Source organism: Vibrio profundi (assembly GCF_043642225.1).
GTDB classification, from domain to species: Bacteria; Pseudomonadota; Gammaproteobacteria; order Enterobacterales; family Vibrionaceae; genus Vibrio; species Vibrio profundi_A.
On record NZ_JBHZSF010000003.1, the window covers coordinates 194500 to 252170 of the forward strand.

52 protein-coding genes (2 of these 52 only partly in view) are annotated in these 57671 nt (G+C 44.5%); 33 read left to right on the forward strand and 19 right to left on the reverse strand.

The annotated features are described in order from the left end of the window. The 3 genes from ACHUFI_RS07440 to ACHUFI_RS07450 form a co-directional block, all read right to left on the reverse strand. On the reverse strand, window positions 1–461 hold the 5' portion of the coding sequence (locus tag ACHUFI_RS07440; protein ID WP_394248086.1) for a U32 family peptidase. 418 nt of this gene lie to the left of the window's left edge; the window shows 461 of its 879 coding nt (coding positions 1–461); its start codon is at window positions 459–461; the stop codon falls past the left edge of the window. Window positions 462–482: 21 nt separating this feature from the next. Beyond that, window positions 483–1496, reverse strand: coding sequence for a ubiquinone anaerobic biosynthesis protein UbiU (gene ubiU / locus ACHUFI_RS07445; RefSeq protein WP_394247749.1), 1014 nt, complete (start codon window positions 1494–1496; stop codon window positions 483–485). 123 nt (window positions 1497–1619) lie between these two features. Continuing rightward, window positions 1620–3659, reverse strand: coding sequence for a sensor domain-containing protein (locus ACHUFI_RS07450; RefSeq protein WP_394247751.1), 2040 nt, complete (start codon window positions 3657–3659; stop codon window positions 1620–1622). A 194-nt stretch (window positions 3660–3853) separates the two neighbouring features. Here ACHUFI_RS07450 and ubiT point away from each other — a divergent pair, with 194 nt between their 5' ends. The 4 genes from ubiT to rimI all read left to right on the forward strand — a co-directional run bounded on the left by ubiT (window position 3854) and on the right by rimI (window position 5791). Continuing rightward, on the forward strand, window positions 3854–4381 hold the full coding sequence (gene ubiT, locus ACHUFI_RS07455; RefSeq protein WP_394247753.1) for a ubiquinone anaerobic biosynthesis accessory factor UbiT: 528 nt from the start codon (window positions 3854–3856) through the stop codon (window positions 4379–4381). Then, window positions 4365–4868: a GNAT family N-acetyltransferase gene (locus ACHUFI_RS07460; protein WP_394247755.1), complete on the forward strand. Its 504-nt coding sequence runs from the start codon at window positions 4365–4367 to the stop codon at window positions 4866–4868. Before ubiT ends, ACHUFI_RS07460 begins: the two co-directional genes overlap by 17 nt. An 85-nt stretch (window positions 4869–4953) precedes the next feature. Further along, window positions 4954–5352 carry a DNA polymerase III subunit psi gene (locus ACHUFI_RS07465; protein WP_394247757.1) on the forward strand — a complete coding sequence of 133 codons (399 nt, stop codon included), beginning with the start codon at window positions 4954–4956 and terminating at the stop codon, window positions 5350–5352. Next, on the forward strand, window positions 5345–5791 hold the full coding sequence (gene rimI, locus ACHUFI_RS07470) for a ribosomal protein S18-alanine N-acetyltransferase (RefSeq protein WP_394247759.1): 447 nt from the start codon (window positions 5345–5347) through the stop codon (window positions 5789–5791). The genes ACHUFI_RS07465 and rimI overlap by 8 nt, the downstream gene beginning before the upstream one ends. Here the strand turns inward: rimI and ACHUFI_RS07475 are convergent. Further along, a complete protein-coding gene (locus ACHUFI_RS07475) occupies window positions 5788–7833 on the reverse strand; it encodes a putative bifunctional diguanylate cyclase/phosphodiesterase (protein ID WP_394247761.1) in 2046 nt (681 codons plus the stop codon). The two genes, rimI and ACHUFI_RS07475, sit on opposite strands and share 4 nt — an antisense overlap. Window positions 7834–8065: 232 nt before the next feature. Between ACHUFI_RS07475 and prfC the strand changes: the two genes are divergently transcribed. From prfC to deoD, 8 genes are all read left to right on the forward strand, one after another. After that, entirely contained in the window at window positions 8066–9655 is a 1590-nt protein-coding gene (gene prfC, locus ACHUFI_RS07480; RefSeq protein ID WP_394247763.1) for a peptide chain release factor 3, read from the forward strand. Between the two features lie 106 nt (window positions 9656–9761). Continuing rightward, entirely contained in the window at window positions 9762–9896 is a 135-nt protein-coding gene (locus ACHUFI_RS07485) for a DUF5363 family protein (protein WP_394247765.1), read from the forward strand. A 5-nt stretch (window positions 9897–9901) separates the two neighbouring features. Continuing rightward, window positions 9902–10693, forward strand: a complete 792-nt coding sequence (locus ACHUFI_RS07490; RefSeq protein ID WP_394247767.1) for a TatD family hydrolase — start codon at window positions 9902–9904, stop codon at window positions 10691–10693. 204 nt (window positions 10694–10897) lie between these two features. Further along, on the forward strand, window positions 10898–12160 hold the full coding sequence (locus ACHUFI_RS07495) for a NupC/NupG family nucleoside CNT transporter (RefSeq protein ID WP_394247769.1): 1263 nt from the start codon (window positions 10898–10900) through the stop codon (window positions 12158–12160). A gap of 508 nt (window positions 12161–12668) precedes the next feature. Then, window positions 12669–13445 (forward strand): deoxyribose-phosphate aldolase, encoded by a 777-nt coding sequence (gene deoC / locus ACHUFI_RS07500; RefSeq protein ID WP_394247771.1) that lies wholly within the window; start codon window positions 12669–12671, stop codon window positions 13443–13445. A 94-nt stretch (window positions 13446–13539) separates the two neighbouring features. Beyond that, window positions 13540–14883: a thymidine phosphorylase gene (gene deoA / locus ACHUFI_RS07505; protein ID WP_394247773.1), complete on the forward strand. Its 1344-nt coding sequence runs from the start codon at window positions 13540–13542 to the stop codon at window positions 14881–14883. A 21-nt stretch (window positions 14884–14904) separates the two neighbouring features. Beyond that, a complete protein-coding gene (locus ACHUFI_RS07510; RefSeq protein ID WP_394247775.1) occupies window positions 14905–16125 on the forward strand; it encodes a phosphopentomutase in 1221 nt (406 codons plus the stop codon). A gap of 61 nt (window positions 16126–16186) precedes the next feature. Further along, window positions 16187–16906 (forward strand): purine-nucleoside phosphorylase, encoded by a 720-nt coding sequence (gene deoD, locus ACHUFI_RS07515; RefSeq protein ID WP_137355482.1) that lies wholly within the window; start codon window positions 16187–16189, stop codon window positions 16904–16906. An 82-nt stretch (window positions 16907–16988) separates the two neighbouring features. Here the strand turns inward: deoD and ACHUFI_RS07520 are convergent, their stop codons facing one another. Further along, window positions 16989–17597, reverse strand: coding sequence for a YtjB family periplasmic protein (locus ACHUFI_RS07520; protein ID WP_394247777.1), 609 nt, complete (start codon window positions 17595–17597; stop codon window positions 16989–16991). 107 nt (window positions 17598–17704) lie between these two features. Here ACHUFI_RS07520 and serB point away from each other — a divergent pair, with 107 nt between their 5' ends. Next, window positions 17705–18685 carry a phosphoserine phosphatase gene (gene serB, locus ACHUFI_RS07525; RefSeq protein ID WP_394247779.1) on the forward strand — a complete coding sequence of 327 codons (981 nt, stop codon included), beginning with the start codon at window positions 17705–17707 and terminating at the stop codon, window positions 18683–18685. A gap of 70 nt (window positions 18686–18755) precedes the next feature. On the opposite strand, the gene ACHUFI_RS07530 is transcribed toward serB, so the two are convergent. After that, window positions 18756–21101: a PilZ domain-containing protein gene (locus tag ACHUFI_RS07530; protein ID WP_394247781.1), complete on the reverse strand. Its 2346-nt coding sequence runs from the start codon at window positions 21099–21101 to the stop codon at window positions 18756–18758. Window positions 21102–21239: 138 nt separating this feature from the next. On the opposite strand from ACHUFI_RS07530, the gene radA reads away from it, so the two are divergent. Both radA and fusA read left to right on the forward strand, forming a co-directional pair. Beyond that, window positions 21240–22619 carry a DNA repair protein RadA gene (gene radA, locus ACHUFI_RS07535; RefSeq protein WP_394247783.1) on the forward strand — a complete coding sequence of 460 codons (1380 nt, stop codon included), beginning with the start codon at window positions 21240–21242 and terminating at the stop codon, window positions 22617–22619. A 234-nt stretch (window positions 22620–22853) separates the two neighbouring features. Next, complete coding sequence (gene fusA, locus ACHUFI_RS07540) at window positions 22854–24941, forward strand: elongation factor G (RefSeq protein ID WP_394247785.1); 2088 nt, start codon at window positions 22854–22856, stop codon at window positions 24939–24941. A gap of 74 nt (window positions 24942–25015) precedes the next feature. Here the strand turns inward: fusA and ACHUFI_RS07545 are convergent, their stop codons facing one another. Further along, a complete protein-coding gene (locus ACHUFI_RS07545; protein WP_394247787.1) occupies window positions 25016–25234 on the reverse strand; it encodes a VF530 family protein in 219 nt (72 codons plus the stop codon). A 43-nt stretch (window positions 25235–25277) separates the two neighbouring features. Next, entirely contained in the window at window positions 25278–26228 is a 951-nt protein-coding gene (locus ACHUFI_RS07550; RefSeq protein ID WP_394247789.1) for a LysR substrate-binding domain-containing protein, read from the reverse strand. A gap of 187 nt (window positions 26229–26415) precedes the next feature. On the opposite strand from ACHUFI_RS07550, the gene ACHUFI_RS07555 reads away from it, so the two are divergent. Further along, a complete protein-coding gene (locus ACHUFI_RS07555; protein ID WP_394248088.1) occupies window positions 26416–26535 on the forward strand; it encodes a DUF1127 domain-containing protein in 120 nt (39 codons plus the stop codon). A 56-nt stretch (window positions 26536–26591) separates the two neighbouring features. On the opposite strand, the gene ACHUFI_RS07560 is transcribed toward ACHUFI_RS07555, so the two are convergent. Continuing rightward, window positions 26592–27497 (reverse strand): LysR substrate-binding domain-containing protein, encoded by a 906-nt coding sequence (locus ACHUFI_RS07560; protein ID WP_394247791.1) that lies wholly within the window; start codon window positions 27495–27497, stop codon window positions 26592–26594. 100 nt (window positions 27498–27597) lie between these two features. Between ACHUFI_RS07560 and ACHUFI_RS07565 the strand changes: the two genes are divergently transcribed. Next, window positions 27598–27789 carry a hypothetical protein gene (locus ACHUFI_RS07565; RefSeq protein WP_394247793.1) on the forward strand — a complete coding sequence of 64 codons (192 nt, stop codon included), beginning with the start codon at window positions 27598–27600 and terminating at the stop codon, window positions 27787–27789. A gap of 47 nt (window positions 27790–27836) precedes the next feature. Here ACHUFI_RS07565 and ACHUFI_RS07570 read toward each other — a convergent pair whose 3' ends face one another. Both ACHUFI_RS07570 and ACHUFI_RS07575 read right to left on the reverse strand, forming a co-directional pair. Beyond that, window positions 27837–29522 carry an AMP-binding protein gene (locus ACHUFI_RS07570; RefSeq protein ID WP_394247795.1) on the reverse strand — a complete coding sequence of 562 codons (1686 nt, stop codon included), beginning with the start codon at window positions 29520–29522 and terminating at the stop codon, window positions 27837–27839. 128 nt (window positions 29523–29650) lie between these two features. Continuing rightward, window positions 29651–30391, reverse strand: a complete 741-nt coding sequence (locus ACHUFI_RS07575) for a helix-turn-helix transcriptional regulator (protein ID WP_394247797.1) — start codon at window positions 30389–30391, stop codon at window positions 29651–29653. 170 nt (window positions 30392–30561) lie between these two features. Here ACHUFI_RS07575 and ACHUFI_RS07580 point away from each other — a divergent pair, with 170 nt between their 5' ends. The 15 genes from ACHUFI_RS07580 (at window position 30562) to ACHUFI_RS07650 (ending at window position 43227) form a co-directional block, all read left to right on the forward strand. Further along, complete coding sequence (locus ACHUFI_RS07580) at window positions 30562–30732, forward strand: Flp family type IVb pilin (protein ID WP_394247799.1); 171 nt, start codon at window positions 30562–30564, stop codon at window positions 30730–30732. 87 nt (window positions 30733–30819) lie between these two features. Next, window positions 30820–30990: a hypothetical protein gene (locus ACHUFI_RS07585; protein ID WP_394247801.1), complete on the forward strand. Its 171-nt coding sequence runs from the start codon at window positions 30820–30822 to the stop codon at window positions 30988–30990. Window positions 30991–30992: 2 nt separating this feature from the next. Then, the gene (locus ACHUFI_RS07590) at window positions 30993–31496 is read left to right on the forward strand and encodes an A24 family peptidase (RefSeq protein WP_394247803.1); all 504 of its coding nucleotides are present in this window, start codon (window positions 30993–30995) and stop codon (window positions 31494–31496) included. Window positions 31497–31525: 29 nt separating this feature from the next. Continuing rightward, window positions 31526–32872, forward strand: a complete 1347-nt coding sequence (locus ACHUFI_RS07595; RefSeq protein WP_394247805.1) for an AAA family ATPase — start codon at window positions 31526–31528, stop codon at window positions 32870–32872. After that, on the forward strand, window positions 32869–33621 hold the full coding sequence (gene cpaB, locus ACHUFI_RS07600) for a Flp pilus assembly protein CpaB (protein WP_394247806.1): 753 nt from the start codon (window positions 32869–32871) through the stop codon (window positions 33619–33621). Before ACHUFI_RS07595 ends, cpaB begins: the two co-directional genes overlap by 4 nt. 8 nt (window positions 33622–33629) lie before the next feature. Then, the gene (locus ACHUFI_RS07605; RefSeq protein ID WP_394247807.1) at window positions 33630–35096 is read left to right on the forward strand and encodes a type II and III secretion system protein family protein; all 1467 of its coding nucleotides are present in this window, start codon (window positions 33630–33632) and stop codon (window positions 35094–35096) included. 9 nt (window positions 35097–35105) lie between these two features. Next, window positions 35106–35369 (forward strand): hypothetical protein, encoded by a 264-nt coding sequence (locus ACHUFI_RS07610; protein WP_394247808.1) that lies wholly within the window; start codon window positions 35106–35108, stop codon window positions 35367–35369. A 15-nt stretch (window positions 35370–35384) separates the two neighbouring features. Further along, window positions 35385–36593, forward strand: a complete 1209-nt coding sequence (locus tag ACHUFI_RS07615) for a pilus assembly protein TadG-related protein (RefSeq protein WP_394247809.1) — start codon at window positions 35385–35387, stop codon at window positions 36591–36593. Between the two features lies 1 nt (window position 36594). Next, window positions 36595–37038, forward strand: a complete 444-nt coding sequence (locus ACHUFI_RS07620) for a TadE/TadG family type IV pilus assembly protein (RefSeq protein WP_394247811.1) — start codon at window positions 36595–36597, stop codon at window positions 37036–37038. Between the two features lie 15 nt (window positions 37039–37053). Continuing rightward, window positions 37054–37542 carry a TadE/TadG family type IV pilus assembly protein gene (locus tag ACHUFI_RS07625; protein ID WP_394247813.1) on the forward strand — a complete coding sequence of 163 codons (489 nt, stop codon included), beginning with the start codon at window positions 37054–37056 and terminating at the stop codon, window positions 37540–37542. 11 nt (window positions 37543–37553) lie between these two features. Continuing rightward, on the forward strand, window positions 37554–38768 hold the full coding sequence (locus ACHUFI_RS07630) for an AAA family ATPase (RefSeq protein ID WP_394247815.1): 1215 nt from the start codon (window positions 37554–37556) through the stop codon (window positions 38766–38768). 38 nt (window positions 38769–38806) lie between these two features. After that, a complete protein-coding gene (locus ACHUFI_RS07635) occupies window positions 38807–40267 on the forward strand; it encodes a CpaF family protein (protein WP_394247817.1) in 1461 nt (486 codons plus the stop codon). Window positions 40268–40278: 11 nt separating this feature from the next. Then, window positions 40279–41247, forward strand: a complete 969-nt coding sequence (locus tag ACHUFI_RS07640; RefSeq protein WP_394247819.1) for a type II secretion system F family protein — start codon at window positions 40279–40281, stop codon at window positions 41245–41247. Between the two features lies 1 nt (window position 41248). After that, the gene (locus ACHUFI_RS07645) at window positions 41249–42193 is read left to right on the forward strand and encodes a type II secretion system F family protein (RefSeq protein WP_394247821.1); all 945 of its coding nucleotides are present in this window, start codon (window positions 41249–41251) and stop codon (window positions 42191–42193) included. Window positions 42194–42201: 8 nt separating this feature from the next. Continuing rightward, window positions 42202–43227: a tetratricopeptide repeat protein gene (locus ACHUFI_RS07650; protein ID WP_394247823.1), complete on the forward strand. Its 1026-nt coding sequence runs from the start codon at window positions 42202–42204 to the stop codon at window positions 43225–43227. Between the two features lie 79 nt (window positions 43228–43306). Here the strand turns inward: ACHUFI_RS07650 and chrA are convergent, their stop codons facing one another. Continuing rightward, entirely contained in the window at window positions 43307–44449 is a 1143-nt protein-coding gene (gene chrA, locus ACHUFI_RS07655) for a chromate efflux transporter (protein ID WP_394248090.1), read from the reverse strand. Between the two features lie 101 nt (window positions 44450–44550). Here chrA and ACHUFI_RS07660 point away from each other — a divergent pair, with 101 nt between their 5' ends. After that, window positions 44551–45483 carry a LysR family transcriptional regulator gene (locus ACHUFI_RS07660; RefSeq protein WP_394247825.1) on the forward strand — a complete coding sequence of 311 codons (933 nt, stop codon included), beginning with the start codon at window positions 44551–44553 and terminating at the stop codon, window positions 45481–45483. On the opposite strand, the gene ACHUFI_RS07665 is transcribed toward ACHUFI_RS07660, so the two are convergent. The 7 genes from ACHUFI_RS07665 to ebgA form a co-directional block, all read right to left on the reverse strand. After that, a complete protein-coding gene (locus ACHUFI_RS07665; protein WP_394247828.1) occupies window positions 45440–46552 on the reverse strand; it encodes a phosphatase PAP2 family protein in 1113 nt (370 codons plus the stop codon). The two genes, ACHUFI_RS07660 and ACHUFI_RS07665, sit on opposite strands and share 44 nt — an antisense overlap. A gap of 368 nt (window positions 46553–46920) precedes the next feature. Then, window positions 46921–49302: an alpha-glucosidase gene (gene ygjK / locus ACHUFI_RS07670; protein WP_394247830.1), complete on the reverse strand. Its 2382-nt coding sequence runs from the start codon at window positions 49300–49302 to the stop codon at window positions 46921–46923. A 15-nt stretch (window positions 49303–49317) separates the two neighbouring features. Then, window positions 49318–50376 carry a protein YgjJ gene (gene ygjJ / locus ACHUFI_RS07675; protein ID WP_394247832.1) on the reverse strand — a complete coding sequence of 353 codons (1059 nt, stop codon included), beginning with the start codon at window positions 50374–50376 and terminating at the stop codon, window positions 49318–49320. A gap of 354 nt (window positions 50377–50730) precedes the next feature. After that, the gene (locus ACHUFI_RS07680) at window positions 50731–52164 is read right to left on the reverse strand and encodes an amino acid permease (RefSeq protein ID WP_394247834.1); all 1434 of its coding nucleotides are present in this window, start codon (window positions 52162–52164) and stop codon (window positions 50731–50733) included. 523 nt (window positions 52165–52687) lie between these two features. Next, a complete protein-coding gene (locus ACHUFI_RS07685; protein ID WP_394247836.1) occupies window positions 52688–54112 on the reverse strand; it encodes an amino acid permease in 1425 nt (474 codons plus the stop codon). A 163-nt stretch (window positions 54113–54275) separates the two neighbouring features. After that, on the reverse strand, window positions 54276–54728 hold the full coding sequence (locus tag ACHUFI_RS07690) for a beta-galactosidase subunit beta (RefSeq protein ID WP_394247838.1): 453 nt from the start codon (window positions 54726–54728) through the stop codon (window positions 54276–54278). Between the two features lie 3 nt (window positions 54729–54731). Next, on the reverse strand, window positions 54732–57671 hold the 3' portion of the coding sequence (ebgA, locus tag ACHUFI_RS07695; RefSeq protein ID WP_394247840.1) for a beta-galactosidase subunit alpha. It continues 177 nt past the right edge of the window; only the last 2940 of its 3117 coding nucleotides appear in the window; the start codon falls outside the window, past its right edge; its stop codon occupies window positions 54732–54734.

Consider the following 57671-nt stretch of genomic DNA (forward strand, 5'->3'; position numbering starts at 1 on the left):
TCGCATTGTGTCAGTACGTTAGTTAGCCACTCGCGAGACAGCTCCACAGGCATACACCAGCGTGTCATTCCTTGTTTCAAGAATAAGTTCAGGGTGTGTGCATTGTAGGTATTCACCGCAGGCCCAACGACAAATGGGACTTTGTTTTGACTTGCAAGCTGAATAGCCGAAACATCGTTTGCTTCAATAGCAAAATCACCGTTGTCGATGTACTTCTTCATGACATTCACTTCGCTCGGGGCTTCTAGCAGTGCCATTGTGGATAGCACTACTTGTTTCCCTGAAGAAGAAAGCTCTTTAGCGATATCTAACCAGTGTTTAACTTTCATTTCTCGGCGCTTAGAACATACAGATTCGCCTAGATAAATAATGTCTGCTGAGCTTGATTTTGCTTGCTCGTAAAAGCTTTCTACGTCCTGCTTAGGCCAAAAGTAAAGTAGGGGACCTAGAGCGTATTTCATCGAGTTATCCATTACTGTTCCTTATTGCCATTTACGGTGGTAAGCACCAAGAGTTGTCTGTGTACCTTCTGATACGTTTGCAAGGGCTGCATCCCATGCTTGTTCAACCTGATATTGTTCTGGGTTGGCGAGGTAGCGATCGATCGCAGCGCGCCAGGTTCGAGTTACTTGCTCTACGTAAGCAGGGCTACGCTGACGTCCTTCAATTTTCACTGAAGCCACGTTTGCGGAAAATAGTTCCGGTAACATAGAAAGGGTATTGAGACTTGTTGGTTCTTCTAGAGCGTGATAACGCTTGCGTTCACCTTCAATGTCCGCTTCGAAGCGACCCTTACATAGAGTCGGGTAGCCTGCATTTTCTCCCGCGGAATATTTATCGATTAAGATCTCATTTAATCGAGATTCTAAACCTGATTCAGTTTCTTGCCATCGAACGTATTTTGCCGGAGAGCAAGCGCCAACCGTATTCGGAGATTCCCCTGTCATGTAAGAAGATAAGTAGCAGCGCCCTTCTGCCATGATGCAAAGGCTACCAAAAGCGAAGACTTCAAGATCAACGTCTGAGCTGATATTTCGAGATAGCTGTTTTACTTGGTGAATCGATAATACGCGTGGCAACACGACGCGTTTTACATTGAAGTTCTGATGATAAAAATCGATCGCGGCAGCATTGGTTGCAGAGGCTTGAACAGAAAGGTGTAATTCTAAATCTGGGTATTTGTTGGCAGCGTACTCAAGTACCGCAATATCAGCGACAATTAATGCATCGACACCAAGCGCAGCGGCGTTATCGACGGCATTGGTCCAACGCTCAAAGCCATTAGGGTGCGCGAAAGTATTAAGTGCAACGTGAATTTTCTTGTTCCGGTCATGAACATACTGGACTGCTCTATCCAGTTTTTTGCCCGCAAAGTTAAGACCAGCAAAGTGTCGTGCGTTGGTATCATCTTTGAAGCCGATGTATACCGCATCTGCTCCGCAATCAATTGCTGTTTTTAGGGCAGGTAAGTTACCTGCTGGACATAGGAGTTCCATTTGCTCACTACCAATAGAAAAATCGAGACGAGCATTTTATGAAGGATTATGAATAGCAAAATTGATGTAAGGCAGGTTTAGTTGAATAAATCAGGTTTTACTCAATTAGAGGTACAGTCTTGGCTAGTTTTTATGACGTCGGTTTTGTGCAAATAACTCTTCGACTTCTTCTTTTGGTTGAGGGCGATAGAAATGGAAGCCTTGAATTGAGTTACAGTTTAGATTTGAAAGCAATGTGGCTTGTTCGCGAGTCTCCACTCCTTCCGCTACAACCGTTAAGTTTAGAGACTTACCTAAGTTAATGATGTTCTCGATAACGGTGACTTGTTTTGGCAACGTGTCGATATCAGTGATGAAAGCGCGGTCTATCTTTAATTCATCGATTGGGAAGCGTGCGAGATAAGAAAGAGATGAGTAACCCGTACCGAAATCATCAATTGATAGGGCAAAGCCCAGTCGTTTAATAGCATTAAGCATCTGTAACGTATGGTCGCTATCACTCATTACCGCACTTTCGGTTAACTCAAATGTGATGGCGCTTGGATCTAAGTCAGTCGAGCGCAGTAGTTTTTCCATGAAATCGATGAGCTTCGGGTTACCAAACTGCTCTGGAGATAAGTTGATTGCGACTCTTCCAGGCAGTATTCCTTGCATTTTCCAACGTTTAACGGTAGCAAAGACTTCACGCATGACGACGCGACCTAAGTGTTCGATCAAGCCTGCTCTTTCTGCGACAGGGATGAATGCACCAGGGCTGATATAGCCTTCGACAGGGTGTTTCCAACGAACCAGCGCTTCAGCCCCATTAATACTGAAGTCTCGGGCGTTTACCTTGGGTTGGTACCACACTTCTAGCCCGTTTTGCTGTAAGGCTTTTTGAAGCTCGATCTCTAACCATAAGCGCATGCGCGCTTCTTTGTTCATTTGATCGTTGAATTTGATGAGTCGGTTTCGGCCACGATCTTTTGCTTCATACATCGCAGTGTCGGCATTTTGCAATAAGATACGAGCATCATTGCCGTCTTGTGGGAATAAAACACTGCCAATCGAGCAGGCTAAGCGTTTACTAAAATGGTGGAGATCAAAGGGCTGGTTAATCAACGCTATGATTTTTTCTGCCAACATTTCTGCCATGTGGCTGTTCTCTGGCTCAGGTAAGATGATACCAAACTCATCGCCACCTAAGTGTCCAAGTACAGCATGCCTCGGCAAGAGTCGCTTTAAACGAGACGAAACTTCTTTAATGACTTTGTCACCGATGTGGTGTCCTAAGGAGTCATTAATGTTTTTAAAATTGTCGATATCTAGGTAGAGCATCACAACTGGCGTGCTGTTATGAATAAACTGCTCTAATCGCTTTGTAAAACCCACTCGGTTATAGAGCTGAGTCAAAGCGTCGATATACGCATCTTCATTATCACTGGTTGCAAGTTGCTTTGGAGCATCTTGCGAATCTTGAAGTAATACGATTTGAGCTTCGTGCCCGAGCAATGCCGTAGAGTCAACATGCAGTTGGATTTTACGCTCAAACCCGCAGCGGGGGCCTGTCAAACAAACCAAACCAGACTCTGGCACTAAAGCGCCAATTTTATTGTTAAAGACTGTTTTGGTTTGTTCATCGATAAATAGTCGACCGAGCTCTTCACCAACAAGTTCTGCCGCGGAATTAAACCCGAGTAAGCGTGCTGCTGCGGGGTTAGCGGACAAAATGTAGTCATCTTCGACTTGAAGTAAACCATCAGGCAGTAGCTGAGTTAGCTTATGAAATTTAGATTCAGACTCTTCTAAAGAGCGAATCAGCACTTGGTTTTCAGAGGTGTCGATAGCGTGAAAGATAACGTATTCAGGTCGTTTGTCTTTTTCGATTGGAGAAAGGCTAAAGTGAATACTGGTTTCTAGGTCGGTTTCGTTAAGAGTGATTTCAGCTTCAATGGATTCACCATTAAAGGCTCTGTCATAGTACGGCTTGATGTGTTTATAGAATTGTTCACCGAGGATTTGGCTGTCGTTCATCCCAACCATCTCAGCTTGGCTTAACCCTGCAATATCACAATAGCGTTCGTTCACCATGCAATAGTTATGTTGGCTGTCGATCACTGCAAAAAAGAACGGGCTGTTCGAAGTGAGTTTTGCAAACCATTGCTGTAGTTGCTGGGGAAGCATCAAAGTACTACCATTCTCCAAAAGCTGAGTGTTCACCTATTGGTGAAGTAGATATTAAGTTAACTATAACTGTGATTTTATATATATAAAAGCGTCAATAACAATGCGATATTGTTTGATACATAACAGTAATCTAGGTTGGCACATCATCTATGATGGTTCAATTGTTATTGATAAAGTTACGGATAAGTCACGTGATAAACAAGATACGTACTCAACTAGTTCAAAATGCAGCATCAATTTTGCGATCTCCAGTCCAGTTATTGCCTAAATCTGTACAAAAAAGAGCCTTGCTGGAAGGCCTAAAAACGGTGTTTAAAGAAGCTTTGGAAGACGGCGACTTTGAATTCTTAGAAGATAAGTGGTTGAAAGTTTCCATAAAAGACATGGGCTTGAGTTGGTGCATTAGCTATCAAGATGAAAAGCTCGTTGTGGCCAATGGCGAGGTAGCAGAAGATGTGAGCTTTAGCGGCAATTTAAATGACCTCGTTCTGATTGCCGGGCGTAAAGAAGACCCTGATACCTTATTCTTCCAGCGACGCTTAAGTATCGAAGGGGATACTGAGCTGGGGTTGGAAGTGAAAAACTTAATGGACAGTGTCGATTTAGAACTATTACCCGCACCAGTCCAAACCTTGTTAAATCAATTAGCTGATTTTGTGCAGAAAGGGGTACAATCCTCTCAACCACAAAATGAGGTAATGAATGCTTATTCGAACTGAAGCACCTGCAGATATCCTAGCCATTGACCGATTATTAAAATCGGTATTTGAAACGGACGCAGAAGCAAACCTAGTCATGAGTTTGCGAGAAAATAGCCACCTGACACTCTCTTTAGTTGCGTGTTCGGATGAAGGCGAAGTGATTGGCCACCTAATGTTTAGCCCGGTCCATCTGAATGGGGAAGATAACAATTGGCAAGGGTTAGCGCCTTTAGCGGTGAAATCTGCCTATCGTAAACAAGGTATTGGTGCTTCTTTGATAAAAGAAGGGCTAGCGTCTCTTTTTGAATTTGGTTATCCAGCATGTGTCGTTCTGGGCGATCCTAATTACTACGGTCGATTTGGTTTTAAATCCGCAAGCGAATTCAATTTCAATTGTGAGTGGGATGTGCCGGAAGGGGCATTTCAGGCGATTGAGTTGGCAGAAGGTTGTTTTTCTGGTCATTCAGGTAAGATTGAATACAGCCCTGAATTTGCACAGCTATAATGAGAAGCTAGCTTACAGTGAATGAAGGAGCTTGATGCTCCTTTATTTTTTGTTAGTATCTGCCCGGTTCAATAAGGGTTTATTTATGCCGCAAAACCAAATGCAATACCTACAAGAAATGGGAATTAGTTACTGGGAACTTTGTCACCCAGATCGCCTGCAAGGTTACCAAGTACAACCTGTACAGCTTCCTGAAAGTTGTAAGTTGTTGCTTGTTTCCCCTGAAAAACCAACAGGGCAGCTGGCGGACATGTTTGAACGTGTCTTGAAAAGTATTAAGTTGAATCTCGAACAAGCCCTTTTCTTATCACCGAATGAAGTGAGTGCTTTAGATACCAGTCACCTCGAATGGGTATGGTTCGCTGGATGCCAAGTTCAACACGACATAACCGCTAAAACTTTACAATCTCCGTTGTTGTCCGATATTGATGGAAACAACCAACAGCGCCGCGCACTGTGGCAGCAGATTTGTAGCTATGAGTAATCAATTTATTCCACTGAACCCATCCCATGTTGAACAAGTGTGGGCAATAGAGCAACAGGCTCACTCACACCCATGGAAAGCCTCTATGATAGAGGATGTCGATAGTCGCGGGGCTTGTCATCACGTATTGGTCGTGGGTGATAAAGTGGTCGGCTACTTTTATGCGCAGAATATCGTAGGTGAAGTCACTTTATTGAATATTGCTGTCTCGCCTGATGAGCAAGGTAAAGGCTATGGTAAAGCGCTCATTGAGTTCTTTTTGGCAATGTGTGAACAAGTCAAAGCTGAAAGTGCTTGGTTAGAAGTTCGAGAGAGTAACCACAGTGCTTTTGGACTTTACGAATGGGTTGGCTTTAACGAAGTGGATAGGCGCCGTAACTATTACCCAACGGCAAAGGGGAAAGAAGACGCCATCATCATGAGTTACCTTTTCTTTTAGCTACTCTTAGCTAAGGGCTCAGACTCTAAGTCATAGTGTGGGTGAAGTAACCTTTGAGTCACTTCACTCACAGGAAGAGGCTTATCAAATAAGTAGCCTTGGAACTGTTTGCAGCCTAAAGCTTTCAGAGACTCAAGTTCTAACTTGTCTTCTACGCCTTCCGCAATGACTTCTAAATTCAATCTTCTTGCCGTCATTATGATGGTATCCACAAGAGCTTGATCGCTTTCATCGAGATGCAGCTGCGTAACGAATGAGCGGTCAATTTTAAGAACATCAACGGCTAAATGTTTTAAGTAACGTAACGATGAGTAACCAGTACCGAAATCATCAATAGAGATTTGTAGGTCGTGCTCTTTCAGCTTCGCCATTTTTTGTATGGCATCATCCACATTCTCCAATAGCAAACTTTCTGTGATTTCAAGTTCGATATGCTTCCCGGTAATGCCTGCCTGCGACAAGGTATGAGTAATGTGTTCGACAAACGATTCTTGCGAGAACTGCAACGTACTAATGTTAATGGCTAAGCGATGGAAGCTTGGCGGTAAAACCCCTTGCTTCTCCCATTTAGCGTATTGGTAGCATGCTTGTTCAATAATCCAATCACCTATTTGTAATATTTGTCCCGTTTCTTCGGCAATCGGCATAAAGACGCCTGGAGGCAGCAAGCCCCTTTCAGGGTGATTCCACCGAATTAAGGCCTCGACGCCAATGACCTCGTGCTGATCATTGACCTGTGGCTGGTAGTAGAGTTCCAGTTGCTCTTTACTTAATGCCTCATGGAGCCCTTTTTCAATATCCAAAAAGGACTCGACTTGCGCCTGCATTTCTGGCTCGTAGAACATGTATTTATTTCTACCTGCGACTTTCGCCCGGTACAGGGCAGTGTCGGCTTGGCGCAGTACATCAATGCTAGTGGCGTCGACCGATGGGAAAACGGATATACCAATACTCACGGTACAGTAAAGTTGGTGGTCGTCGATCGAATATGGATTGGAGATCAAAGCCAATAACTGTTTTGCCATGTCTGGCGCATGCTCTGGCTGGATGTTTGGCATCAGAATGGTGAATTCATCCCCCCCGATTCGAGCGGCGAGATCCCCTTCTTTTACCCATGCCTCAATTCGCATCGATATGGCTTTGATTAAGTGATCGCCAATGGTGTGACCTAGCGAGTCATTAATGGTTTTAAAGCGATCAAGATCGAGATAAAACAGTGCGCCAGAAGTATGAGACTTTACTGCGGAGCTAATTGTGGAATTGAGAGTTTTCAGTAACAAACTGCGATTCGCGAGCCCGGTTAAAGAGTCGTAATACGCTAGTTGATTGAGTTGGCTTTCTGCTGCTTCACGCGCTTGCCATAAATTATGGAATGACGTCGCCAAGCGACTCAGCTCATCTTGTCGGTTAGCCGTGGGCAGTGGAAGGGCGGTTTGACGATCTTGCAGCGACTTAACCCACTCGATCAAAGTGACAATCGGCTTTGAAAGTTTGTAGTAAAAGAAAGCCAGCAAGATGGTGGTCAAAAGTATGTTTCGGATCAGATCAAAAATAAGGATCCGACTTGATTTAGAAATAAAAGCTTCCGCTATTGTGGATCCATTGACAGAAAAGCTGAGTTTACCTACCACGACGTTCGAGTTTGGTTGGTGGAGTTCCACACTGTAAAAAGGGGTGGCAGGAGTAAGGAAATCGGAAAGTATTTGAGTAATGAGATCTTGTGTGCCTATTACACGATCTTTTTTGGTCAGCATATCGCCAAAATCATCAACAATTTCAACGCTATATACCGCGGAATCCATCATTAAACTGGACGCCACTTGTTCGGCAAGTAGATGATTTAAATGGTATGCAGCTTGGCTAGCATTCGAATAGTTTTGAAGAAGCTTGAATTGGTAATGCTCTTCAATACGAGTTTGTTCCTGATGAAGATCCACCAAGATATGGTACAAACTGAAACAAACTCCTAGAACAACTGAGACTAAGAATACTGTTTTGGCTTGTTTAAACGCTAAAGAATGTATTTTTTTTGTACTCGTCATACCTAAAACCAAAATCCCCTATCTATTTAGTTATAGCTCATATTTATTGATAGTTTAGTTATCCTGAATATTTTCATTAACATCAGTGATCCATCATGACGATTCTTTACTCACAGACAAGTTGCCCATTGAGCCAATATAGGGGAAAATACGCCGCAATCAGATTCGCCTAGCTAGATTTGTCTAAACAACCCGCTTGTTTTACTGCTAGCCCATAAAGAAGATCACATTCATGTCAAATACACCATTTATTGGTGAGGTATCTAAACGTAGAACCTTCGCCATTATTTCTCACCCGGATGCGGGTAAAACCACGATTACCGAAAAAGTACTTTTATTCGGAAACGCCATTCAAAAAGCGGGTACCGTAAAAGGCCGTGGCTCTAACCAGCATGCTAAATCTGACTGGATGGAAATGGAAAAAGAGCGTGGTATCTCGGTAACCACATCGGTTATGCAATTTCCTTACAATGAATGTTTGGTAAACCTGCTTGATACTCCAGGGCACGAAGATTTCTCTGAAGATACTTACCGTACCTTAACGGCGGTAGACTCTTGTTTGATGGTGATCGATGCGGCGAAAGGTGTCGAGGATCGTACACGTAAATTGATGGAAGTAACGCGTCTACGTGATACACCAATCGTAACGTTTATGAACAAACTTGACCGTGATGTTCGTGACCCAATGGAAGTGTTAGATGAAGTAGAAAGCGAGCTAGGTATGGCTTGTGCACCTATCTCATGGCCAATTGGTTGTGGTAAAGAGTTTAAAGGTGTGTATCACATTCACCGTGATGAAACGATCTTGTACGAATCTGGCCACGGCCACGAAATCCAAGAAGTTCGTATCATCAAGGGTCTAGATAACCCTGAGCTAGATGCCGCGGTAGGTGCTGATCTTGCGGAAAGCGTACGAGAAGAGTTAGAGCTTGTTATCGGTGCTTGCCCAGAATTTGATCACGATTTGTTCCTTGCGGGCGAGCTAACGCCTGTTTACTTCGGTACCGCATTAGGTAACTTTGGTGTTGACCACATGCTTGATGGCTTGACTGAATGGGCTCCAGGTCCACAAACGCGTCAAGCTAACGAGCGTGAAGTGGTTGCGACGGAAGAAAAGTTCTCTGGCTTCGTATTTAAGATCCAAGCAAACATGGATCCTAAACACCGCGACCGTATTGCTTTCATGCGTATCGTATCGGGCACCTATAGCCAAGGTATGAAGATGAATCATGTTCGTACCGGTAAGAACGTTAGCATTTCAGATGCGGTAACATTCATGGCGGGTGACCGTTCTCGTGCAGAGAAAGCTTATGCGGGTGACATCATCGGTCTGCACAACCACGGTACGATTCAAATTGGTGATACGTTCACTCAAGGTGAAAGCCTGAAGTTCTCTGGTATTCCTAACTTCGCTCCTGAACTGTTCCGCCGTATTCGTTTACGTGACCCTCTAAAGCAGAAACAGTTACTTAAAGGCTTGGTTCAGTTGTCTGAAGAAGGTGCGGTACAAGTATTCCGTCCACTGCAAAATAATGACCTTATTGTTGGCGCGGTTGGTGTACTTCAATTCGACGTAGTTGTGGCTCGTTTGAAAGCGGAATACAACGTAGAAGCAATCTACGAAAGCGTGAACGTTGCGACAGCACGTTGGGTTGAATGTGGCGATGCTAAGAAACTAGAAGAGTTTAAGCGTAAGAACCAAACTAACCTTGCGTTAGATGGCGGCGATAACTTGTCTTACATTGCGCCAACTATGGTGAACTTAAACCTAGCGTCTGAGCGTTTCCCTGATGTTGAGTTCCGTGCAACACGTGAGCACTAATACCAAGCTTATCAGCTAACGTCGTGTTAATTGCGCTGTTAGTGTGAAATAAAAACGTCTATTGTTCTGCAATAGGCGTTTTTTATTGGGGTGAATAGGAGGGGATATGTTGGCTTGGCTTAAGGTTTGGATAAAAAAGTATGATAATTGGTGTAAACAGCTTGGATTGACGCCGGAAAACAAGCGTAGCTGCGTTCCATATCGCTCAGACCCTACTAATGACAGCGAACGAAAAGGTTGATCAAGGTGACCGCTTCGATAGATTTCTTTTTGTTTGATACGCATTGCCATCTAGATTTCGGGGCCTTTCCTCAAGGCGCCTCTCATTATATAGAAGAAGCTAAACACGCTGGCGTTGAAAAACTGCTGTTACCTTCAATAGGGCCAAACAACTGGCAGCAAGTAATGGCAATCGGAAATGAGCACTCCAATGTGTACTTTGGTTTGGGTGTGCATCCATATTTTCTTAATGATTACTCATTGGGTGCGCTTGAAGAACTCGACATGCATTTAAAAGCGTTGCCAAACCAGTGTGTTGCGCTCGGGGAGTGCGGCTTGGACTTTGCGGTTGATGTTGAACGCTCTAAGCAAGAGACCTTCTTTGTAAATCAGCTAGAGCTCGCTAAAAAACATCAGCTGCCGCTTATTGTTCACGAACGAAAATCTTATAACCGTTTGATTCAGCTGATTAAGCAACATCGATTTGAAAACGGTGGAGTGGTTCATGGCTTTTCGGGGAGCGAACAGCAGGCGAACGAGTGGATAAAGCTTGGCTTTTATATTGGAGTAGGGGGGACGATTACCTACCCTAGAGCGAAAAAAACACGCACCACCATTGCCCGCTTACCACTTTCCCGTTTGGTTTTGGAAACAGATGCACCGGATATGCCATTTCATGGCCGCCAAGGTAATGTAAATCATTCGAAATACCTACAGGCGTTACTAGATGAACTTTCTTTGATTAGAAAGGAAACAAAGCAATCGATTGCTTCTCAAGTCTGGGAAAATAGCCATAAAGTATTCGGTATATGTGAATAGAATCTGAATATTTTGTTTATCGTTTGCCTAGATTACAGCTCACCTGTGATTTGCATCACAGATGTGTGTGAATGACACATGAATCTTATACCAAAGTGTGAAGGCGGCATTACTTTATTAGTGGTCGCATGAGTATAATTGCCTCCGCTTTATAGCTCCATTTTGTAACACGCCAATAAATAACTAATAAGGAAGTCATAAACTATGAGCCTGTTTATGAGCCTAGTCGGCATGGTTGTACTGATTGCAATCGCAGTACTACTATCTGACAACCGCAAAGCTATTAATATCAGAACAGTGGGTGGCGCTTTCGCTATCCAATTCGCACTTGGTGCATTTGTACTTTACATCCCTTGGGGTCGTGATCTACTTGCAGGTTTCTCTGCTGGTGTAGCAAACGTGATCGACTACGGTAAAGACGGTACTGGTTTCCTATTCGGCAGCCTAGTTAACTTCTCTGTTGACGGTATCGGTTTCATCTTTGCATTCCAAGTTCTACCGACTCTAATCTTCTTCTCAGCACTTATCTCTGTACTTTACTACATTGGTGTTATGCAATGGGTTATCAAGATTCTTGGTGGTGGTCTACAAAAAGCACTAGGTACTTCTCGTGCCGAATCTATGTCTGCAGCAGCTAACATCTTTGTTGGTCAAACTGAAGCGCCACTAGTGGTTCGTCCGTTTGTTCCAAAAATGACACAGTCTGAGCTATTCGCAGTAATGTGTGGTGGTCTAGCATCTGTTGCTGGTGGTGTACTAGCTGGTTACGCTTCTATGGGTGTACCTCTAGAGTACCTAGTTGCCGCTTCATTCATGGCAGCACCAGGTGGTCTTCTATTCGCTAAAATCATCAAACCTGAAACTGACACGCCAGATGACAACATCGCTGACGAAATGGACGGTGGCGATGACAAACCAGCTAACGTTATCGACGCAGCAGCTGGTGGTGCATCAGTAGGTCTACAACTAGCACTTAACGTTGGTGCAATGCTTCTAGCATTCATCGGTCTAATCGCTCTTATCAACGGTATCCTAGGTGGCGTTGGCGGTTGGTTCGGTATGGAAAACCTAACTCTAGAACTTCTTCTAGGTTGGATCTTCGCTCCGCTAGCATTCATCATTGGTGTTCCATGGGAAGAAGCAACTATCGCTGGTTCTTTCATTGGTCAGAAGACAGTTGTTAACGAATTCGTTGCATACCTAAACTTCGTACCATACGTTGGTGAGAACGCTCAAATCGTTGAAGCGACTGGCCAAGTAATGTCTACTAAGACTCAAGCAATTATCTCGTTCGCTCTATGTGGTTTCGCAAACCTTTCTTCTATCGCGATTCTACTAGGTGGTCTAGGTGGTCTAGCTCCAAACCGTCGTCACGACATCGCTCGTATGGGTGTTAAAGCGGTTATTGCTGGTACTCTATCTAACCTGATGGCAGCGACAATTGCTGGCTTCTTCCTATCTTTCTAATTAAGTAGATTAGATTATATAGACGCCACTTTAATATCGCCCCGTAGCAAGAAATTGCTGCGGGGCTTTTTTGTTTTTAGGCTTAGTCATTTAATGCAATTGCTGATTGATGATGTGCCTAGAATGTTTTTTTGAGATACAAACCGTTTGCGTTCTAAGGAGCACTACAATTTATTGATGGATACCTATAATGTATAAGCTTAAGGGATAGGAAGTCTCTTGTTGGCAAGAAAGTGACCGCTTGGATTCGTCCAAAGGTTATTCTTCTGGGATTAAGCCAAACTTAGCGATACGCTATAGATGTTAGACACAACATGACTGATTTGTTGTGCCATAGACCAAACTGGTACTGTGCGGTGACAAGGATTGCAATTGGTAGCGAAAGTTATCAAGTCTTCAGGGAACCAAGTCCGTTCATTTGTGACTACTGAGCATTACTAAAATATCCATCTATACTGGATGGAGGGTGAGGTAGTTAACTATTTGAATATATTGATCGGAGATAGAAATGAGCGATTTAAAAGCAGCAGCTCTACGTGCACTTAAACTTATGGACCTAACTACGCTAAATGATGACGATACTACTGAAAAAGTAGTGGCGCTTTGTCATGACGCGAAGACTGCAGTAGGCAACACCGCTGCAATCTGTATTTACCCTCGCTTTATCCCAGCAGCTAAGAAAGCATTGCGTGAGCAAGGTACTCCTGAAGTACGCATTGCGACTGTAACTAACTTCCCTCATGGTAATGACGACATCGAAATCGCAGTAGCTGAAACAAAAGCAGCTGTTGCTTACGGTGCAGACGAAGTAGACGTAGTATTCCCATACCGCGCTCTAATCGCTGGCAACGAAGAAGTAGGTTTCGAGCTAGTTAAACAGTGTAAAGCAGCTTGTGGTGACATCACGCTTAAAGTGATCATCGAAACTGGTGAGCTAAAAGAAGAAGCGCTTATTAAAAAAGCTTCTCAAATCTGTATCGAAGCAGGTGCAGACTTCATCAAAACTTCTACAGGTAAAGTGCCAGTGAACGCGACTCCAGAGTACGCGCGCATGATGCTAGAAGTTATTCGTGACATGGGCGTAGCGAAAACTGTTGGTTTCAAACCAGCAGGTGGCGTGCGTACAGCTGAAGATGCAGCACAATACCTAGCAATGGCGGATGAGCTACTAGGCGCTGATTGGGCTGATAACATGCACTACCGATTTGGTGCATCAAGCCTTCTAACTAACCTATTGAACACATTAGAAGTAACAGACGAAACTGCAGATCCAGCTGCATACTAATTCTTAAATAGTCTGTTTGATGGAGTGGCGAGTCGCCACTCCATATTACCTCTTACTCTACAAACCATACTCATAGCGAGTTTGGGAGGATCTAATGTCTACAACTCAAACCTTCTTACCTCAAGAAATTATTCGCAGAAAACGTGATGGCGAAGTGCTAACGGCTGAAGAGATCAACTTCTTCATCCAAGGCGTGGCTAAAAACACGGTTTCTGAAGGCCAAATTGCAGCATTCGCAATGGCTATCTTCTTCAATGAAATGACAATGCCAGAACGTATCGCACTAACATGTGCAATGCGTGATTCAGGCATGGTGATTGATTGGAGCCACATGAACTTTGATGGCCCAATCGTTGATAAGCACTCGACCGGTGGTGTAGGTGACGTAACTTCTCTGATGCTTGGCCCAATGGTGGCAGCATGTGGCGGTTTCGTTCCAATGATTTCTGGCCGTGGTTTAGGCCACACTGGCGGTACACTAGACAAGCTTGAGTCTATTCCTGGTTACAACATTACACCAACTAACGATGTGTTCGGCGAAGTCACTAAAGATGCGGGTGTTGCGATCATCGGTCAAACAGGCGATCTAGCGCCTGCTGATAAGCGTGTTTACGCGACTCGTGATATCACAGCAACAGTAGACAACATCTCGCTAATCACGGCTTCAATCCTATCTAAGAAACTGGCGGCAGGCCTAGATTCTCTAGTGATGGACGTAAAAGTGGGTTCTGGTGCATTCATGCCAACTTACGAAGCCTCTGAAGAGTTAGCAAAATCTATCGTAGCTGTAGCGAATGGCGCGGGTACTAAGACAACCGCTATTCTTACCGATATGAACCAAGTATTGGCTTCTTCTGCGGGTAATGCTGTAGAAGTACGTGAAGCGGTTCAGTTCCTGACTGGTAAATACCGTAACCCTCGTCTTCTTGAAATCACGCTAGCTTCATGTGCAGAAATGTTGGTGCTAGGTAACCTTGCAAAAGATTCAGACGAAGCGCGTGAAAAGCTAATGGCTGTTCTTGATAACGGTAAAGCGGCAGAATGCTTCGGAAAAATGGTTGCAGGCCTAGGTGGTCCAGCAGATTTCGTAGAAAACTACGATAATTACCTAGAGAAAGCAGAAATTATTAAACCTGTGTACGCGCTCGAAACTGGCGTTGTGTCAGCGATGGATACGCGTGCAATTGGTATGGCAGTCGTTGGGATGGGTGGTGGTCGCCGCGTCGCAACAGACAGTATTGATTACGCTGTAGGTTTTGATGGCTTTATTCGCCTTGGCGAAGTCGCAAGTGCAGAGAAACCTTTAGCAATGATTCATGCCCGCAACGAAGAGCAGTGGAATGAAGCTGCCAAAGCACTTCAAAGTGCAATTACTGTGGGTGGAGAGTATAAAGCAACTCCAGATGTTTACCGTCAAATCCGTGCGGAAGATGTGTAAATAAGACTGGTGGAGAGAGCAATGAAAAGAGCATTTATTTTAGTACTAGACTCATTTGGTATCGGTGAAACTGCTGACGCGGATAAGTTTGGTGATGTAGGTTCAGACACTATGGGTCATATCGCTGACCATTGTGATCAAGGCTTAGCGGATAACGCTGACCGTAAAGGTCCGTTATCATTACCTAACTTATCTAAGCTAGGTTTAGCTATGGCTCATAAAGAGTCAACAGGTCGCTTTGCGCCTGGTATGGATGCCGATGCAGAAATCATTGGTGCATACGGTCATGCGGCAGAGTTGTCTTCTGGTAAAGATACACCTTCTGGCCACTGGGAGATCGCGGGTGTTCCGGTTCTGTTTGATTGGGGTTACTTCACTGATAAAGAGAATAGCTTCCCTAAAGAGTTAACCGATCGCATCCTAGAGCGTGCTGGGCTGTCTGGCTTCTTGGGTAATTGCCATGCATCAGGCACTCAAGTTCTTGATGACCTAGGTGAAGAACACATGAAGACTGGTCTACCAATCTTCTATACATCTGCTGATTCTGTTTTCCAGATTGCTTGTCATGAAGAGACATTCGGCCTACAAAACCTGCTAGATCTTTGTCAGATCGCTCGTGAAGAGTTAGAAGACTACAATATTGGTCGTGTCATTGCTCGCCCATTCATTGGCCCAGGTAAAGGTCAATTTGAACGTACTGGTAACCGTCGCGATCTTTCTGTAGAGCCGCCAGCGGCTACGATCCTTCAGAAACTTGTGGAAGAGAAAGGTGGTGAGGTTCACTCCATCGGTAAGATCTCAGATATCTACGCGGGTTGTGGTATTACGAAGAAGACTAAAGCGACGGGTATTCCTGCACTATTTGAAGCGACAAAAGACGCAATAAAAGAAGCGGGCGATAACACTATCGTTTTCACTAACTTTGTAGACTTTGACTCAGCTTACGGTCATCGCCGTGATGTGGCGGGTTATGCTGCTGCTCTTGAATATTTTGATGGTCGCATCAATGAAGTTATCGAGATGATGGAAGATGACGACGTGTTAATCCTGACAGCTGACCACGGTTGTGATCCGACGTGGCATGGTACAGACCATACTCGTGAGCACATCCCTGTCATTGTTTACGGCCAAAAAATACCGGCGGGCTCTTTAGGTCGTCGTGACACGTTTGCTGATATTGGCCAAAGCCTTGCAGAACACTTTGGTACTTCACCAATGGAATACGGCAAAAGCTTTCTTTAATGTTTGTAAATAGAGAGGGGAACCTCTCTATTTTTTTGATTTGATATAAAGGATATTTTCAATGGCTACTCCACATATTAATGCTGAAATGGGCGCTTTCGCAGACGTTGTATTGATGCCTGGTGATCCGCTACGCGCGAAATACATCGCAGAAACTTTCTTAGATGATGTTGTTCAAGTGTGTGATGTTCGTAACATGTTTGGCTACACGGGCACTTATAAAGGCCGTAAAGTCTCAGTCATGGGGCACGGTATGGGCATTCCATCTTGCTCTATTTACGCGACAGAACTTATCAAAGACTTTGGTGTTAAGAAAATCATTCGTGTGGGCAGTTGTGGTGCGGTCAGTGAAGACATTAAAGTTCGTGATGTTGTGATCGGCATGGGCGCATGTACTGATTCAAAAGTGAACCGTATTCGCTTTAAAGGTCATGACTTCGCAGCGATTGCTGACTACAAAATGGTTCGCGCTGCAGAAGATGCAGCAAAAGCTCGCGGTGTTGACGTGAAGGTGGGTAACCTTTTCTCTGCTGAGCTGTTCTACACGCCAGACCCTGAAATGTTTGAAGTGATGGATAAGTACGGCATTGTTGGTGTAGAGATGGAAGCGGCTGGTATCTACGGCGTTTGTGCTGAATACGGTGCTAAAGCTCTGACAATTTGTACGGTTTCAGACCATATTAAAACTGGTGAGCAAACCACATCTGATGAACGTCAAACTACGTTCAACGACATGATGGTTATCGCATTAGACTCAGTTTTACTGGGTGATGACGAGTAACGACAGCGTTTGAATGTAAAAAAGCCCGAATTAACCATTCGGGCTTTTTTGTAGAATCATGTTTTGTTGTTTTAGCGAAAAGCTAGCTCGCCTTTTTCAGAAGTAAATTCTCACCAGACTTCTTCTCTTTTTTTCTCAGCACAAGCACAAACAGCATTCCCCCAACAAAGCTCATTAAGAGCATGAGTAACATATAGCGATCACTTTTGCGGTAATGGTGGTCGGAAATAGCCGTTACTTTTCCTGTTTCAAACGTAATTCGAACAAACCCAATGATAGAGTTCTCCGCAGAAAAAATAGGTTCAACCAATTGTTGGCGGCCTATACTCGCGGTTGCTAAAGGGGTGTCTAAACCAAGTACTTCACGAACCGTTCTGGCTTTGTCGCTAGAAGCCAAGCGAACCCCTTCTGCATTATAAATTGTCGCGTCTAATACTAGCCTGTCATGGGCGAGTTGATTCGTCAGTTGCAGAAGTCTTTCTTGATCTTGTTGAGCAATCATTTTACTCGCAGACAAGGAGGCTTGAGAGATCAAAACTTTCGTTAACGTTTCAAGCTGCTTATTTTGAATCTGTTCGTTACCTTTACTGATCACAACGCTGTTTCTGACCGTAGCAAAAAACATCGCAGCTAAAACAATTAACGCAACAATACGCAGAGCATTGCGTAGGGAAAAGAGGGATTCATTCATGATGACCTGCATTTCAAGTGAACAAATGTAATTAAAGACATATTGAGACTTGCGTTTTTAAATTGCAATAGGTTAACGTCTAGCTAGGTTAATTAGGAATTATAAACATGGAAGCGCATAAACAGTTGCCAATTAAAAGGCATACATCACTTGTTACTCGATTACCGGAAACTCGATTTGCAAGCCAACTCGCGAAATCAAAAGCGAATTGGATAGTGTTCGGTGAGTATTTATCTCCTCAACATTTTGATGATATCGACTTTTTTACTGGGTTCTACAACACAGTGTTGGATACATGGAAGGTGGGCCATTATGAAGTGGCTCTAATGTCTGGAAACTTAACCCCTGCTCATGAAGAGATTTTGCAAGGTCTTGGCTTAGACTACGCGAATTTGAGCGAAGTCCCTGATTTATCAAAACCAGGTTTGATCGTAATGGATATGGATTCCACTGCCATTCAAATCGAATGTATTGATGAAATTGCTAAACTTGCCGGTGTTGGTGAACAAGTTTCTGAAGTAACAGAAAGGGCAATGCAAGGTGAGTTGGATTTTGAAGAAAGCTTACGCCAACGTGTCGGTGCGCTAAAAGATGCCGACGAAGCCATTCTTGAGCAGGTTCGCTCTACGCTTCCGTTCATGCCTGATTTAGCAGAGCTAGTGAATACACTCAAAGCTCTAGGTTGGAAAACGGCGATAGCGTCAGGTGGATTCACTTACTTCTCTGATTATTTGAAAGACACATTAGGTTTGGACTACGCGCAATCCAATACTTTGGAAATAAAAGACGGAAAGCTAACAGGCCAAGTGATTGGTGATGTGGTTTCTGCTCAAACCAAAGCGGATATACTCGTCGAGCTCGCTGACCAATATGAAGTGGAAGTGCATAATACCGTTGCTGTGGGCGATGGTGCGAATGATCTTGTGATGATGGGGGCTGCGGGGTTAGGTGTTGCATACCATGCTAAGCCAAAAGTAGAGCAGCAAGCACAAGCTGCGGTTCGTTACTCTGGGTTAGGTGGCGTGCTGTGTATTTTATCCGGTTTGCTAGCCAAGCAGCAGAAAGTGAGCTGGCAAGTTAAGCCATAGGCTAAGACGGATAGAAGTGATTCGATTAACAAAAAAAGCAGGCGATAGCCTGCTTTTTTGTTTGATTTGATTACGTAAGCTCTAAGCGTATGAGCACTTCATCAGTAATATCTTCCATTTCGCCATAGCCGATCAAGGATGTGATCTCTTTTTCGAGCTTACGAGCTTGGTGCATACTGATTTGCGATAGCTCTTCTAGGTCTGCTTGGAATAGAGTAGTTAGGGCATCAAAGATTGGTGCAGTAGAGATTCTCAGAACGTAAATTTCGCCCATTTGCTGAGCTTTTTTGATGAACATAATACGTTCTTTTACTGAATTAAAGTCGGTAGCTAATTTAGTATGAATGGATTGAACCTTGTTTCCGAATTTAATCGCAGCGATATACACATCATGGTGTTGTGGCTCTGCGCCATCAATGCGTTTTAACGGAACGGCTAAAAGCGTATTAGAGCGACCTTTAAAAATGGGTTCTAATGATAGGTTCTGTTCATGGCCCAGCTTCGCTAACAGCATCAAGTGATTCGCAAGCGGGAAATTGACCCCAATGACTTTCGTTCTATGAGTAGATCCCGGCTTATCGATGAAAATTGGACTACTCACCACTTTGCTAAGCAAAATATTATGAAGCGCTTCAAGTAATCCGTTATTCGGAAGGACTTCAGCTTTCTTCATCAGTTTATCTTGATTGCTATCAATTAAGCCGTTGAGGAAGGCAATGGTGCGGATCGTTTTGCTGGTTTCATTAATCACCAATTGAACGTTGCGTCCGTTTGGGCTGACTCGTATAACCTGATATGGCACCGCACTTAATGGCAGCTTTTTATCGTAAAGCTGTAATTCACTGAAGTTGATCGTCACGGGAACATCAGACTTCAAGACCAATGGTTGCTGTAAGGTCAGGCTCAACCCACGCTTTGATAGATCGACGGTAAAGCCTGTTGCTTTTGTGCCATCAGCCGTGGTGATCTCCAACGGTGATTTGAATTGATAGCGTGGTTCTTTACGGCGAGACTGGGCATCGAAGTAAATACTTTGAAGCTTACCAATCACTTTCCTGGAGTGGCGGAATTGATTAAGTTCGCTACTCGCCAGCCTTGGTTTTTCTGTAAAGAGGTAGTCGCTCGCCGTTGAGTGGTCACCGATTTCTTGCAAGATGCCACAGTGTGTCAACGAATCAGAGCTATTCGCCAGTTCTGTTGAATGTTGAGCTAACGCTTCGCGTTCATCCTGAGAAAGTTCGAATACCGAAAACTTGAATGCCTTCCAGCTTTTTCGCTTCGCACCGACATGCCAAAACAACTGTCTTTGCTCTCTCGTCGCTTCGGGCAGCATCATTGAGTAGTAAAGCGTCTTCTCTTGGTGAATATGGGTAAACGAATAGATAACATTACTCGTCCCTTTGATTCCTGGTTTAGTTAGCAACTTCATACGTTGCTCATTAAACAAAGTGCCGAATGCTTGTTGATTACGCTCGTCGTGCCAATATTGCCATAATGGGTGGTTATTGTCGGTCAGTAGAGCAAGCTTTAACTCGGTGCCACTAAAGAATAGAGGAAGGTTACATGTGTGTTTTAAAAAGGTGTGTTCGAAACCGCGCGTTCTCGCACGTATGATCTTATCTTGATTATCATGCTTCGCTTTGTTGGCGATATTACTGGTCGCTTCTGATATTAAGCGAGTGATGAGTTCGGTATCTGTTAGCTTTAGAGTTCGAAGGAATTTTATTGCGTCATTTTCATAAGATTCGTCGACAGCAAGCACTCTAAATTCGACTTCTTGGTCAACGCCGGAAAGCTCTGATTTTTGAGCCAACTCGGTGAAAGTGACGGTGATGACTTCACCAAGGTTATATTCGAATGCGCTTGGCACTTTGAACTTTGCGCCAGAGCTTGACAAATCCATGGTCAAACCATGTAAAATTTGTCCTTTCGGCATTCTGATTTCAACTTGAGTGGTGACTTTTAGTCGATTTTCTTGGCGTTTAAGGTCGTACCCCAAGGTAATTGGTTCGGATTCATAAGAGCTGTTGGCGCTAGTCAGTTCCTTGGCTGCTTGCCCTTGGTTACGCGAACCCATCACTCGGAAGTTATTCTTGGTGTTTGAAAGGGCCTCCCAAACCCCTTCGGTGTAACCTTTAAACTTTTTTGTACCTTTGTGGTACGCGTTAAAAGCAACGTCATCAAGCCAATGTTTTCGACCATCAAGAATATATTCACGACATTCACCTTGCACTCGCCCTCGTAGGTCGATGCTTTTTGTGCAGGGTGCCATAATGCGGTTGAGTTCCATCTTTACGAGTAATTTAAGCGATGGCGATTCCCCTTCAGTCATTTGAGCAAGAAGGTAATCGAAGTCATCGGCATGGTAAGCGGGAATGAGCCGCTCGGCTAAAGATAGAATTTCAGATTGCTGCATATATTTCTGTTAAAGTGAAAGTGTCTTTTTGTTATCGACTAGTTGTAATTGATCTTTAAGTATAAGTGATGTTTGTTCAACTTTTATTTTCAGTCATGCGGTTAACTAAGTCACAGAGTTACAATTATTTGAGGTTATATGGCTAAAGCAAAACGTGCTTACGTTTGTAATGACTGTGGGGCAGACTTCCCACGATGGCAAGGGCAGTGTAATGCCTGTGGGGCATGGAATACGATAACTGAGGTTCGATTAGCCGCTTCACCTCAAGTCGCTAGGAACGAACGACTATCTGGTTACGCCGGAATGGCAACAGAGTCGACGGTACAAACGCTTTCCGAAATAGATCTGCAAGAAGTTCCGCGTTTTAGCAGTGGCTTTAAAGAATTAGACCGAGTGTTAGGCGGAGGTGTGGTGCCTGGTGCTGCAATTCTCATCGGTGGTAACCCAGGAGCAGGTAAGTCAACGCTGCTGTTACAAACCATGTGTTTACTATCGTCTCAGTTGCCAACCTTATACGTAACCGGTGAAGAATCGCTTCAACAGGTAGCGATGCGTGCTTCACGTCTTGGTTTACCAAAAGAGCACTTAAAGATGCTCTCTGAAACTAATGTAGACAAGATCTGTCAGGTAGCTGAAAAAGAGCAGCCTAAGATCATGGTCATCGACTCCATCCAGGTCATGCATGTTGCTGATGTTCAATCTTCACCAGGTAGTGTGGCGCAAGTTCGTGAATCAGCCACTGCACTGACACGTTTTGCTAAGCAGAATAATGTAGCAATCTTCCTAGTTGGACACGTAACTAAAGATGGTACGCTGGCGGGCCCTAAAGTACTTGAGCACATTATTGACTGTTCAGTTTTGTTAGACGGCGGAACAGACAGCCGTTTCAGAACATTACGCAGCCATAAAAACCGTTTTGGTGCAGTGAATGAGCTAGGTGTGTTTGCCATGACTGGCCAAGGGCTAAAAGAAGTCAGCAACCCATCGGCTATATTCCTATCTCGCGGTGAAGAAGAAACGTCAGGCAGTTCAGTTATGGTGGTATGGGAAGGTACACGCCCACTGCTTGTTGAAATCCAAGCCTTGGTGGATTATTCCCAGCTTGCTAACCCAAGGCGGGTCGCTGTGGGTCTTGAACAAAACCGCTTATCTTTACTATTAGCGGTGCTTCATAAGCATGGTGGCTTACAAATGGCTGACCAAGATGTGTTTGTGAATGTTGTGGGTGGTGTAAAAGTAACCGAAACTAGTGCCGATTTAGCTTTAGTTATGGCACTATTGTCGAGTTTTAGAGATAGAGCGTTACCAAAAGATGTAGTTGTATTTGGCGAAGTGGGGCTAGCTGGCGAGATTCGTCCAGTACCAAGCGGGCAAGAACGATTGAATGAAGCGTTCAAACATGGCTTTACAAAAGCAATTGTCCCCGCTGCAAATATGCCTAAGGGCGGTATTCCCGGCATGCAAATCCACGGTGTGAAAAAGTTGTCTGAAGCGATTAATGCTTTTGATGAGTTGTAATCACATTAACTTCAGCTAATCTATATCTCAGCAATAAAATTAAGATGGTATATCTATAGATAGCCATCTTAATTTTTTAATAAACAATGGGTTACATTGTTTTTTTAGTCTGCTTTTTCTATTTAACTAGGAAAAGGCAAAGTTTTTTAATCTCAAATGCATGCAAAGCTATCAGTCTTCACAGATTGTGATATACTCTGCGCGCATTTTATATCCTATTAACAGAGTAAGACAATGGCAGATTTATCGAAATACAGAAACATTGGTATTTTCGCGCACGTTGATGCGGGTAAAACAACTACCACTGAGCGTATCCTTAAGCTAACTGGTCAAATCCACAAGACTGGTGAAGTACATGATGGCGAATCAACTACTGACTTCATGGAACAGGAAGCTGAGCGCGGTATTACTATCCAGTCTGCAGCTGTAAGCTGTTTCTGGAACGATCACCGTCTAAACGTTATCGATACTCCTGGACACGTTGACTTCACAGTTGAAGTATACCGTTCTCTTAAAGTACTTGATGGCGGTATCGGTGTATTCTGTGGTTCTGGTGGTGTTGAACCACAATCAGAAACTAACTGGCGTTACGCTAACGAATCAGAAGTATCTCGTCTGATCTTCGTTAACAAACTAGACCGTATGGGTGCTGACTTCTACCGCGTTGTTGACCAAGTTAAGAACGTTCTAGGCGCTACTCCTCTAGTAATGGTTCTACCAATCGGCCGCGAAGATGAATTCGTTGGTGTTGTAGACCTACTAAGCCGTAAAGCATACGTTTGGGATGACACAGGTCTTCCTGAAAACTACGAAATCAAAGATGTTCCTGCGGACATGGTTGATGACGTTGAGCAATACCGTGAAGAGCTAATCGAAACTGCTGTTGAGCAAGACGATGACCTAATGGAAGCTTACATGGAAGGTGAAGAGCCTACTGTTGAGCAAATCAAAGCTTGTATCCGTAAAGGTACTCGTGACCTAGCGTTCTTCCCAACATTCTGTGGTTCTGCATTTAAGAACAAGGGTGTTCAAATCGTTCTTGACGCTGTAGTTGATTACCTACCAGCTCCGACTGAAGTAGATCCTCAACCGCTAACAGACAAAGAAACTGGTGAGCCAACTGGTGAAGTTGCAACTGTTTCTGCTGATGAGCCACTACGTGCTCTAGCGTTTAAGATCATGGATGACCGCTTCGGTGCTCTAACATTCATCCGTATCTACTCTGGTGTAATGAACAAGGGTGATACAATCCTTAACGCTGCTACAGGTAAAACTGAGCGTATCGGCCGTATGGTTGAGATGCAAGCAGACGAGCGTAACGAACTAACTTCTGCGCAAGCTGGTGACATCATCGCTGTTGTTGGTATGAAGAACGTTCAAACTGGTCACACTCTATGTGATGTTAAGCACGAGTGTACTCTTGAGCCAATGATCTTCCCAACTCCAGTAATCTCTATCGCTGTATCTCCAAAAGATAAAGGCGGTTCTGAGAAGATGGGTATCGCTATCGGTAAGATGGTTGCAGAAGATCCGTCATTCCAAGTTGAGACTGACGAAGAAACTGGCGAAACTATCCTGAAGGGTATGGGTGAACTTCACCTAGACATCAAAGTAGACATCCTTAAGCGTACTTACGGTGTTGACCTTGTTGTTGGTGCTCCTCAAGTAGCATACCGTGAAACTATCACTCAACCTGTTGAAGATAGCTACACGCACAAGAAGCAATCTGGTGGTTCTGGTCAGTTCGGTAAGATCGATTACCGCATCAAGCCAGGCGAAGCTGGTTCAGGCTTCACGTTCTCTTCATCTGTTGTTGGTGGTAACGTTCCTAAGGAATTCTGGCCTGCAGTTGAGAAAGGTTTTGCATCTATGATGGAAAACGGTGTTCTTGCTGGCTTCCCAACTCTAGACGTTGAAGTTGAACTATTCGACGGTGGCTTCCACGCAGTTGACTCATCTGCAATCGCATTTGAAATCGCAGCGAAAGGCGCATTCCGTCAATCTATGCCTAAAGCAGGCGCGCAACTTCTTGAGCCAATCATGAACGTTGACGTGTTCACTCCAGAAGATCACGTTGGTGACGTAATCGGTGACCTTAACCGTCGTCGTGGTATGATCAAAGACCAACAAGCTGGTGCTACTGGCGTACGTATTAAAGCTGACGTACCTCTATCAGAAATGTTTGGTTACATCGGTCACCTACGTACTATTACTTCAGGTCGTGGTCAGTTCTCTATGGAATTCCTACAGTACTCACCTTGTCCAGCAAACGTTGCTGAAGAAGTAATTGCTAAAGTTAAAGAAGACAACGCTAAGAAATAATCGTTGACTCATTAACTAAAAAGCCCCGCAAGTGAAAGCTTGCGGGGCTTTTTGTTATTGGAAAGTCTGAAAGGTTAAGACTTATTTTTTAGCTCAATATAGATCGATTCAACCTTAGCTCTTGCCCAATCTGTTTTACGTAAAAACTTCAGGCTTGATTTAATGCTCGGGTCTTTCTTAAAGCAGTTGATATTGACCATATGGCTCAACTCTTGCCAACCATAGTATTCGACTAATTCCGTTAATAACTTCTCTAGGGTAATACCGTGCAGCGGGTTATTCGCTTGTGTCATGTGTAATTCTCGTATTGTTAGTGGGCGCAGTATAACAGTTCATCTAGGTATCGTGGCCCCATTTCAAAGAGTAGTCAGTATCTAGAATATTGAGTTCGTCTCTTCCTGTGTTTCCAAATTGCTCCACTTGCTGATGCATCCACTTACAGAACAGTTTGATTTTATCGCGATTGAAGTAGCCCGCGGGGGCACACAGAAAGTAGTTGTACCTAGGTCGAAGTGCGATGTTACTTATTCTGACGAGTTTATTTTCTTGAAGATATCGATATGCCAAGCTGTGTTTGACTAAGGCTACACCTTGTACGGAAAGTGCAGCTTCTAATACAAAATGAGAGCCATCAAACTTTAGGGTGGTTCGGCCAGCTTTCGCTCCCGCAGCATCCAACCATAGATTCCAATCCATGTCAGGCCACATATCTTCGATTAACTCAGCTCTATGTAAATCGTGAATACTATGGATACCATGTTGCTCTTGATAGAGCGGGTGACACACAGCGTAGATGACTTCATCCATTAACCATCGGGACTCAATATTCGAATAGTCTCCCACTCCATAGCGAATACAAATATCGACACTGGAATCTTCAAAATTAATGAGCTTATTGGTTGGCTCAATGAGCATGGCCATATCTGGGTGACGCTCTCGAAAATCACCAATTCTTGGCACCAGCCAGCGTTGTGCAAAAGAAGGGGACGTCGAAATAGAAAGCTGATTAGGGGTTGGGTCTTGGTTGATTAAGCGGACTCCCTCCTGAAGATGTGCGAACCCTTTTTGAGCTTGGTTAAACAAGATATGTCCTTCAGGGGTCAGTGTTACCTTACGGTGCTGACGGACAAATAACGCAGTGCCTAGCCATTCTTCTAACAGGCGAATTTGCTGACTGACGGCTGCTGCCGTGACATAGAGGTCTTCGGATGCGGCCTTAAAGCTGCCCAGTTGTGCGGCTTTGAAAAAGTAGAATAAGCCTTGAAACGGAGGTATCTGTTCTTTCACATTAGTTTTCCTTAACCGAATGCCAAAATCTATCGTTTGTCACATTACTGTGATTGTTCGATTATTAATCACGAAAGCTAAATTAATCAAGAGGAATTACGCTATGGACACCCATTTGAACGCTACTTCAGAACTCATTGCGAAGCCATCAAACTCTTTGGTTAAGAAAATCTATTCTTATTTTAAGATGGCTTTACAAAACTATCGATCAAGAAGACATCTGTCTGAACTGCCCGACCATCTATTAATAGATATTGGGGTGTCTCGTGCCGAGGCACAACGAGAAGCGAGAAAGTCATTTTGGTGATAAAAAGAATAGAAGCAATAACCGATTTTCTGGTTATTGCTTCTATTGAGAGGTTATTAGTTTTCTGATATTTCGGACACTTCTTCATGCAACCACTGAGTGAATGCTTGAATACGTTCCTTTCTAGGGGAGTCAGGATCGGTACATAGATTGACTTGAACGCCTGGAGTCATCCCAATATCGAACGGCTTTACTAACAAACCACGTTCAATGAAATCTCCGGCTAAGCTGTCTGTTGCTAGGCACACGCCATGACCAGCCATGACAGTGGTGAGCCCCATATCGAAGGTGCCAACTTCCATCCACTGAATAGAATCATCTTTTGTCGAGACATTGGCTGTGTTGAACCAAGATTCCCAAGGGAAGCAACCACTATCAAAATGGATTAGCCAGCACTTTAGAAGGTCCTCTGGTTTCTTGAAATTGATGGATCTCGCAAGTTCAGGAGAGCAGTATGGATAGACAGGCTCATTAATTAGCACTTCTAGAGAGAGTCCATCTTCAATACACAGATCTTCGCCCTGACGGATCGCTACATCGATCTCGCCATGTTTTAAGTTAGGCGTATCACAACCAGTTAACACCTTGATTGGAATCTCAGGGTGCCTCACAGAGAATTTCCAAAGCCTTGGGAGTAACCAACGTGAGGCAAATGAAGGGGGGCTTCTGACAACAAGTACCCCTTCAAATGGCTCTGCTTGTATATGGTTTAGCCCGCTAAGAATAGACTCAAAACCACAGGAAACGTGTTTAAGTAGAGTCTTCCCTTTTTGGGTAAGGGTCATCTCTCGCCCTTTTCTTATGAACAGTTTACAGTCTAATTGTTCCTCCAACTGGCGAATTTTTTGACTCACAGCAGCTTGGCTGACAAACAGTTCTTCAGCGGCTTTGCTGTAACTGCTGAGGCGTGCCGCCACTTCAAAATATCTTAACCCTGAGAGATGTCGTAATCGGTTATCCATAACCTCTGCTTATAGTTAGTGTTAAGAATGGTTGTTCGCTTATTGAACGGCTTGTTTTCATAATAACGACAAATCTAACAGAAAGCCAAGAGGTAACATTATGGAAGGGATTGCAAGCTGGGGGGCGGTTATTAAAGCGATCGCAAGAAAAAATAAACAACTATCTCAAGGGGAAGGCAAGGCTAACAGTCGCAAGCAGATATGCTCAGAGCAATTAAGTAAACGAATTCAAAAAGATTTAGGTATTGAAGTGGAATACAATGATGCTGCAGATTACACAAAATATTTATAAGCCGAGCTTATATAAAAAGGGGAGCAGAACATGCTCCCCTTTACTGATTACTCTTCCCAAACTACCAGTTTGTCTTTCGGCCAATTATGGCCAATTTCGTGATACTTCTGTTCAAGAATATGACGTTTGATTTTTAACGTTGGAGTGAGAACACCATTATCAATCGTCCACGGGTCTTTGATCATCAATACCCCTTTGATTTTCTCGTGAGATGCCAATTGGCTATTCATTTTTTCAATCACACGTTTAGTCGTACGTTCATAACGAGCTTTATCAAAGTTAGGGAAGTCGTGCGGCACAACTAGTAAAATTGGTCCTGGTAGGCCTAATCCAATTAAACACATCATCTCAACACGGCTGTATTCAAACAGTTTATTTTCAATTGGCACCGGTGCGACAAACTTACCTTTCGCTGTTTTGAAAGTGTCTTTCTTACGGCCACGAATGGTTAAGTAGCCTTCGCTGTCAATATCACCAATGTCACCGGTGTGCAGCCAACCTTCTGAATTGAAAGACTCCTGTGTCGCGATATCATTTTTATAATAGCCAGAGAAAAGTCCTTGGCCACGAACTAGGATTTCTTCATCTTCTGCTATTTTTAGCTCGATTCCTGGGCCCGCGTTACCAACGGAGCCAATTTTGTCGGCTCGGAATGGATAGTTAAGCGTGCTGTAGGCAAAAGACTCTGTCATGCCCCAAGCTTCTGTAATATTCAGACCGACACTGTGATACCACTCAAGTAGTGCTGGTGATACTGGAGCTGAACCACATCCAAGAACGCGGGCTTGATCTAAGCCAAGGCCATCCGCCAACTTCTTCTTAATTAGGGTGTTAATAAATGGAATTTTCAGAAGAATGTTAAGCTTCTTCTGAGGCAGTTTATCTTGGATTCTTTGTTGGAACAGAGTCCATAGGCGTGGCACGGAAATAAAGAGCGTTGGCCTATGCATCTTCACATCTTCGATAAAGGTATCGAGTGATTCTGGGAAAGCAGTAGTGACGCCTCCCATCACTGAGGAACCGAAAATGTAGACGCGTTCTGTAATGTGCGCCAGTGGGAGATAAGAGAATAAACGATCACCTTTTTCAATACCGATATGATCAATCAATCTCTGTACTGACCAAGAGAATGCGCCATAAGTAAGCATCGCACCTTTTGGTAGCCCTGAAGTACCCGATGTATAAACGAGAGACATAAGCTTCTCATCATGGTGCTCAGGACGAAGAGTGCTAGGTTCGTATTTCTTAACTAGGTCGTTGAACGCGTGCTGACATTGAGCCGCACTGTCGTAAGGTAAGGAAATACTCGTGATATTAGGCAGCGAGTCTAGTACTGACTGGGTTGCGGTTGCGTCGTCAAGCTTACCTGCGATCACTATTTTACTTTCACTGTGGTTGATACAGTACTCGATAGTATCGGCACCAGCGGTTGGGAAAATAGGCACGCTGACAAAGTCACCTAGCATGATTGCTAAATCACAGATGAACCATTCTGCACAGTTCTTTGAGATTAAAGCGATTCGATCACCTGGTTGTGCACCGAGATCTTTCAGAGCACTGGCTAGCCTCAGCGCTTTGTCTGCAACTTCTTGGTAGGTGAACTCGACAAACTGACGATTAATTATCTGTTTAAGGTAGACCTCATTAGGGCGTTCCTCTGCCCACTTTAAGATCATTTCGTTTGGTGGCGGGAGAGCGCATTGGGGTTTGCTTAACTCGTTAGGCTGAATCATTCTCTAACTCCGTGTTATTGGCAATATAGTTTATTGTTTTTATGTTAATTTCTTGTTAACTCTAGCATGGGATAGATAAGACATAAAACGTAAACTGTCACAAAATTTGTGAGAAATTTGACCAAAAATCAGTGAATTTGTCGAAACATGCCTGGAGTCATCCCTGTTTTTTTTTTAAATATTCGCGAGAAATATGAAACGTCTTGATAGCCACACTGATAAGCAACGACAGATACCTTGGTGTTTCGGTCTCTTAACAAGATTTTTTTCGCTAAATTAATCCTTTTGTTGCATATGTAATCACGAAAGCTAATTCCGATGACACGATGAAAAACTTTGGAAAAGTAAGTCACTGAATAATGACATCTGGCGGCAATATCTTCTTCTCGGATGGTTTCTGATAAGTGATTCTCTATATAGCGAAGTGTCTCTATGAAATCTTGGCTAATGGTAGATTTCATAATTAACGGTTCAGAAGACTTTTGTTCTAAATATTCACTGTTAGTAGAAAAACTTAAGTGAACTTTAGACGACATAGTATTAACCCACTTTTCAAAATCGATATGATTTATATTCTCATTATCATAAATGGCATGGTTTAAAGATATTGAACGCTCAAGGTTTCCTTCATGTAATAAAATCAGATGCTTGCCGAGGTTGTTGCAAATATTAAGTGCTGAATTTAATAGTTGGCTATTTATTTCATCGCAGAAGTAGAAAAAACAATAATGTATGTCGAAGTCACTTAATATCGAAATATCTTCACCATGCTCGACAATATGAAAATTAGACTTCAATAACTCTGTTACCTTTGGGGGTAATCGCTCTACCGATTGCCCAAGCCAATGGCCTATATGGGGCACATCCATGTGGCACGCCTTTTAATTTAAACTATTCGATTATTTACTTTTATATTTTCAGAGTAGAGTACTAGCAAGAAAGTGCAAGATGATGGCAAGAAAGTCCTAACAGTTATTGATAGAATTCTCTACATTTAAAGGGCACTCAAATAGTGCTGCATTTGGAAGGAGACCAAATTATGAATAAATTTATTAATAACGTTAAAGCGTTCATGAATGATGAAGAAGGACTATCAGTAGTTGAATACGTTGTAGGTGCAGCTTTACTTGTTGTTGCTCTTGGTAGTGTATTTACTACGTTAGGTTCGTCTTTGACAACCGAACTGAGTACTGCTTTGGGTAGTATTTAATAACTCGGAAGTTATCCCCAGACACTGTAATGGTTTAGATTTCACAAGAGGTCTAGGCCATTTAGTGCGATCCTAGAGGGGTCAGACATGGAAAGATTAAGACAAAAAATTTTAAATTTTTTTAATAATGAAGAAGGTCTTAGTGTTGTCGAATATGTTGTAGGTGCCGCTTTTTTAGTTTCGGCCTTAACATTCTTCTTTTTTAACTACGATACAACGTTGGCTAATTCACTTTCGTCTACACTTGGGAAGATTTAGCGATGTTTTTAGTAATATGGTCAATATTATTGATTATCTCCGTTTATGACCTACGGGATAATCGAATTCCCAATATATGGCTTGTTCCACTTATATTAAGCTCAGTTGCTCACCATGTAATTGTTTCAGGGTGGGACGCTGGGCTTTTGTCGTTAGGAGCCGGAGTTGCCGCCTTTATTTTTGGACTTTTACTCTATTTTTTAAAAGCAATGGCGCCAGGGGATGTCAAACTCATTGGAGCAGTTGGTGTCATTGTAGGCTGGGGTGAGCTTTGGTCTGCATGCTATTGGATTATTATTGGAGCAGGCGTCGTAGGTATTTTATTTTCTCTACAATTTTTTGCTACCAGAAGTCATGAATCTAAACTAGCTTTAAATAAGTATTCTCAATTATTTCTTTATGGTTCAGGTAAGAACCTTTATTCAACAGAAAAACTCAGTAATAAGTTGAGAATGCCTTTTGCCCCTTCGGTGGTAATAGGCTTGGCACTTTATAATTATTTTTAAATACTCACTCTTAATAAAAGAGGCCCTCTATGGAAATGAACAAGGAAGCAAAACATAGAGATGTTCTTACACCACAAGCGAATGCGCCGTCAGTTCCAACTTCTCTGGATGCATTAAAGGTACCAGCGGCGGTTGTTGAAAATTTATTATTGAAGCAACTCGCGGCCTTTCCCAAATCAGACATTCTAGATCTAACTCGTTTGATGGGCATTAATAGCCATATGATTGAAGACTTAATCGCAGTACTAAGGCAGAAATCTTTGGTAGAGGTCTTTCAAGCAAGTACATCTAGCTTTGGTTCAGAAAGCTCCGGTCATGTGCGTTATGCGCTTTCAGAAACTGGCATGGCAGAGGCCGATGCGGCGTTTGTTAAGGATGCCTATTTAGGCCCTTGCCCTGTCTCACTTGACGACTATAGAAAAATGGTTGAGGCGCAAGATGTACGGGCGCAGCTAGTGAATCGTCAAGATGTGTCTTATGCATTATCGGATGTATTAGGAGCAGACCGAATGGTGTCTGTACTTGGCCCCGCAATCAATTCTGGTCGAGCTCTTCTACTTTACGGTGATGCTGGGACAGGTAAAACCTACGTTGCGACGCGTTTACTGAATTCCTTAAATACATCGGTTTACATTCCTTACGCGGTGTTTGCTGCCGGTAATATTATTAAGGTGTTTACTGGTCAGCATCATAAGCGGGTAGATTCCAATCACCAATCCCAAGCTCTTTTGTTCAAGGAGCAATATGACAGACGCTGGGCATTGTGTGAGCGTCCAAGCATTCAAGTGGGTGGTGAGCTCACGATGGAGATGCTAGAGGTGAATCATTCGGAACATAACCGTGTTTGGATGGCGCCTTTGCAAATGATGGCGAATAACGGCATCTTCATCATTGATGACTTGGGCAGGCAGCCGATGCCTGTCGATACTTTGTTAAACCGTTGGATTGTTCCAATGGAATATTTTTACGATTATCTATCGTTACCAAATGGTCAGCAAATCTCAGTGCCTTTCATTCTTACACTGGCCTTTTCTACGAACCTTAGCCCTGAAACGATTGCAGACCCCGCATTCTTACGTCGTTTGGGTTACAAAATTCAGTTTCAACCTTTGATGGAAAATGAATACAAAGATCTATGGGAGATCATGGCGTCAGGTAAATCTCTCACAATTGACGCTCCCGTTTTTGATTGTTTACTCAATCTTCACAGCCAACACAACGTTGGTTTTTACCCATGCCTACCGAAAGATATTGTTGGTATAAGCCGAGATATTATTGCTTTTGAAGAAGTTGAGCCTGTCATCTCTACTGCCATTTTGGAAAGAGCTTGGGAAGTCTACTTTACTGCCGATGGCAAAGGAGGAGGGGCGCGATGAGCAGAAATCAGATCATATTATTGTTCTTGCTATCGATCATATTTGGCTTAGCAGCTGTATTTTTCGCAAAACAATGGATGGACAGGCAGCTTCAACCTCAAGTGGAGGTAGAAGTGGTAGAGCGTGAACCTGTGGTGATTGCAGCGCAAGAAATCCCTGCTGGGAGCGTGATAGAAGAGCAGCACCTAACGACTAAGTTATTAGAGAAAGACTGGCGCAACGAAGAACAATTTTCACTGCCAGATGAGCTGATTGGTCAGGTGGTCGCGACATCTATCTATCAAGGTGAAATTGTCAGTCGGCTACGTTTGACGGTACCGGGAGAAGGTTCAACCCTTGCTGCTTTGATTCCTGAAAATAAACGCGCGGTGACGATTCGAGTTAACGATGTCATTGGTGTTGCGGGATTCTTATTACCGGGCAATAAGGTCGACATTTTAAATACCATTAGCTACGGAAAAGGCTCTGCAATAACCAAAACGGTATTAAAAGATATCAAAGTGTTAGCGGTCGACCAAACAGCAAAAACTCAAGAAAACAAACCCATCATAGTTAGAGCAGTAACTCTTGAAGTTAGCCCTAGTGATGCCGAGAAGTTATTGACCGCAAAAAGCAAAGGCGAGATTCAATTAACTTTACGTAATCCGCATGAGCCAGAAGAAGAAAAAGTGGTTCGTCGTCGTTACGTCGCGCCTCAGGTCACGATAATAAAAGGCACGGAAGCGTCGAATGTGCGAGTAAGGGATTGAGGTGAACCATGAAGATAATAATATCAATAATACTGACTTGGGTGGTGTGTAGTTTCTCTGTATTAGCGTCAACGCAAACAGGGAAAGTCGTGAAGGTTCCTCACCATAAATCGACGCATGTGGCGTTGTCTGCGAAAGCAAAAAGAGTCTCTTTGGGGGATCCTGAAGTGCTCGACATCGTGATGCTGAAGTCTGATGAATTGTTCTTAATCGGGAAAAAGTTAGGTTCAACAAATTTGATGGCTTGGGACAGCAAAGGGCAGCTCATTGAATCGATCAATATTGAAGTCACTCATGATCTTAATAGTTTAAAAGCGAAACTTTATGAGTTTTTGCCTGATGAAACTATTGAGGTGCATAGTGCGCAGAATCGCTTGATTTTGAGTGGGCAAATCAGCTCGCAAGAGAAGATGAACGTTGCTCTGCGAGTAGCAGAAACTTATTCCGCAGGTGAAGAAGCGGACAAAGCAGAAGGTACACTGAGTAAGCAAACCGAGAAGACAGGGGTGATTAACCTAATGTCTATCGGAGGGGCACAACAAGTGATGTTAGAAGTGACGGTGGCCGAAGTTCAACGAAGCTTAGTCAGACGCTTCGATGCAAATTTCCACTTCTTTGAAAATAATGGCAGCTTCTCTTGGGGGGCAACCTCTGCGGGGGGCATTATTGATGATGTATCTGGCAGCATTGGGCCAATCTTCAACGCGCCTTCAATCGACACAACCGGGTTACTGAGTACCTTTATTGATAGCGATACGTTATTCACGTTTGCCTTGGATATCGCGAAAACCAACGGTGTGGCAAAAGTGTTAGCCGAACCAAACTTGACCGCATTGAGTGGTGCAAAAGCGGAATTCTTGGCGGGTGGTGAGTTCCCTATTCCAGTGCCCGATGATGATGGCATTACCATTGAATACAAAGAATATGGTGTTGGACTGAAGTTCATACCAACGGTATTAAGCGATAAGAAAATCAACTTGAACCTAGCCATTGATGTCAGTGAGATTGCGGCAAGCACGAGTTTAACGCTCAACCCAGGTGGGACTAACGGGACATACGTTATTCCGCCGATTACTCGCCGTAGTGCATCTTCCACATTGGAATTGGCAGATGGCCAAACCATCGGGATTGCAGGGCTGATTAGCGAGAACGTGCGTGACTCTGTGAGCAAAATGCCAGGGTTTGGTGATATCCCGGTATTGGGTCAACTGTTCAATAGTCAGGAATACATTTCGGGTGAAACTGAACTCGTGATTTTGGTGACTCCACGCCTTGCTCAGTCGATTGATCGTAATAAAGTCACGTTACCGACCGATGCTTTTGTTGAGCCAACGGACCTCAAATACTACTTGCTAGGTCAAGGGGCTTATATTGACTCATCTATTACGACTAAACCGGCAGAGAAGCAGCAAGACCCTCAATTTTTGGATAACGCTCAAGGTGGTTCGGAAGGATCATTTGGCCACAGTTTATAAAAGGAATGCATGATGAAATTACACATTATTCCAGTGCTTTTCTCATTATCAGCCATACTTATAGGATGTGCTAATGACGTTCCACTGGGCTCGCATGTTGCTAACTTAAAAGCGCAGCAAACGTATAACCCGAACGCTACTGAAGAAAACCTTGGCGTAATACCAAGTGGTAGTGGTGAACGTATGGAAGGTACTTACCAAGTGTATACAGGTAAGGAAGTCGACTCGTTAACGGGTAGCGGTGAGAGTCAGGTGTTACAGGGCGTCAATTAGCCCTAAGGTTGTACCATGTCATGGAAGAGAGGGCGTGCTCCTAAAGGCATAAAACAGAGTGGTTTAGTGTTGGTGTTGGTCACGGCATCGCTATTGGTGTTGGTGGTTATATCAGCGTTTGCGATTGATGTGAACCACCACCGCTTAAATGCCACTCGAGTTCAAAACGCGGTGGATTCGGCAGCGCTCGCAGCAGCCAATATCGTGAATTTTGGAGGAACGGTGACGCAAGGCACTGCTGAAGCAAACGCGATTTTGACAGCGGCGGCGGCAGCGAGTGGAAACTCGGAGCTAGATTTTGCTAGTGCAACAGTGAATGTGACTTACTCGAATGATCCTCTCACCTTTCCGGATGGCAGTTTTGATGCCAACTTAGATGTCTATGCTCGGGTCGATGTTTCCGGGCACGACTTAGACGCTTTTTTTGTTGATGCGTTTGGCTTGAATAAAGCAGTCACGGCATCGGCGGTTGCAGGCCCGAGTTCATCGTTAGATGAAGTGAATATCGTACCCATTGGTGTATGTGCTGGTGATGAAGCATCTGGTGTATATGGCTATTTAACCGATACCGTATATGCGTTAAAAGTGGGGGATGCTGACGTGAGCGAAATGGGTAGTGGTAATTATCACTTGCTCGATTTTGCTTCTGGTGCAAGCACGGTGAGAAGTGCGTTAGCTGGAGATTACACTGCAACAGCAGGGATTGGAGACGTCATAGCAACAAAACCCGGAGCATCGACAGGGCCAACAGCGCAAGGTGTGAATACTCGGGTTGGCGTGTATAACGGTGGAGTGAGCAGCTCAGACTTTCCCCCTGACTTAATTACCCAGCAGCCAGCGACGGAAGCCACTTTAGACAGTGATGGAAACGTCGTTTATACCGATCCTTACGGTTACGACACATATGAAGGCCAAGTAGAGGCGTGTATTAATGGTTCAGGTAGTGGTTGCGAGTCAAATGGTGTGGCGTGGCGCAGAATCTTAATGATTCCAATTATGGATTGCTCCGGTAAATCTGGTGGGGCTTCTTCTTTCACTGTTGTCGATATTGGTTGTTTCTTTTTTCTTCAGCAAGCCCCTAATAACAATGCTGGCGCACAAACTGTCTATGGCGAGTTTGTTGAATCCTGCTCCTCAAATAATGGAACGATGGGAGAGGTCCCTAGTGCCGATGGAGTTTTCCGCATCGTTCTTTACGAAGATCCACTAAGTGAGGATTCGTAATATGAATGGTTCAATGAAAAATCAGAAAGGGTTAGCAGCGATAGAATTTGCGCTGGCGATGCCTGCGATGATGATTGTTTTGGCTGGGGTATTGGAAGTCGGCAATATTTTCATGCAGTACAACAGCCTGACTCGCGTTGTACAGGCGGGGGCAAGATTTGCGGTAACCGAGTCTTTTGGTACGGCAGGAGTGGAGTGCACGGATATTCAAGGGAAGCAAGCGAGCATTCAAAACGTGGTGGTTTATGGAAAAGCGACGGGGGGCTCTGATGCTGCGTTGGACTCGTTCACATTATCGGATGTTTCTGTGAGTTGTGATGATGATGCTCGCGTGGCGACCGTCACGGCTGATTATGATTATTCTCCGAAGTTAGCGCCGAGTATTCCGTTTACCAATACTTCCTTTTCTTTCACCTTAAGTGCTTCATCAGTAATGAGATATTAATTGGGGGCTGAAGCTATGTATACCAAAGGGAGGAAGCCAGAAAAAGGAATAGCAGTCATAGAATTTACCATTGTTTCTACTGTTCTTTTGTTGCTCATTTTGAGTGTAGCGTCTATTGGTTATTATATGTACTCGCTGCAAACGCTGAATAATATGACAAGAAAAGCGGCCCGATTAGCCGCGGTTTGCAACACATCAGTAGCGAGTCAAACTGGGATAATTACGTCAGTTATCGATGAAAACGCACCATCTGATTTTACACAACAAAACCTTGTGATTGAGTACCTAGATGCAAGCAGCACCATAACAAGCACCTTTGCTGACATACGCTATGTCAGAGCAAGAATTACCGATTACAGCTATCAATTTACCGCGGTATTGAGCTTCTTGGGTGACAGTGGGCTTGTTGAAACGCCAGAATTTGAAACAACATTGCCGGCAGAAAATCTTGGAGTCATTAGGCCAAATAAAAACGACGCAGATGGCAGTAATACTGATTGCTAAGGGGATTAGCCATGGGAGAAGCTGTGAAGCTTACTAGGAATGATGAAACATCGATCAGGTTAAAGACCAATATACATATCTGGGTACTCTATTCCAGTGATCGCTTTCAGCTGCATATGGGTAATGAGCTAGCAAAATGCAAGAACCTTTCCTTTGACACCATTGCTTTAGCTGGGCTAAACGTCGAACAGCTTTCGAGTCACCTTCCCCCCGATCTTATTTTTGTTGAAACAGGCCCCAATTGGGCTCAGAAAGTCGTTTCACTTCAAGACTATGAACCGCCTTCTGATGATTTTGAAGCGTCTCTGATTGTGTTTGGTAATGAAGCGGATAATGGCGCACTAAAAATCGCGCTGCGTATTGGGGCTGCTGACTTTATGTCGGAAAAAGCCATAATTACCGAGTTGATGCCGCTTCTAAAGAATGTGGCAGAAGAGAAGATAGCCAGCCGCAGCATGGGAGAGTTGTATATCTTCTTAAACAGTAAAGGTGGGTGTGGAGCGTCTACCTTAGCCTTGAATACCGCACTTCAAATCGCACACGAGCATAAAGAAGAAGTGTTGTTACTCGACCTAGATTTACAATTTGGGGTGATTTCAGATTACCTTAACGTCAACCCGACTTATGGCATGTCTGATGCGATAGAGAGTGTCGCCGATTTAGATGAAATTTCACTGCACAGTATGGTGACCAAACACAGCTCAGGTCTACATATGTTGAGTTTTAGGCATGAAAACAACAGTGAAGACTTTGAACAAGCAAAGAATTTAGGAAAGTTGCTTCCAACCTTGAGGGAGTTTTACCCTTACGTGATCATCGACTTATCTCGGGGTATCGACAATATCTTTTCTTCGGTTCTAGCACCTGCCACAAAGGTGTTTTTAATCACTCAGCAAAACTTAGTGGCGATAAAAAACTCGACTCGAATTGCTAAGGTACTGACTTTTGAGTATGGCTTACCGAAAGAGCATATTGAGTTGATTATTAACCGTTATGAAAAACGTCAGTCCATAAAAATTAAAGATATAGAGCAAACCATTGGTGGGGTCACGATTCATGTCATCCCGAATGATTTTAAAGTGGCGATTGAAAGTGCCAATTTAGGTAAGCCTTTTATCGAGTCGAGGAAAAGCAGTTCAATATCTAAATCTGTGATTGAGTTTTCTCATACGATTTCAGACTCAGTATCAGAAAAGAAAAGTTGGCTACAGCGTATGTTTTCTTAGGAAGTGAAGGATAACAAAGAAAATAAAAAGGAATATTTATGTTCTTCAAACGAAAAAATGTAAACCCTGAATTTCAAGATAAGGCTCTTATTGCAGAAGAACAAGATAAGGTAGCTTCTATAAGTGAAGAGGTGCCTCAAAATAATAATGTGCCTAATTCGCCCTTGGAGAAAAAGTTAAAGGCTGCAGAAGAAAGAGATAGAGAAGTTGAAGAGTCTCGTAAGCAACTAGAGCAAGAGCTTGAAATTAAGCACTACTACCATCAGCGCTTACTTGAAACATTAGACTTGGGTTTACTATCTAGTTTGGAGCAAGACCGCGCAAAGCAAGATTTGCATGAAGCCATCATTCAAATCATGGCCGACGACCAATCTAGGCCGATGAGTGCAGAAGGCCGCAAACGCGTGGTTCAACAAATCGAAGATGAAGTCTTTGGTTTAGGGCCTCTAGAGCCTCTGCTCAATGATAAAACGGTGTCAGATATTCTGGTCAATGGGCCTAAAAATGTCTTTGTGGAAAGGCGAGGAAAACTGGAAAAAACGCCTTATACATTTTTGGATGACCGACATTTGCGTAACATTCTCGACCGCATTGTAAGTCAGGTTGGTCGACGCATTGATGAAGCTTCACCTATGGTAGATGCTCGCTTGTTAGATGGCTCACGTGTAAACGCGATTATTCCCCCTCTAGCGTTAGATGGCCCTTCTGTCTCTATTCGTCGCTTTGCGGTTGATAAACTTAATATGGAAAACCTGCTGGGTTTTAACTCTTTGTCGCCACAAATGGCTAAGTTTGTGGAAGCGGCGGTAAAAGGGGAGCTCAATATCCTCATTTCTGGCGGTACCGGTTCAGGTAAAACCACCACTCTCAATATCTTCTCTGGCTTTATTCCAAGTGATGACCGAATCATCACGATTGAGGATTCGGCGGAGCTTCAATTGCAGCAGCCCCATGTTGTGCGCTTGGAAACTCGACCTGCGAACCTTGAAGGTAAAGGGGAAATTACCCAGCGTGAATTAGTGAAAAACTCCCTACGTATGCGACCAGATCGCGTGGTGCTTGGAGAGGTTAGGGGGAGCGAAGCGGTAGATATGCTTGCCGCAATGAATACGGGGCATGATGGCTCGCTGGCAACTATTCACGCCAATACACCTAGGGATGCTTTGAGCCGGGTTGAGAATATGTTCTCAATGGCGGGCTGGAACATTTCGGCAAAAAATTTACGTTCTCAAATTGCTTCTGCGATTCACTTAGTTGTGCAGATGGAAAGGCAAGAAGACGGTAAGCGCCGCATGGTGAGTATTCAAGAGATCAACGGCATGGAAGGTGAAATCATCACCATGTCAGAAATTTTTAAATTCCAACGTCAAGGCTTAGATGAAGACGGCAATATTATGGGGTATTACACTGCAACGGGTGTGGTCCCTGGCTGTCATGATCAGTTAGCTAAGCGTGGTTTGGATTTGCCTTTCGAGCTGTTTAACGAAAGTCATCCGTAGAGGACAGGCAAATGGACAATGACATTACCTATTTCTTTATTCTGCTTTTCTTTGCTGTTGTATTTATTTCACAGGCGCTGATTCTGCCTGCAGCAGGTAGTAAAGCCAAACATAAAGAATTGGCAGACCGGCTGAAAGAAAGTCAATCAACGTTAGATGAAGAAAGCCGCTCGTTACTTCAAGAGCATTATTTAAGAAGCTTAAGCCCGATTGACAGGAAACTTGTCAAGATTGAGCTGTTTTCTTCATTGAAAAAATCGATTGAGTTGTCGGGGTATGATTGGGAACTCGGGCAAACCTTGCTGGTCGCTTCGATTATTAGTGTGAGTAGTGCGGTATTGCTGCTGTTATTGGGGCAAGCATGGTATTTGGCCTTTGCGGCGGCATTTGCGGTGTGGTTTCTGCTTCATTTTACACTTCAGAATAAAATATCCGGTCGTTTAGCCAAGTTTGAAGAACAGCTTCCCGATGCGCTAGATATCATTAAACGGATGCTTCAAGCCGGACAACCTGTGACACAGGCTTTTAATGAAGTCGGTAATGAGATGCCAGCTCCGATTGGTATTGAGTTTAAAAACACCTTTAACTTGCTGAATTACGGCTACGATATGCGTCTTGCGATAATGCAAATGGCCGAGCGAACGCCGACGGTTTCGATGCTTGCGTTTTCAAGTGCCGTGTTACTGCAAAAGGAAACCGGGGGTAATTTATCCGAGAACTTAGACAAGGTGTCTAAAGTATTACGTGCGCGATTTAAGCTGACCAGAAAAATTAAAACCATTTCAGCAGAGAGCCGAATGTCGGCTTGGATTCTTGTGTTATCTCCTTTCGTATTATTTGTGGGTCTGCTCTTTATTAACCCAGATTATGTGGCGCCTCTTTACGAAGATCCGAGAGGGATCACCATCGTCAGTGTCGGTATTGTCAGTTTGTTTTTTGGCTCAATATGGATACGAAACATAATTAATTTCGAGGTGTGATATGGACGCACTTGTGAATTTAATCAACAGTATTCAGTTGAACGAAGAAACCTTTTTATTACTAGCGATACTGGTGGCCACCACTCTGCTTATTGTGTCGGTGGTGTTGATCACTGTCGGGGCGAAAAACCCGCTGAAAAAGAAATTAGAAGCGATAAAAACGGAAGGCTCTCCAAGCACTTTGCGTAAAGGCAATCGGTTTGATTCTACCTTGGAATCTCTTGCGCCGATTGTGACCTCAAAAGACACCAAAGAAAAAGAAAGTATTCGACATAAATTGATGCATGCAGGTTTCCATGACAGCAATGCACTGACGGTGTTTTATGCCTTGAAAGTATTTAGTGTCGTCGTTGGGCTCGGGGTTGCTGCGGTACTTTACTTCTTCTCGCCTGATATGAAACATCTTAATTTAGCCATGATCATGAGCGTCGGTGGGGGCTTTTTCGCACCTAATATGGTGCTTGAAAAATTGGTTAACAAACGCCAAAGCCGAGTAAGAGGCGGGGTGCCAGATGCGTTAGATTTGCTGGTGGTCTGTACTGAATCGGGACTTGGTTTTAATGCTGCGCTTCGACGTGTCGCCGATGAGCTGATGATTTCCCACCCTGATTTTGCCGACGAACTGGATACCGTGTGCGCTAAGATCAAAGCTGGGATTGAAATGTCGGATGCGTTTGAAGATCTTATCGAAAGAACGGGCCTGTCTGAAATTACGGGTTTAGTGAATATGCTTTCTCATGCGTCACGGGTTGGAGGAAGTCTATCGCAAACCCTGCGCGATTATACCGAGGATTTTCGAGACAAACGTAATCAGGAAGTCGAAGAAATCGCGGCAAAAATTCCAACTAAAATGATTTTCCCTCTATTGTTATTTATATGGCCTTGTTTCTTCATTGTCGCTGTTGGGCCCGCATTGTTAGCGTTAACAAGCTCGTTTGGGAATTAGGAGAGATTATGAATAGGATGTTATTGGCTTTGGTTAGCGTGTTTGTGATGGCTGGCTGTGCAAGTGAACCTGAACCGGCTAGTTTTGATAGTGCCTTGTATGATGGCCGTCCGGTCGACACGCTTACCTCAGAGCTTGCTCCACTTACTGAGCAAGAAGCAATTACACGGGGGGATTTGGCATTATCCAGCGGCAATACTGATCTAGCTCTTTATGAATATATTCGTTCTGTCGAGTTCCCTGACGCTAAGTACCAAGATAAGTCTTTATATACCATTGGGCGAATTCACTATTCCCGAGGCAATTTACCGCTGTCGGAAAAAGCCTATCTAATGGCCCTCGATTACAATCCGAATAACATCAAAGTACTAGAACACTTAGGTGCGATGTACAGCAAACAAGGGGACGTGGAGCAAGGTAAAAGTTACTTTTTCCGCGCTTTGAATGCCGACCAAGTGCGTTTGAATAACGCTAAAATGCTCGACGGTGATGTGGTTACGGTAGCCAGCGTTAAGTCCTTACAGGTCGACAATGAGTCTCCAGCATTGGCATACATGGGGCTAGGTGTACTTTATGACGTAGAAGCCAAGCACGATATCGCCAAAGCGCTTCTTCACAAGGCTTTGAAAATTAAAACCAACTCGGTCAAAACCTTGGTGAACCTCGGTTACTCTTACTACATGAGTGGCGAGTACCCAGACGCGCAGCGTTATACCTTGGCGGCATTAGAAAAAGACCCAACGAATGAGAAAGCGCAAAATAATCTAGCTCTAATTTATCTAGGTAAAGACGAAGTCAAACGAGCGATTAACGTCTTCATGCGTCATATGAGTGCGCCTGAAGCGTTAAATAATGTAGGGTACTTTTTGATTCTTCAAGGTAAGCCAGATAAAGCGATCCCTTACTTGCAGCAAGCGATTGATAAAAAGCCATCTTATTACAAAGTGGCGAATGAAAACCTAGAACGAGCGTTGGCGGAAGTCAGAGCGAAAGAAAGTCAAAAAGCTGAACAACAAGAGGAAGTGGTGCAGTAGCTTGTTGTAAACCAATGACAGAACCTTAAAAAGAGCCCGTATTTAGCGGGCTCTTTTGTATTGAATGGAGCCAGTTCTGTTATACGAAACTAAACAGGGCACCCGCCAGAGCGAAAAAGCTGACTAAATACACGATAGGCAGTTTCACCTGCTTGAGTAAGTAAAACCCGACGATAACCAACGCAATGTCCACCGCAGAGTAGACTGCACTGCTGAATACAGGGCTATAGAGCGCCGCGAGTAGTAAGCCCACGACAGCCGCATTGACTCCGACTAGCGCGCCCGACACTTTTGGTATACCAGCGATTGCTTGCCAGTTTTTAAGCACGCCGAGAAGCAGTAAGAAACCCGGTAAAAAGACAGCCAACGTTGCTAGTAACGCGCCAACAATTGGAGCTTGTGGTAGCAATTCATAACCAATGTAGGTGGCAAAAGTAAACATAGGCCCCGGAACTGCTTGTGCCGCAGCATATCCGGTTAAGAATGCGTCTTGGCTAAGCTGATCGCCGACGATGTTTTGTAGTAACGGCAGAACGACATGACCGCCACCAAACACCAAGCTACCTGCTTGGTAAAAGTCTGAGAATAGTGCCACTGATGAACTGTAAGACGCCGCTAGAGGTAAGCCAATCAACAGTAGAACGAAGGCTAGCAAAGGCGTAAAAGAAAGCTCTGAAGCCTTAAATGTCGATGCGCTGCCTTTCGCTAGGTATTGGCTGCCTAAAGCCGCGGCAAAAAGCAAAATCGCGATTTGGGTAAAAATACTTGGTGCAATTAATAGCGTGACGGCGGTGAGAATACACAAGCCGATGGTGAGCTTATCTTTGCAGAAATTCTTATACATTCCCCAAGCCGCATCCGCGACAACCACGACGGCTAAAAGCTTGAGCCCATGAATGATGTTTTGAAACAACGTCGAATCCGTAAACTGACTGCTCAGTAGCGCAAGCATGAGCATCAATATGACAGAAGGCAAAGTAAACCCGACAAACGCAAGAATGCCGCCTAACAGCCCACCTTTTTTATATCCGACAGCAAAGCCTACTTGGCTAGAGCCAGGGCCAGGTAAGAACTGGCTCAGTGCGACTATCTGAGCGTATTCTTCATCCGTGAGCCATTGGCGTTTCTCGACAAAGGCGTTACGAAAGTAGCCGATATGTGCAGCTGGGCCACCAAAGCTAATCCAGCCAAGTAGAAAAAAAGTCTTAAATAGGGACAACATGTTTTGTTTACTCATGAGTTATCAGATCAGCGATAGAGTAAGAAATGACGTATAATGATTCAAATCGATAGTTTTGATATTAACTATGAGCAATATTAATTTTGAGTGAATTTAACTGGAAAAGCGTCGACCTCAATTTACTGGTTGCGTTTATGTCTCTGTACGAGACGGGCAGTGTAACGGCTGCGGCGGAGCGAGTGTATGTAAGCCAATCGGCAATGAGCCACAGTTTGGCGAAACTTCGAGAGCTCATGCAAGACAGGCTATTTGAACGTAAAGGCCACAAAATGCAGCCGACAGAGCGCGCTGAGCAAGTCGCGCCTATTGTTCATCAAGTGCTGACCCAGCTCCAGTTTGAAGTGTTTACCGCAGAAGAGTTTTGCCCAGACAAGTATCAAGGCGTTTGTAAGATAGGTCTAACGGATTACGCCGAACAAATATTCGCACCTGCGATTTATGATGCCATCAGCCAGTCCGCGCCACTGGCGAAGGTCAGCTTTATCCATGCTAATCGAGAGAATTACCAGCAGTTGCTTACGGACGAAAAAGTGGACGTGATCATAGGGAGCTTTCCATCGCCCGATAGTCTCTTTGTTGCTGAGTATTTGTATACCGAAAAGCACGTCTGTATGTTTGACCCAAAGGCTATTTCACTCTCTCAGCCTTTTGAACTTGAAGAGTTTGTTCGGTATCCGCATGCGCTTGTGAGCCCCGATGGCAAACTTAAAACCCAAGTCGACGATATGATTGGTGAACAAGGTATGGCTCGCCGGGTATCGGTCGCGTCTCGGAATTTCCTCACGATACGCAATTTAATTTCGGGTAGGAAACTGATCTGCATTGTGCCTGAACTGATGGCCAAAATTCACTTGTCACATCAATCTATCGCAACCGTAACGCCACCACTTGCGGTGTCTGATTTCGATATTTCAATTTTGTATCGCAAAGACTTTTCCTCATACGAGAAAAACAGCTGGCTTAGGGAGTTGGTTAAAGTGAGTCTTTCTCAACAGCTTTTGGAACTGCGGGGGTAGGGTTGTTCCATCGAACGACTTTCCCGCATAAAAACCAAATGGCAGTGGTGAGAATAAAGCTCATGTAACCGTCGACGGCGTAATGCCAAGCGAGATGTACTGAACCTATTTGAATGATGAGCGCAAACAACCACATCGCATTGCCAAGAATACTATTGACCTTTGATAGGCTTAGAGCCATGAGTACCGCAATGGACACATGCATACTCGGCATGGCTGAAATACCAGCGCCAGCCCCGCCTTTACTATCCACGTAGCTCTGCCACAACATATCTTGCACATCCAATATCCAAAGTGGGAACCACCCATGGCTCACTAATTCATTGCTTTGCTGAGTTAAACGCTCTAGGAGAGGATGATAAAAGTTGAATTCAGCATTGAGTAAGTGGATATAACATGGCCCAGCAGAAGAAAGCAGAACTGCTGCGACCCCTCCAATAAGCAACCAGCAGGCTAAGAAACTCAATAAAAACTGTGTCCTCAGCTGAGCATTACTCTTGTTCACAATAAAAAATAGAACCGTTGCCCACATAAAAAAGAACCACAGGTGATAGAAGAAGTTAATGACGAAGCTACTCCACGGGCTTGAAAAAATAGCGTGGGTAATTTCCCAAGGAGAGATGCCAAAGTGAAGCGCCTTATCTAACTGGTAGAAAGCCAAATCCCATGAAAAGTAATGGATACTGGGGATGATAGACTTCAAATAGGTATAGCATGAAAAAGTGAGATTTAGCGCGAGTAACAGTAATACAAAACCGATGAGTTGGTAGGGAGGATTAAAGAAAGATTTGATTTTAGCGATGAACTTTCGAGTTGGGTGCGAAGCGCGATGAAAGAGCAAATAGAAGTAGTAGTAAGTGCACCAGATAATAAAAGTAAAATAACACGTCTCAGCCAAAACCTTCAGGTACAGGAAAAAGCTGTACTCAATCTGTTGTTCAGCGTTAACCAAGAATGAAGCTAAGTAAAACAACACGCTTGTGGTGGCGATGAATAGATAAATGAGTTTGTCGGCTTGAATGAGCTCTTTGATATTATTCCATACTTTATTGGCCTCCTTACTGGTCATTGCTACCCCTTATGTTTATTCAAGTATCTCTATGAATTATGGAACAGTTTGCCTCGTTATCTAGTTTTCTCACTAATTAATGAAAAGAGGAGGAGAGAAGCACAATCGCTATTTGATTGCTTAGTTACCAAACCCCAAGGTACGTTTTATTGCTTGATTTTCTTACTTCAAATAGAGTTATTTAATGGAAAGGATCATAGTAGGCCAAAAAGTCCAAATGCCCATGGGAGGTGCATTCTTCTTGTTTGGACACATGGTATTTGAACAGCAGCAAAGTAAAAAAGGGTACCCAGCTCAAAGCTTGGTACCCAGTGGTGAAATTTATGGACAAAATTTCAGATTAGGCTGATTTCTCTTTGATGCTAGGGTTACTCGGCATCCGTAAAGAAATCGTTGTACAACATATATAGGTGAGCCGCACTCCAAGAGAAGTTTGGTGCACCTTGCTGTTCTCCGTTCAGTGGGTTGTAGTTCTCGCGGATAGGACCGTCTTGTACCAAACCGTCAGCGTGGTCGAAGAATGCGCCTGCCATTTCAATCGCATCGTCACGGTAGCCATAGCTGTCCATGCCTTTTAGACCGAAGTAGAACTGATCTACCCATACGCGTCCACGCCAGTAGATGTCTGGACCGAATGCTGGGTTAGAAAGCGCTGCCGTGCCAAGCGGAACGTAGGTGTTGAACTCTTCAGTGTCTTTCATCACAGAGACAACCGCATCGGCGTGTGCTTGCGTTGCCGCGCCGTTGAACAGTGGCGACCAACCTTCTGGGCCTTTGCCACGCTCTACAATTGGTTTACCTGCACAGCCATTGGCTAGTGGTTTGTCTTCAATGCGAATGTCGTAGAAGAAGTTCGTGCTCTCATCGAACATACACGTGTTGATGTAGTTCGATAGGTGCTCAGCCTTTTCACGGAACTCTTTCGCTTCAGCGTCTTTACCTAGGATGTCAGCCATTTCCGCTAGGTACTTGTTATCGCTGTACATGTAGCTTGCTTGATCAACAGACTCTTGCAGCAGAGAGTAGCCTAGTAGCGTGCCGTCTTCAGCGCGGTTTTGAGCGAACTCAACATCCCAATCACTGCGCTTGCCGCCGTTAGCAACGTATGCGTCTAGCTGATCTTTATCGATGAAACCAAAAGCGGCGGCATCATCACGACCAGATTCCCAAGATGCAGCGGTTTGAGCTGGGCTTTCGATGTAATCGTAATTACCTTCGGCCATGACTTTATCCAGTGCGGCTTGGCCAACGACGGTTTCGTGCTTATCGCCACGAACTACAGTGAAGTACATGTCACCTTCTGGGGTGTTATGTGCTTTGTCGATAGCAGCACCATATTCTGGAACGCCATTGCCGTTGTTATCGCGGTTGCGTAGCCACCAGTCATGATAAGCCACTAACTTTGGATACATCTCTTCTAACCAAGCTTCATCGCGGGTGGTCTTGTAGACTTCCATGACCGCCCAAGCCGCTAGGCTAGGTTTGGTATTACGCTCATTCCAGTTACCGCCGTCGCCGCCACGCTCAGGGCTTAGGTTGTAAGCCAGTAGATCTGGCACGTAGCCTTCATCCCACGGGCGAACGGCATCGTCAGCTTGAATTTGGTAAGCGAACATCGCACGGATGTTGTCTTTCGCTACATCAGGGTTGAAGTGCGCCATTGCGTAAGCTTGCTTCCAGGTGTCCCACGGCCAAGTTTGATTGCCCGAGAACCAACGCGCGGTTACTGATGGGGTGACTGAATCAAACTCCATTGCACCTGCAGCACCACGCCAGTTACCGTTTAGGGTTTCCATCGCTTTTACCGCAACACGCTCTTGTTCAGGCGTTGCGTTCGGGTTGGTTAACCCCATCTCTAGGTAGCCTTCCCAACGTTCTGCAGATGCAGCTAAAAAGTCGGTAGGGTTTGCCATGATCTTTTTGATTTCTGGCTGTTCGGCTTGTGCTTCTTCAGCAGTAAGAACATGCGAGTAAGTCGTGTAAACAGTGGTTGATTCTTCAATGTTTGCGGTTGAAGTAAACGCTAGGCCGTCAACAGTCGTTTTCGTTGGAATCGACTTATGAACTTGGTACTCAGACTCGCCTGAGGTCAGTAGATCCCACGTTGAACGCACTTTACCGAAAGTGACCTTTAGGCCGTCGTCGGTTGCAACGATTTGGCGGTTGTAGTCAGGGTAAGTCTGGGCAATGGTTTTATCGGTTTGCGCTACGCCTTCTTTAGCGTGTGTTTTTTCAAGCAGTTCACCGTCCCACACTAACTCAACAGGAGCGTCAGTGGTGATTTTCGTTTCTAGCAGAGAGGTACGGTTAGAAGCAAAACGCATCGTCATCTCTACTGTCACATCGTCAGATTTCAGCGTCTGAACTAATGCGCCCGGCAGGCTGTAAGCTTCCATGGTGAACGCGACTTTCTTGCCATCTTTGAACACGCTTAGGCGGTCAAAGTTGTCTGCCATAAAGTTGATGTATTCCTCGGTAAGCAGCGCTGTACCAGGGAACCCGCCCATGCCTTCCGCTGAGTCTGGCAGTAGGTGACCGTGCCAAGCACCTAGGTCGAAGAATGGGTTAAAACGTTGGTGGTCATCGAAGTCGTAGTCACGCATGTACTCTGGTGAACCAGTGCGGTCGATAACGTTCTTAAATTGATTTGCTTGCAGTTGTTCTGTGTCAGAGCCAGAGTTTGATGTACAGCCAGTAACAACAAGTGCTGCGCCAATAGCCAGAGCTGCGAATGATTTGTTCAGTTTCATGATGAGTTCCTGTTATTACCAGTAGAAGTATTGCATTGCGAACACTTGTGCGTCGCCGATCTCAGTGTCGCTGCCTACGCCAAAGCGGCTGTCAAAAGCGGTCGCAAATGCGCCGTTTCCGTATTCGTACCAAACGCCGGCATTAATGTAAGAAGTAATTTCCTTATCGCCATTGTCTGCATCGAAGTTAGCGTAGTTATAGGCGGCAGATAGGTATACGCCCTGTGCTGCTTCGTACCATGCACTGGTTTGGAAGCCAGACTCACTACCGAAAGACTCTTGGTTACCCTTGTCTGTGTCATGCCAAACACGAGCGGCCACATTTTTGTATTCCGCGCCCAATAGTAGTAATTCACCGCCATCGTTATTACGGACTTCACCGCCACCCATGAACGTCAGGTTTTCTGTAAGGTCATACTGTAAGTAACCATTGACCATGGCGTTCTTGTCTTTCCATTGGTCAGCGAAGCTATCGTATTTACCGAAGTGGATCAGAGCGTCGTCTTCTGAGAAGTCAGATTCAGGAGCGGCTGAAATACTGTAGCGAAGCTTGCCTTCTAGGTTTTGGATTTTGATGCCGAAGTTGACGTCGCGAGTATTTGAGATCGCATAGCCGTACTCGACCGTTGCGTCTCCCCACCATTGAACATCATCTAGTGAGGAGTCCATTCGGCCGATCATAAATTCAGTTTTGTTGTCGGTTCGATAACCCGCGTAAAAACGGTTAAAGCCACCTTCGAAGCCGCCCCAACCATGGCCAGTTGCCCATGCGTTGCCATCGTCATCGGCTTGTACCGTCCAACCTTCCATGTAAGCAAGACCAAACCAATTACCATGTTCAATGGCAAGGCCAGCTTCAATGTAGGTACCATCGCTGTAACGACCTTTATCGTCTCCCTCTAGCGCGGTATGGCCACCAAGTCCAAGTTCCCCGTAAAAGTTGAATAGTGTTTCTGATTCAGCTTCGGGAACTTGGGAGTGGCTGTGGTTAGCTTCTGTTTCAGCTGCATTGACAGATAAAGCGGCAAAGATACAGCTAGCGATTAAAGTTGGTTTAGTAAAACTAGATTTCATTTTATTAACTTCTATTAGGTGAAATAAATGAATGTGCACAAGCTTTGCCGACTTCTAATATGGGGGTGCTCTATAGGCGTATTGGTCAGATGGCTTGTGTTCTCCTTGCTGATAATAATGATATTTTCAATCCACGAAACAGTGTTTGATTAAAAATGTGATCTAATTTTACTAAAACTTTATCTGTGATGTTTAGTTGTATATAGCGGTTGTTTTAACCAGTTTTGGAATTGGTGGTGTGAATGTTTTTTTGTGAGTGGCGGTAAGTCAAATCCGCCCAATTGAATTGCTAAAGTCGGAAAAACAAAAAAGCACTGAAGGTTCATTCAGTGCTTTTGAGGAGGGGAGGGAGATTTAAACTGAAGCGTTAGCGGTGTTGGCTTCTTGCTTTTTTTCTTCGTCGGTCAACCCATTTTCATATTGGTTGTATTTCCACCAAGCGTAGCCAAGGAAGATCACAATCCCGCCCACGTTGTAGAAAATGATGGTCATGATATCAGCGCCTGTTGGGAAGGTAGAGGCAAAGAACCCGACAGTGAAGATACCGATGAGGATAGAAACCACCACAACCCCAGTTATACGCGAGCCCATTCTGAAGTCTCTTGGTAAATGATCGAGTTTAAGGCGTAAGTTCAGGTAAGCGATCATGATAAACAGAGGAGGAAGCATCGATGCCGCCGCCGTCATGTTGATGATGGTACTCATCAGATCTTGCACGGTATCCGATGCTAACGTTGGGATGAACATCAGTGGAATCACGATAAGGAATTGGATCCACGCGGCACGCTCCGGTACGCCTTGTTTGTTGAGTGCGACAGTTTTCTCGCCGAAGATGCCCTTAGGGATTTCAGAGAAGAAGATCTTAACCGGTGTCGCTGTCCACATCAGTAGCGAGCCCAGCATTGCAGTGAATGAAACCACACCCACAAAGCGATTCATCAGGATCTCAGACAATCCAAAGTGTCTTGCTAGCCCTTCGAATACCTGTACTGAACCGCCAGTAAACTTCAACTCTTCACGCGCAACAAACACGTTCGCAAGTACAGAGCCAACTGAGTACAGCGCACCGATAAAGATGCCTGCAATGATGATGACTTTTACGAAAGACTTGTGACCACCTTTGATGTCGTTTACATACACCGCAACGGATTCTGCACCGCCTGCTGCCATGAAAATCCAAGTGATCACCCCTAGGAATGCCCAGTTAAAACTTGGTGTCATTGCTTCGATAGTGATTGGGTCTGCAGGCTCAATACCACCGATTAATGCACCGCCCGACAAAAGAATGTAAGACATGGTCAGAAGCAGCATTAGTGACGAAGTTAATGAGGTGATTGGGCCTAGTAGTTTCGCGCCGTTGTTAGAGATGTGGGTGGCGACCGCGAACAAAATGGTACTCAAGATCGCTGTGGTCATTGGCGTGAATATGTACTCGAAACCTAAGAACGCATACGACGCGTAAGCGATGATTCTAGGCAGCAGAGAAGTGAAGAAAAAGAGGTTAACGAACCAGTAGGTGTAAGCCGAAATAAATGCCCAGCGCCCACCTAGAGAGCTTTTAACCCAAGCGTAGACACCCGCTTCCGAGTTTTTATTGAGGGAAACAAATTCTGCAACGATCAAGCAGAAAGGGACAAAGTAAAAAATGGTCGCAAGGAAAAACATCGGCGCTGAGGACAGCCCGATTTCAATATTATTGTTAATGATGTTATTGAAGCTATATACCGCCGCGAAGGTCATAGACAGTAAGGCAAATTTACCTATCGTGCTACGTTTGGTTTCGGACATGATGTTCTCCGGTGAATCACGTTAATTATAGTGCCACATGGTCCTAGTGGGGACGCCCTAGGCCTGTTTTATTGTTATGTTGTTTTGCAAATGACCACCTGAACGAGGTGGGGAGGGCGTTTATTGTTTTTATTCCCATCATTAGGTAATTAACTAAAATGACATTTAAGTAAAATTTGGTGCATTTAAAATATCGGTCTAGCTGTTTTTTAATGGTGGTGAAGAACTCGACTTATCTCGGCAATGTAATATTTGTAGGGCCTTGCCGTTTCAAAGTGTGTACGAGACGCCATTCCTTCACTAGGAAGAGTAAAGTTTAAGCAGTAAAAAGTTAATCAAATAAACGTATTAATGTGATGTTGGTGGGTTAATTTTAGTTAAATATTTACTTGTGTTTTATCGGTATGGTTAAGAGCTATTTGGGGTTGAGTGATAAAGAGGATTTGAAATAAAGTGTCTGATATTAATTTTTTGATTTAAAACAAAAAAAGCGCCACAAGGGCGCTTTGTTGTTGAGGGTGATTTACGATTGTTTTGCTGTTTCCAAAGTGATTTCTTTAGCCGCTTGCTTCTTCTCAAAGCGAGAGATCCACCACCATGCAATGGCTGAGAATACTGCGGTCATGAATACGTTAATGAAGAATGCTCTTACTAGGTCGACGCCCGATGGGAATGCCGATGCTGTCATACTGATTACAAAGATGCCGATTAAGACAGACACCACAGCCATACCTTGCGTGCGAGTACCCATGCGGAAGTCACGCGGTGTATCGTCATGCTTCAAGCGGAACACAAAGTATGCCACCATGATGAAGATTGGCGGTAGCATAGCAGTACCTGCCGTTAGGTTGATTGCGGTGTTCATCATGTCTTGTACGGATTCAGAGCCGAAGCCATTCACCACTAACATTACGAATACGAACGCGAACTGCCACCATGCTGCACGAACTGGAACACCATGTTCGTTAAGCTCAGTTGTTTTCTCACCGTAAACACCTTGTGGGATCTCAGAGAAGTGAATTTTCACCGGTGCTGCTGTCCACATCATCATCGAACCGAACATCGCAACGAATAGGATGATACCTACGAAGCGGCCAGTCATTGATTCAGAGATGTTGAAGAACTGCGCCATACCCGTAAAGATTTCTACCATGCCGCCGGCGTATGTTAGGTCTTCACGTGCAACGAATACGTTAACCAGTAGCGAGCCAATAGCGTACATAGCGCCAATCGCAATACCTGCGCCGATGATCACTTTGATGAAAGACTTATGACCACCTTTCACATCGTTTAGGTAAGCGGCTGCGGTTTCAGCACCACCGGCTGCTTGGAAGATCCAACACATGATGCCTAACGTTGCCCAGTTGATTGTTGGGGTCATCGCTTCTAGCGTGATAGGTTCAGCCGGAACGTGATCGCCACCCAGTGCCATCAGTGCGCCAATTACGTAGATAGCGAACAGAGCGAATACGCCGTAAGCTACGATTTCAGAGATCTTACCTAACCAAGATGCACCTTTGGTTGAAATGTGCGTAGCGGCAGCAAATAGCGCAATCGAAATGACTGACGTCACGATAGGCGAGAAGGCGTATTCGTAACCCAGCATCGCGTAAGAGGCGTAAGCAATCACGTTCGGTAGTAGCGATACAAACCAGAACAGGTTAACGAACCAGTAGAGAAAAGAACCAAGGTAGGCTGCTTTTGAGCCTAATGGTTTTTTCAGCCAGTCGTACATGCCTGACTCTGAGTTTTTGTTTGCAGACACAAATTCAGCAATGATGAATACAAACGGAATAAAGTAGACAAGAGTTGCCAGTAAAAAGATCGGTGCTGAACTTAATCCCAATTCGATGTTGTTGTTTACGATGTTACGGACGTTAAATACCGCCGCAAAGGTCATAGATAACAAGGCAAACTTGCCTAACTTACCGCGTAAAGATTCAGACATAATGTCCTCCGATGAATCACGTAATTTATAGTAATTATTTCTCTAGTCTTCCTGTAGGCGGGAAGACCAGAGTGTTCTCATATCAGAATGATGTGAGCCTTGAACGGCAAGGCTCTGCTCATACTGTGAATAGATAGGGTTATTGCTATTTATTGAGTTATTGCTATTTATTGAGGAAGTAACCGTCTTCAATGGTCACTTTCAACACCACTTTGCGAACTCGATGATCACCGTGAAAACGGTAAGCTTGGTTGTTATCGAAGATCGCCACTTGGCCTTCAACTAGCTCACGAGTTTCGCCGTTACCCATAAGGTGTTCACGGTCGGTTTCATCGCTGTAAGCTTGGATTTGCTCTAGCTCTGACTTCGTTGCGAACTCAACCGTTTCTCGGCCTTCTAGGTAGTAGTGCACATCGAAGTAGCGACGATTACCGGTGAAGTTTTTTGTGTTGCGAGCCACGCCGTCTTCAATCATGTAAGCCAGTGAGTCACCAATGGAATACATCACGCCATCTTTGATGTTGCCGATGTTTTCAATCGCTTCTACACAGCGCTGCCATTTACGACCGTCGCGGTAGACGACTTTAAATTGTTCTAAGTTCTCTAAAACGATCATCGCTTATGCCTCGTTCTGTTGTGGTTGAGCTTTAGGTGTGTTCGCCGTAAAAAACTCATCGCCAAAGTTGTGATTGATTAGGTGCTGCGCGTCGCAATCGCCCGCTTGGAATGGGATCAGAGTTAAGCCGTAGCGGAACTCCTCCATGTACACACGGTAAGAGTCGAGCACTTCGCTGCCCCAAGAGTTAGAGCCTAAGCCCATCACTTGGTGATCTAGGTTTAAGGTGATGTAACCGCTCTTTTCTAGCTCAATGGTGTGTTGTGCTTGGTGCAGGTTTTGATTGGTGTAGAACCATGCGCTGAAGTTGATCTCTTGCTGTGGTTTTACTGCAATACCATTACCCGCACGGCTTGAAAGCGCAGCCCAACGAACGTGTTGGCGGTTGCCGTTGTTTTGTGGGAACGGGTAGTTCTCGAACATGTCAGCCACGGTTGATTGGTAAACGTCAATCATGTTGGCTTGCTTGCTGTCTTGGTAGTTCTCTTCTGGGCCGCGGCCGTAGTATTGAACTTGGTCGAAGTCGCCGTTGATGCCCATATCAAAACCAATCACTGGAATCACGTGTGGGTAATCACCGTAGCGTTCACCGCTCAGTTCAACGTTTAGTTGACCTTCAGAACTGATTTGGTAGCGATATTCACAACGCATGCCGAAATCAAATACTGGTGGAGCAATGATGCTGGTGGTCGTGATCTCTACCTTGCCATTTACCTGTTCAACGTTAAGCGTGCGGAAGTGCTCCTGCATGATTTGTAGGTGTGCAGGCTCCCAGTAACCATCGTGCTCTTGCTTATGGTTATCGATCATTGGCTTGAAGAAATTGATTCGTGGCTCTGACTTAATCAGCTCTTCACCGTTTACTAACCATGACGTCAGCTTGCCGTTCACTTTCGAGAAGTTAAGTGCAAAGTTATGGCCTTTGATTAGGTAAGCAAGACGAGACTCTTCAACATTCAGTGTCGTTGCATTGTTGTTGGTGAAGGCTTCTAGCTGTGCTGTATTCTCTTTCACTTGGAATTGGTACACCGCGATGTCGTGGGTCGCTTCGCTGTAAGGCGTGCGAGAATCTTTGCGTACAGTAAAGTTCACAAACACTTCGCGCTCATCAAGTTGTGGCAAGTTAAGTGTCAGTTCACGGCTAGAGTTTTCAGCCAGCTCTTCAACCTTGATGTGTTGTACTGCAATGGTTTCGCCCTCAGCACGGATTTCCGCAGTGATGGTGTAGTCATCAATGTTTGAGAACCACAGCTTGTTATCAACGGTGAATGTGCCGTCTTCAGGATTGAAGTCGCGGATCTTCACTGGTGCGATAACCTGCTTGTACTCTTTTAAGCCTGGGCCAGGTGTTTGGTCTGGGTAGATCAAGCCGTCCATGCAGAAGTTGTAGTTGTTCGGGTAATCACCGTAGTCACCGCCGTATTTGTAGAATTCTGTACCCGCTTCATCACGCGCTAGAATGCCGTGATCACACCATTCCCAAACGTAGTGACCTTGAATTGCATCGTGCTTGTAGAACACATTTTGGTATTCAGTTAAGCCGCCCGGGCCATTGCCCATTGCGTGTGCGTATTCACAGATGATACGTGGTTTTTCGTGTGGGAACTCACCGAAGGCATTCATCAATTGAGCTCGTGAGTACATGGTAGAGATAACATCAACCACTTCAGCATCACGGTCTTCTTCGTAATGAACCAAACGCGTGTCATCAATCGCTTTAGCTGCATCGTACATAGAACGAATGTTGCAACCGTAGCCAGATTCGTTACCTAAAGACCACATGATGATAGAAGGGTGGTTCTTTTGAGCGTGGATATGACGTTCAATACGTTCAACAAACACCGCTTCCCATGCTGCATCGTTAGTGATGCGGCTTAGGTCGCCAACGTTAGCAAAGCCGTGTGTTTCGACATCGGTTTCGCCCATCACGAATAGACCGTAGATATCACATAGCTCGTAGAAGCGCGGGTCATTCGGGTAGTGCGCAGTGCGTACTGAGTTGATGTTGTGCTGCTTCATTAACACCAAGTCTTTCTCTACGCGATCCATGCCGACAGCACGGCCTTTTAGGTGGTCGTTGTCGTGACGGTTTACACCGTGCAGCATCACGTATTTGTTGTTGATGTAGAACAGACCATCGCGAACTTTGATGTCACGGAAACCAACACGTTGTGGAATCACTTCTAGCACTTTGCCATCGGCGTCTTTTAGCGTCAGCAATAGTTGGTAAAGGTATGGGTTTTCAGCGTTCCATTGAACAGGGTTCACTACATCGATAGAGAATTGAGTATTCGCATTGCCGCCAGTCTGTTGGTTAGGAACACTTAAGTTATCCACTGAGCCTTGCGAGATAACTTGGCTGCCATCAAGCAATGCGTACTCAAGGGTTGCGCTGGTCGCTGCTGCTAGGTTTTCTAGAGCAACATTGCACGAAAGGGTCGCGCTTTGGTAAGCGTCATCGAAGTCGGTGCGAACCGTTAGGTCTTGAACATGAAGTTGTTCTTTACCCACAAGGTAAACATCACGGAAGATACCGCCCGTCCACCACATGTCTTGGTCTTCGATGTAAGTTGAATCGGCCCACTGCATCACGCGAATAGACAGCAGGTTGTTGCCTGCTTTGACGTGGCTAGAGATATCGAATTCCGCGGTTAGACGGCTGCCCTTGCTGAAACCCACATATTCGCCGTTTACGTAAACTTCGAAGTAAGTTTCAACGCCATCAAATTTGATGATGGTTTGTTTCTCGTCCCAGCTTTCGCCAAGGAAGAAAGAGCGTTGGTAAGCGCCTGTTGGGTTGTCTGATGGTACGAAAGGTACATCAATTGGGAATGGGAAACCTTCATCTGTGTATTGAAGATCGCCGTGGCCTTCCATTTGCCACATGTTTGGAACCGTGATGTTGCCCCAGTCGCTCATTTCCTGAGAATAAAACTCTTCAGG

What these genes read in the sequence shown, in the direction of transcription:
- chrA (WP_394248090.1), bottom strand. Translation starts at nt 44,449, where the DNA reads ATGTTGTCCCTATTTAAGACTTTTTTTCTACTTGGCTGGATTAGCTTT.
- ACHUFI_RS07465 (WP_394247757.1), top strand. Translation starts at nt 4,954, where the DNA reads ATGCCGCAAAACCAAATGCAATACCTACAAGAAATGGGAATTAGTTAC.
- ACHUFI_RS07680 (WP_394247834.1), bottom strand. Translation starts at nt 52,164, where the DNA reads ATGTCCGAAACCAAACGTAGCACGATAGGTAAATTTGCCTTACTGTCT.
- serB (WP_394247779.1), top strand. Translation starts at nt 17,705, where the DNA reads ATGGAAGCGCATAAACAGTTGCCAATTAAAAGGCATACATCACTTGTT.
- deoC (WP_394247771.1), top strand. Translation starts at nt 12,669, where the DNA reads ATGAGCGATTTAAAAGCAGCAGCTCTACGTGCACTTAAACTTATGGAC.
- ACHUFI_RS07495 (WP_394247769.1), top strand. Translation starts at nt 10,898, where the DNA reads ATGAGCCTGTTTATGAGCCTAGTCGGCATGGTTGTACTGATTGCAATC.
- fusA (WP_394247785.1), top strand. Translation starts at nt 22,854, where the DNA reads ATGGCAGATTTATCGAAATACAGAAACATTGGTATTTTCGCGCACGTT.
- ygjK (WP_394247830.1), bottom strand. Translation starts at nt 49,302, where the DNA reads ATGAAACTGAACAAATCATTCGCAGCTCTGGCTATTGGCGCAGCACTT.
- ACHUFI_RS07595 (WP_394247805.1), top strand. Translation starts at nt 31,526, where the DNA reads ATGGAAATGAACAAGGAAGCAAAACATAGAGATGTTCTTACACCACAA.
- ygjJ (WP_394247832.1), bottom strand. Translation starts at nt 50,376, where the DNA reads ATGAAATCTAGTTTTACTAAACCAACTTTAATCGCTAGCTGTATCTTT.
- ACHUFI_RS07560 (WP_394247791.1), bottom strand. Translation starts at nt 27,497, where the DNA reads ATGGATAACCGATTACGACATCTCTCAGGGTTAAGATATTTTGAAGTG.
- ACHUFI_RS07485 (WP_394247765.1), top strand. Translation starts at nt 9,762, where the DNA reads ATGTTGGCTTGGCTTAAGGTTTGGATAAAAAAGTATGATAATTGGTGT.
- ACHUFI_RS07585 (WP_394247801.1), top strand. Translation starts at nt 30,820, where the DNA reads ATGGAAAGATTAAGACAAAAAATTTTAAATTTTTTTAATAATGAAGAA.
- ACHUFI_RS07555 (WP_394248088.1), top strand. Translation starts at nt 26,416, where the DNA reads ATGGCTTTACAAAACTATCGATCAAGAAGACATCTGTCTGAACTGCCC.
- ACHUFI_RS07565 (WP_394247793.1), top strand. Translation starts at nt 27,598, where the DNA reads ATGGAAGGGATTGCAAGCTGGGGGGCGGTTATTAAAGCGATCGCAAGA.
- radA (WP_394247783.1), top strand. Translation starts at nt 21,240, where the DNA reads ATGGCTAAAGCAAAACGTGCTTACGTTTGTAATGACTGTGGGGCAGAC.
- rimI (WP_394247759.1), top strand. Translation starts at nt 5,345, where the DNA reads ATGAGTAATCAATTTATTCCACTGAACCCATCCCATGTTGAACAAGTG.
- ACHUFI_RS07580 (WP_394247799.1), top strand. Translation starts at nt 30,562, where the DNA reads ATGAATAAATTTATTAATAACGTTAAAGCGTTCATGAATGATGAAGAA.
- ACHUFI_RS07575 (WP_394247797.1), bottom strand. Translation starts at nt 30,391, where the DNA reads ATGGATGTGCCCCATATAGGCCATTGGCTTGGGCAATCGGTAGAGCGA.
- ACHUFI_RS07665 (WP_394247828.1), bottom strand. Translation starts at nt 46,552, where the DNA reads ATGACCAGTAAGGAGGCCAATAAAGTATGGAATAATATCAAAGAGCTC.
- cpaB (WP_394247806.1), top strand. Translation starts at nt 32,869, where the DNA reads ATGAGCAGAAATCAGATCATATTATTGTTCTTGCTATCGATCATATTT.
- ACHUFI_RS07650 (WP_394247823.1), top strand. Translation starts at nt 42,202, where the DNA reads ATGAATAGGATGTTATTGGCTTTGGTTAGCGTGTTTGTGATGGCTGGC.
- ACHUFI_RS07640 (WP_394247819.1), top strand. Translation starts at nt 40,279, where the DNA reads ATGGACAATGACATTACCTATTTCTTTATTCTGCTTTTCTTTGCTGTT.
- ACHUFI_RS07545 (WP_394247787.1), bottom strand. Translation starts at nt 25,234, where the DNA reads ATGACACAAGCGAATAACCCGCTGCACGGTATTACCCTAGAGAAGTTA.
- ACHUFI_RS07685 (WP_394247836.1), bottom strand. Translation starts at nt 54,112, where the DNA reads ATGTCTGAATCTTTACGCGGTAAGTTAGGCAAGTTTGCCTTGTTATCT.
- ACHUFI_RS07645 (WP_394247821.1), top strand. Translation starts at nt 41,249, where the DNA reads ATGGACGCACTTGTGAATTTAATCAACAGTATTCAGTTGAACGAAGAA.
- ACHUFI_RS07690 (WP_394247838.1), bottom strand. Translation starts at nt 54,728, where the DNA reads ATGATCGTTTTAGAGAACTTAGAACAATTTAAAGTCGTCTACCGCGAC.
- deoA (WP_394247773.1), top strand. Translation starts at nt 13,540, where the DNA reads ATGTCTACAACTCAAACCTTCTTACCTCAAGAAATTATTCGCAGAAAA.
- deoD (WP_137355482.1), top strand. Translation starts at nt 16,187, where the DNA reads ATGGCTACTCCACATATTAATGCTGAAATGGGCGCTTTCGCAGACGTT.
- ACHUFI_RS07520 (WP_394247777.1), bottom strand. Translation starts at nt 17,597, where the DNA reads ATGAATGAATCCCTCTTTTCCCTACGCAATGCTCTGCGTATTGTTGCG.
- ACHUFI_RS07620 (WP_394247811.1), top strand. Translation starts at nt 36,595, where the DNA reads ATGAATGGTTCAATGAAAAATCAGAAAGGGTTAGCAGCGATAGAATTT.
- ACHUFI_RS07630 (WP_394247815.1), top strand. Translation starts at nt 37,554, where the DNA reads ATGGGAGAAGCTGTGAAGCTTACTAGGAATGATGAAACATCGATCAGG.
- ACHUFI_RS07450 (WP_394247751.1), bottom strand. Translation starts at nt 3,659, where the DNA reads ATGCTTCCCCAGCAACTACAGCAATGGTTTGCAAAACTCACTTCGAAC.
- ACHUFI_RS07610 (WP_394247808.1), top strand. Translation starts at nt 35,106, where the DNA reads ATGATGAAATTACACATTATTCCAGTGCTTTTCTCATTATCAGCCATA.
- ACHUFI_RS07615 (WP_394247809.1), top strand. Translation starts at nt 35,385, where the DNA reads ATGTCATGGAAGAGAGGGCGTGCTCCTAAAGGCATAAAACAGAGTGGT.
- ACHUFI_RS07635 (WP_394247817.1), top strand. Translation starts at nt 38,807, where the DNA reads ATGTTCTTCAAACGAAAAAATGTAAACCCTGAATTTCAAGATAAGGCT.
- ACHUFI_RS07605 (WP_394247807.1), top strand. Translation starts at nt 33,630, where the DNA reads ATGAAGATAATAATATCAATAATACTGACTTGGGTGGTGTGTAGTTTC.
- ACHUFI_RS07530 (WP_394247781.1), bottom strand. Translation starts at nt 21,101, where the DNA reads ATGCAGCAATCTGAAATTCTATCTTTAGCCGAGCGGCTCATTCCCGCT.
- prfC (WP_394247763.1), top strand. Translation starts at nt 8,066, where the DNA reads ATGTCAAATACACCATTTATTGGTGAGGTATCTAAACGTAGAACCTTC.
- ubiU (WP_394247749.1), bottom strand. Translation starts at nt 1,496, where the DNA reads ATGGAACTCCTATGTCCAGCAGGTAACTTACCTGCCCTAAAAACAGCA.
- ACHUFI_RS07590 (WP_394247803.1), top strand. Translation starts at nt 30,993, where the DNA reads ATGTTTTTAGTAATATGGTCAATATTATTGATTATCTCCGTTTATGAC.
- ACHUFI_RS07625 (WP_394247813.1), top strand. Translation starts at nt 37,054, where the DNA reads ATGTATACCAAAGGGAGGAAGCCAGAAAAAGGAATAGCAGTCATAGAA.
- ACHUFI_RS07460 (WP_394247755.1), top strand. Translation starts at nt 4,365, where the DNA reads ATGCTTATTCGAACTGAAGCACCTGCAGATATCCTAGCCATTGACCGA.
- ACHUFI_RS07510 (WP_394247775.1), top strand. Translation starts at nt 14,905, where the DNA reads ATGAAAAGAGCATTTATTTTAGTACTAGACTCATTTGGTATCGGTGAA.
- ACHUFI_RS07570 (WP_394247795.1), bottom strand. Translation starts at nt 29,522, where the DNA reads ATGATTCAGCCTAACGAGTTAAGCAAACCCCAATGCGCTCTCCCGCCA.
- ACHUFI_RS07475 (WP_394247761.1), bottom strand. Translation starts at nt 7,833, where the DNA reads ATGACGAGTACAAAAAAAATACATTCTTTAGCGTTTAAACAAGCCAAA.